The organism is Streptomyces sp. NPDC055239, from assembly GCF_053606205.1.
In genome coordinates this window covers 169560-225894 of sequence record NZ_JBSGRD010000010.1, presented here as the reverse complement: position 1 = coordinate 225894, position 56335 = coordinate 169560, and the positions used below count along the sequence as shown (strand labels likewise).

Here is a 56335-nt window from a genome sequence, read left to right as displayed (position 1 = left end):
GCCGAGCACACCCCCGAGGCCTTCGACGCGGAGAACCCGCTCTTCATCCTCTACACGTCGGGTACGACGGGTAAGCCGAAGGGCATCCTGCACACCTCCGGCGGCTATCTGACGCAGGCCGCGTACACCCACCACGCCGTCTTCGACCTCAAGCCGGAGACCGACGTCTACTGGTGTACGGCCGACATCGGCTGGGTCACCGGGCACTCGTACATCACGTACGGCCCGCTGGCGAACGGCGCGACGCAGGTCATGTACGAGGGCACGCCCGACACCCCGCACCAGGGGCGCTTCTGGGAGATCGTGCAGAAGTACGGCGTGACCATCCTCTACACGGCGCCCACCGCCATTCGTACGTTCATGAAGTGGGGCGACGACATCCCCGCGAAGTTCGACCTCAGCAGCCTGAGGGTCCTCGGATCGGTCGGCGAGCCGATCAACCCCGAGGCGTGGATGTGGTACCGCAAGAACATCGGCGCCGACAAGTGCCCCATCGTGGACACCTGGTGGCAGACCGAGACCGGCGCGATGATGATCTCGCCGCTGCCGGGCGTGACCGAGACCAAGCCGGGAAGCGCCCAGCGCGCGCTGCCGGGCATCTCGGCGACCGTCGTCGACGACGAGGCGCGCGAAGTGCCGGACGGCGGTGGCGGCTACCTCGTCCTGACCGAGCCGTGGCCCTCCATGCTGCGGACCATCTGGGGCGACGACCAGCGCTTCATCGACACGTACTGGTCGCGCTTCGAGGGCAAGTACTTCGCCGGTGACGGTGCCAAGAAGGACGACGACGGCGACATCTGGCTCCTGGGCCGTGTGGACGACGTGATGCTCGTGTCCGGGCACAACATCTCCACCACCGAGGTCGAGTCGGCGCTCGTCTCGCACCCGGCGGTCGCCGAGGCGGCGGTCGTGGGCGCGGCGGACGAGACCACCGGGCAGGCCATCGTCGCGTTCGTGATCCTGCGGGGCACGGCGAACGCCGACGACGAGGGGCTCGTGGCGGACCTGCGCAACCACGTGGGCACGACGCTCGGACCGATCGCCAAGCCGAAGCGGGTCCTTCCGGTGGCCGAGCTGCCGAAGACACGGTCCGGGAAGATCATGCGGCGACTCCTTCGGGACGTCGCCGAGAACCGCGCGGTCGGTGACGTCACCACGCTCGCCGACTCCTCCGTGATGGACCTGATCCAGAACAAGCTGCCGGCGGCGCCGAGCGAGGACTAGGTCAGACCTGATCCTGAGATCTGGTCCTGAGACCTGAGATCCGAGACCCGAGAGGGGCACCCGGCACCACGCCGAGTGCCCCTCTTGCGCATAAAGTGATGATCGCCGGATAAGTCCGTTCGCATGTTAGGTACGCTAAGGATCGCGTCAACATCACGACAACAACGCGACAAGAAGTACCTAGGTGCGCCGGGAAGTCTGGTCGGCAAGTGATTCGTCCTGCCTACCGACCGGAGGTCGACCCCCGTGGCCGCGCCCGCACCCAGCAACGGCAAGAACAACAGCAGCAGCAGCAGCAGCAACATCCGTGACAGCGGTGACAGCAGCCGCAAGGTCCTCGGACGGCTCTCGCTCCCCGAGCGGAACTTCGTCGCGAACGCGCTGCGCGCCGAGACCGTCGGCGGTGTCCTCCTCCTCGTAGCCGCCGTCACCGCGCTGATCTGGGCGAACACCGCAGGCGGGTCGTACGAATCCGTGCGCGGCTTCCACCTGGGACCGAGCTCTCTCGGCCTCGACCTCTCCGTACAGCACTGGGCGGCCGACGGGCTGCTCGCCGTCTTCTTCTTCGTCGCCGGCATCGAACTCAAGCGCGAGCTCGTCGCGGGCGATCTGAGCGACCCGAAGGCCGCCGCGCTGCCCGTCGTCGCCGCGCTCTGCGGCATGGCCGTACCGGCTCTCGTGTACGTCCTGGTCACCACGGTCGGCGGCGGTTCCACGGACGGCTGGGCGGTGCCGACCGCCACGGACATCGCCTTCGCCCTCGCCGTCCTCGCGGTCATCGGCACCTCGCTGCCGTCCGCCCTCCGCGCCTTCCTGCTCACGCTCGCCGTCGTCGACGACCTCTTCGCGATCCTGATCATCGCGGTCTTCTTCACCAGCGACCTCAACTTCGCGGCGCTCGGCGGCGCGGTCATCGGCCTCGCGGTCTTCTGGCTGCTGCTCCGCAAGGGCGTACGCGGCTGGTACGTGTACGTTCCGCTGGCCCTGGTCATCTGGGGGCTGATGTACAACAGCGGCATCCACGCCACGATCGCCGGTGTCGCGATGGGCCTGATGCTGCGCTGCACCCGCCGCGAGGGCGAGGAGCACTCGCCGGGCGAGCACATCGAACACCTTGTACGACCCCTCTCCGCGGGCCTCGCGGTTCCGCTGTTCGCGCTGTTCAGCGCCGGTGTCGTGGTGTCGGGCGGCGCGCTCGGGGACGTATTCAGCAAGCCGGAGACGCTCGGTGTGGTGCTCGGTCTCGTGGTCGGCAAGGCGGTCGGCATCTTCGGCGGCACCTGGCTCGCCGCCCGGTTCACCAAGGCCGAGCTCAACGAACAACTCGCCTGGCCGGACGTGTTCGCGGTCGCCTCGCTCGCCGGTATCGGCTTCACCGTCTCGCTCCTGATCGGCGAACTCGCCTTCACCGAGGATCCGCTGCTCACCGACGAGATCAAGGCAGCCGTCCTGATGGGCTCTCTCATCGCGGCCGTGCTTTCCGGGATCCTGCTCAAGGTGCGCAACGCCCGCTACCGCGCGCTGTACGACGACGAGGAGCGCGACGACGACCTCGACGGCATCCCGGACGTGTACGAACAGGACAAGCCGGAGTACCACCTGCGGATGGCCGCGATCTACGAAAAGAAGGCGGCCGAACATCGCAGGCTTGCCGAAGTGTCGGCCGGGGCACGCGCCGAAGACGATGGTCCGGCATGATCTGAGCAGGCTCGACTGCGCAGACTGAGCTGAGCGGTCGTATCTGAGCGGTCGTATCCGAGTCGTATCCGAACAGATCTGAACAGACGTTGTGAGCACGCATACGCAGGCTTACGGAGAAGGGGAAAGCGATGAGCACACCCGACGGGCCCGTCGGCACCGAACGCAGCCTCGGCCAGCTGGTCTCATCGGCGACCAGCGAGATGTCCGCGCTGGTGCACGACGAGATCGCGCTGGCCAAGGCCCAGCTGCGGCAGGACGTCAAGCGGGGTGCGGTCGGCGGCGCCGCGTTCGCCGCGGCGGGGACGGTGCTGCTCTTCTCGCTGCCGATGCTGAGCTTCGCCCTCGCGTACGGCATCCGTACGTGGAGCGGCTGGAACATGGCGATCTGCTTCGTGCTCTCCTTCGCGGCGAACGTACTGGTCGCCGGGGTCCTTGCCCTGATCGGCGTCGTCTTCGCGAAGAAGGCCAAGAAGGGCAAGGGGCCGCAGAAGGTCGCCGCTTCGGCCAAGGAGACGGCCGCCGTGCTGCAGAACGCCAAGCCGCACCCGCGCGCGGTGAGCCCCGTGGACGTGGTCACCCCCGCGGGTGCCACCCTGGATCGTGGCAGTGAGACGGCGGCAGCTGTGGCACGCTCGTCTTCATGACGGACCCCGCCACACCCACCCCCCATCCGGCCCAACCGACGTCACCCGTACGCATCGAAGGACCGTGGACCCACCGGGACGTCGCCGCGAACGGCGCGCGCTTCCACATCGCCGAGATGGGCGACGGACCGCTCGTGCTGCTCCTGCACGGCTTTCCGCAGTTCTGGTGGACCTGGCGGCATCAGATGGTGGCGCTCGCCGACGCGGGCTTCCGGGCGGTCGCGATGGACCTGCGGGGCGTGGGCGGCAGCGACCGTACGCCGCGCGGTTACGACCCGGCGAACCTCGCGCTCGACATCACGGGCGTCGTGCGGTCGCTCGGTGAGCCGGACGCCGCGCTCGTCGGGCACGACCTGGGCGGGTACCTCGCGTGGACGGCGGCCGTGATGCGGCCCAAGCTGGTGCGCCGCCTCGCCGTCTCCTCGATGCCGCACCCGCGGCGCTGGCGCTCGGCGATGCTCTCGGACCGCAAGCAGACCGCCGCGAGTTCGTACGTGTGGGGCTTCCAGCGCCCGTGGGTGCCGGAGCGTCAACTCGTCGCGGACGACGCGGCTCTGGTGGGGCGTCTGGTCCGGGACTGGTCGGGGCCGCGGCTTCCGGACGACGAGGCGGTGGAGACGTACCGCCGTGCCATGACGATCCCCTCGACGGCGCACTGCGCGATCGAGCCGTACCGCTGGATGGTGCGGTCGATGGCCCGTCCGGACGGCATCCAGTTCAACCGGCGCATGAAGCGCCCCGTGCAGGTTCCCACGCTGCATCTGCACGGCTCCCTGGACCCGGTGATGCGGACGCGCAGTGCGGCGGGCTCGGGCGAGTACGTCGAAGCGCCGTACCGCTGGCGGCTGTTCGACGGTCTCGGGCACTTTCCGCAGGAGGAGGACCCGGTCGCCTTCTCGACCGAGCTGGTGAACTGGCTGAAGGATCCCGAACCGGATCGGTAGGCCGCGCGGCGATCCGGATCGGTAGGCCGCGCGGAGCCTGAATCACGATCTGCGGGGTACGCGAACAGAGTCGGCGGAGTACTCGATCAGAGTCGACCGGGGCAGCGGGGACCTGAAATAGGGTCAGAAAGACGCCCGTACCCGGCAGTAGGGGAACGTCTGTTCTTCGAACGGCTACTTGCCACCCGCATAGGCCAATTGGGGCGCGTGGGCGCGATTACCGACCTTGAGGCACGGGCACACGTCGGGGTATGGGCTGGACGCACGACTACAGTGAAGTAGCACGCAACCGCCGCTCAGCCATCGCGCTGAACAGCCATGAGAGGGGCGGTCCGCACGAGCCGGGCCATGAAGGCCCTGCTCAAGGCATCGGCATTCCCCACATCCTGCGCCGCAGGGCCCGCTGGGTCTCGGCGCGGCTGAGGCATACGCGCGACTGATCCGCCTGCTCCACCGACTGCTCCCCGACTGCGGCCCCGGCTACAGCGCGCAGCCCTGACTGTCGACCTCTTGGTTGGCGGTCCGGCCCGCCTCGATGTCCTTACGGACCTCGTCGGCGGTGAGCGCGTAGCCGGTGTCCGGGTCGTCCAGTGACTTCGCGAAGACCACGCCGTAGACCTTGCCTTCGGGCGTGAGCAGCGGGCCGCCGGAGTTGCCCTGGCGGACGGTCGCGTAGAGCGAGTACACGTCACGGCGCACGGTGTCCCGGTGGTAGATGTCCGGGCCCTTCGCCGTGATGCGCCCGCGCACGCGCGCGGGTCGGACGTCGTACGGACCGTTCTCCGGGAAGCCCGCGACGATCGCGTTGTCACCGCTCGACGCGTCCTTGGACGTGAACTGCAACGCGGGCGCCTGGAGGGTCGGCACGTCCAGTACGGCGATGTCGCGCTTCCAGTCGTAGAGCACGACCTTCGCGTCGTACGTCCGGCCGTCCCCTCCTATCTGGACCGTCGGCTCGTCGACGCCGCCGACCACGTGCGCGTTCGTCATCACGCGGCGGTCGGAGAAGACGAAGCCGGTGCCTTCGAGGACCTTGCCGCAGCCGCGGGCCTCGCCCTGCACCTTCACGATGGACTGCTTGGCCTTCGTGGCGACCGTGCTCTTGGCGAGCTTGGGGTCGGGTGCCTTGACGTCGGTGATGGGCTCGTTCGAGAACGGGCTGAAGACCTGCGGGAAGCCGTTGCGCGCAAGGACCGATGAGAAGTCGGCGAACCAGGTGTCGGCCTGGCCCGGCAGCGCGCGCGAAACACCGAGCAGGATCTTGGAGTTGCGTACTTCCTTGCCGACCGTCGGCAGCGTCGTGCCCGCGAGGGCGGAGCCGATCAGCCAGGCGACGAGGAGCATCGCGAGGACGTTGACCAGGGCGCCGCCCGTGGCGTCCAGGGCCCGGGCGGGCTGCCAAGTGATGTACCGGCGGAGCTTGTTGCCCAAGTGCGTGGTGAAGGCCTGACCGATGGAGGCACAGACGATCACGATGACCACGGCGACGACGGCGGCCGTCGTGCTCACCGCTCCCTCGTCGTCCGTGAGGGCGCCCCAGATGACGGGCAGCAGGTACACCGCGACGAGTCCGCCGCCCAGAAAACCGATCACCGACAGGATGCCGACGACGAATCCCTGGCGGTAGCCGATGACCGCGAACCATACGGCGGCGACCACCAAAAGGATGTCCAGCACGTTCACCGATTCAATCCTCGCCTCGCATCGCGGTCGCCACGTATCCCCGCAACCTTGTCATGCGCGCCAGTCGAGCGGCACCTGCTTGGTGCGGTCCCAGGGGCGTTCCCAGCCCGCGAAATGCAGAATCCTGTCGATCACTCCGGCCGTAAAACCCCAGACCAGAGCCGATTCAACGAGGAAGGCCGGGCCTTGGTGGCCGCTCGGATGAACTGTCGTCGCGCGGTTGTCGGGATCCGTGAGATCGGACACGGGGACCGTGAAGACGCGGGCCGTCTCGGCCGGATCGACGACGCCGACGGGGGTGGGTGAACGCCACCAGCCGAGCACCGGGGTCACCACGAAGTCGCTCACCGGGATGAAGAGTCTGGGCAGCACGCCGAAGATCTGTACGCCTCGGGGGTCGAGCCCGGTCTCCTCCTCGGCCTCGCGCAGGGCGGCGCGCAGAGGGCCGTCCGTCAGCGGATCGCCGTCCTCGGGGTCGAGGGAGCCGCCGGGGAAGGAGGGCTGGCCCGCGTGCGAGCGAAGGCTCCCGGAGCGCTCCATCAGGAGCAGCTCGGGGCCGCGCGTGCCCTCTCCGAAGAGGACGAGCACGGCGGACTTGCGCCCGGCGCCGCTCTCCGGGGGCAGGAAGCGGCTGAGCTGGGTCGGCCGGACGGTCTCGGCGGCACGGGCAACGGGATCCAGCCAGGCGGGGAGGCCATCGGTACTGAGGCACACGTGTCCGTTGGGGCTGCCGGGGCGACCGGGGCTGTCGGGGATGCCGGGCCGCCCCTGGAAGCCGTGCCCCTCGCTCATCTCGCTCATACCGCTCATGTGCGTATCGCTCGTGTCGGTTGTCTCGCTCGTGTCGCTCGCGTGCGTCATCGGCACCCCCGTCCAACTGTGGACAACGCCTGTGGCCCCTCGGTTCGTTCCTCGCTCATGCGGCGCCCAGCGGGGGCGCCGCCTTCCCCGGATAGTCCGGCGGGGGCTTGAGGCGCTGGCCCGGCAGACCGCCCATCTCGTACTTCAGGAGCTTCTTCGCCTTCTCCGGATCGGTCTCGCCCTCCCCGTACGACGGGCAGAGATCGGCGATCGGGCAGGCACCGCAGGCAGGCTTGCGGGAGTGGCAGATACGGCGGCCGTGGAAGATCACGCGGTGCGAGAGCATCGTCCACTCGCTCTTCGGGAAGAGGCCGGCGATGGCGGCCTCGACCTTCACCGGGTCGGTCTCCTCGGTCCACTTCCACCGGCGGACGAGCCGCCCGAAGTGGGTGTCCACGGTGATGCCGGGGACCCCGAAGGCGTTCCCGAGCACGACGAACGCGGTCTTGCGGCCTACGCCGGGCAGCTTGACCAGGTCCTCCAGGCGGCCGGGGACCTCACCTCCGTGGTTGTCCCGCAGGGCGACGGCGAGCCCCATGATCGACTTTGTCTTCGCCCGGAAGAACCCGGTCGGCCTGATCAGCTCCTCGACCTCTTCGGGGTTGGCGCCGGCGAGGTCCTCCGGGGTCGGGTACGCGGCGAAGAGGCGCGGGGTCGTCTGGTTCACCCGGAGGTCGGTGGTCTGCGCGGAGAGGACCGTGGCGACGAGCAGCTCGAAGGGGTTCTCGAAGTCCAGCTCGGGGTGGGCGTACGAGTACACCTCCGCGAGCTCGCGGTTGATGCGGCGGGCACGTCGGACGAGGGCGGTGTGGGACTCGGGTTTGGGGTTGAGTTTGGGTTTGGGGTTCGGTTTGGCTTTGGCCGGGGTCTTGGTGACCTTGTTCGCCGCGGTCCCGGTGGCCTTCTTCGCGGGGGTCCCGGCGGCCTTCTTCGCCGGGGTGCATTTCGCCGCGGCGGCGGTGGCTTGATTCTTCTCCGAAGGCTGGCTCACCGGTGGCACCCTTGTCCCTTTTGTCGCATTCTCTGGACCAATGGAAGCATGTTCGCCCACAGCGGAACCCGGTCAGGCTGTAACCTTCCGAATCCCCTTGGCCTGTGCTCTCACCGGCTTTTGGACACTCGGCCAGCCTAGAGCCCGACACTGACATCCGCCCTGGACCCTATGGATCGGCCCCCAATTGGCCCCCTCCCGCACAGCACACGACGTCAGTGCGGCAGACTTGTGACTGATCACACTGTTTGGACCGTCCGGCAAAATGGGGAGCACGGTCCCCTGATGCAGGTCGACAAGGAGAGAACTCGTGGACGACGTTCTGCGGCGCGCCCCGCTCTTCGCGGCGCTCGATGACGAGCAGGCCGCGGAGCTCCGCGCCTCCATGAGTGAGGTGACGCTCGCGCGCGGGGATGCGCTTTTCCATGAAGGTGACCCCGGAGACCGCCTTTACGTGGTCACCGAGGGCAAGGTGAAGCTTCACCGCACCTCACCCGACGGCCGGGAGAACATGCTCGCGGTGCTCGGCCCCGGCGAGCTCATCGGTGAGCTCTCGCTCTTCGACCCGGGCCCGCGTACGGCGACCGCCTCCGCGCTCACCGAGGTCAAGCTGCTCGGCCTCGGCCACGGCGACCTTCAGCCGTGGCTGAACGCACGGCCCGAGGTGGCCGCGGCGCTGCTGCGTGCCGTCGCGCGGCGCCTGCGCAAGACGAACGACCAGATGTCCGATCTGGTCTTCTCCGACGTGCCCGGGCGTGTGGCCCGCGCTCTCCTCGACCTGTCGCGCCGCTTCGGCGTGCAGTCCGAAGAGGGCATCCACGTCGTGCACGACCTCACGCAGGAGGAGCTGGCCCAGTTGGTCGGCGCCTCCCGCGAGACGGTCAACAAGGCGCTTGCGGACTTCGCAGGGCGCGGGTGGCTCCGGCTCGAGGCCCGCGCGGTGATCTTGCTGGACGTGGAGCGGCTGGCCAAGCGTTCTCGCTGACGCGGTTTCGCTGACGCTGTTTCGTACGCGGATGGGGTCCCGTCTCTTTTGAGGCTGGGCCCCGTTCGTGCTTCCGCCACGGGCTTTCCCGCCCACCCGCCCGATTGCCCCGGGTGCCACCAGAGTGGGTGGGGTGCGGCTAGATCAAGCCGTGTTCCCGCAAGTAGTCCAGTTGCGCCCGTACCGACAGTTCCGCTGCCGGCCACAAGGAGCGGTCCACGTCCGCGTACACGTGGGCGACCACGTCCGTAGGCGCCACGTAGCCGTCCTCGACGGCCGTCTCGACCTGGGCGAGGCGGTTCGCGCGGTGGGCGAGGTAGAACTCGACGACGCCCTGCGCGTCCTCCAGGACCGGGCCGTGGCCCGGCAGGACCGTGTGCACGCCGTCGTCGACCGTCAGGGACCGCAGGCGCCGCAGGGAGTCCAGATAGTCCCCCAGGCGGCCGTCAGGGTGCGCCACGACCGTCGTACCGCGGCCCAGGACCGTATCGCCCGTCAGGACAGCCTGATCGGCCGGGAGATGGAAGCAGAGGGAATCCGCGGTGTGTCCCGGCGTCGGGACCACGCGCAGCTCCAGACCGCCCGTCGTGATCACGCTCCCCGCCTCCAGGCCCTCGTCGCCGAGGCGCAGCGCGGGGTCCAGGGCCCGCACCTTGGTACCGGTCAGCTCGGCGAAGCGCGCGGCGCCCTCCGCGTGGTCCGGGTGGCCGTGGGTGAGGAGGGTGAGCCCGACCCGCTGCCCGGCCTTCTCGGCGGTGGCGATGACGTTCTTCAGGTGTACGTCGTCCAGGGGACCCGGGTCGATGACGACCGCGAGCCCGGAGCCGGGTTCGGAGACGATCCAGGTGTTGGTTCCGTCCAGCGTCATCGCGGAGGCGTTGGGGGCCAGCACGTTGACCGCGCGCGCGGTGGCGGGACCGCTGAGGACTCCGCCCCGGGGCTGGCCGGGGAGGGCGGCGGCTTCGGTCATGCGGGGGTGGCTCCCGTCCGGTTCGTGGCAGGCGTCGCCTTGAAGGCATGTGTCGCCTTGGAGGCATGTGTCACCGTGGTCATGCGGTATCCCCCGTAGGGATGTGCTTGGTGAACTCTTCGTGGCCCGGCCAGGTCAGCACCAACTCGCCGTCCTCCAGGCGGGCCTGGGCAAGGACCGGGGTCAGGTCGCGCTCCGGGGCCGCGGAAAGGGCGTCGGCGGCAGACCCGTAGGGACTCAGTTGGCGCAGGGTCGCGATGGTCGGCGGCATCATCAGGAGGTCGCCCTTGTCGTACCCCGCGGTGGCCTCTCCCGGCGTGATCCACACCGTGCGGTCCGCCTCCGTGGAGGCGTTGCGGGTGCGCTGCCCCTCCGGGAGGGCGGCCACGAAGAAGAACGTGTCGTAGCGCTTCGGCTCGAACTCCGGAGTGATCCAGCGGGCCCACGCGCCAAGGAGGTCACTGCGCAGGACCAGACCCCGGCGGTCGAGGAACTCGGCGAAGGAGAATTCGCGGGCCACCAGCGCCTCGCGGTCCGCCTCCCAGTCGTCGCCCGTGGTGTCGCCGACGACGCTCGACGGGGTCGGCCCCGCGAGCAGCACGCCCGCTTCCTCGTACGTCTCACGCACGGCGGCGCACACGATCGCCTGGGCGCCCGGCTCGTCCACCCCCAGGCGCGCGGCCCACGTCGCGCGGGACGGGCCCGCCCAGCGCACGAGGTGGTCGTCGTCGCGCGGATCCACGCCACCGCCCGGATACGCGTACGCGCCTCCGGCGAAAGCCATGGAGGCGCGTCTGCGCAGCATGTGCACGGCGGGGCCCGTCCCCGCCACGGAGTCCCGAAGGAGCATGACCGTGGCCGCCCGGCGCGGAGTAGCGGGCTTCAGTTCGCCGCTGCTCAGCGCACGGATGCGGTCGGGCCACTCCGGGGGATACCACTGCCCATTAGCCATGGGCGGAGGCTATCCCCTGGTGGGCTGATGTTCGAGAGGCAACTATCGGGTGCCAGAAGGCAGCCGGAAAGGCAGCCGGGAAGGCAGCCGCAAAGGCGGCCCCGGTGAGGCGGACAAGGCAACGGCTACGCCTCGGTCAGCTCCACCTGGATCTCGACCTCGACCGGCGCGTCCAGCGGCAGCACCGCGACGCCCACCGCGCTGCGGGCGTGTACGCCCTTGTCGCCGAGCACCTCGCCGAGCAGCTCGCTCGTGCCGTTGATCACCGCGGGCTGGCCGGTGAAGTCCGGGGCCGACGCCACGAAGCCGACGACCTTCACGACGCGCGCGACGCGGTCCAGGTCACCGGCGATGGACTTCACCGCGGCGAGGGCGTTCAGGCCGCACGTACGGGCCAGTTCCTTGGCCTCCTCGGGAGTCACCTCCGCGCCGACCTTGCCGGTCACCGGAAGCTTGCCCTCCACCATCGGGAGCTGGCCCGACGTGTAGACGTACACACCGGACTGAACCGCCGGCTGATAGGCGGCGAGCGGCGGCACGACCTCGGGCAAGGTCAGGCCGAGCTCGGCCAGCTTGGCCTCCACGGCCCCACTCATGCCTGCTTCTCCCGCTTCAGGTAGGCCACGAGCTGCTCGGAGTTGTTCGGCCCGGGCACGACCTGGACGAGCTCCCAGCCGTCCTCGCCCCAGGTGTCAAGAATCTGCTTCGTGGCATGGACGAGCAGCGGCACGGTTGCGTATTCCCACTTGGTCATATGGCCGACTGTAGCCGTTGTGAGGCGCTGCTCACGGTGGCCTCCTGCTTAGGCCGGACGGCGACTGGTTAGGCTCGGAAGTGTGAGCAGGCTCCAGGTCGTCAGCGGCAAGGGCGGTACCGGCAAGACCACGGTGGCCGCCGCACTCGCGCTCGCCCTCGCGACGGAGGGCAAGCGCACCCTCCTCGTGGAGGTCGAGGGCAGACAAGGCATCGCGCAGCTCTTCGAGACCGAAGTGCTGCCGTATGAGGAGCGGAAGATCGCCGTCGCTCCCGGGGGCGGGGAGGTGTACGCCCTTGCCATCGACCCCGAGCTCGCGCTGCTCGACTACCTCCAGATGTTCTACAAACTGGGGGGCGCCGGACGCGCGCTCAAGAAACTCGGCGCCATCGACTTCGCCACCACCATCGCACCGGGTCTGCGGGACGTCCTACTGACCGGCAAGGCCTGCGAGGCGGTACGCCGCAAGGACAAGAGCGGGCGTTACGCGTACGACTGCGTGGTGATGGACGCACCGCCCACCGGCCGCATCACGCGCTTCCTGAATGTGAACGACGAAGTCGCGGGCCTCGCCAAGATCGGCCCCATACACAATCAGGCGCAGGCCGTGATGCGCGTACTCAAGTCACCCGAGACAGCGGTGCACTTGGTGACGCTCCTCGAAGAGATGCCCGTCCAGGAGACCGCCGACGGGATCTCCGAGCTGCGTGCCGCGAAGCTCCCCGTGGGGCGCGTCATCGTGAACATGGTGCGGCCCGCGCTGCTCGACGAGGCTTCCCTGGAGCTCGGACTCGACCGGACCCCGCGTACCGCCATCGCCAAGTCCCTGTCCGCCGCCGGGCTCGGCGGGGCCCGCCGGGGCGGTGTCGCCGAACGCCTGGTCGACCCGCTTCTGGAGCAGGCCGCCGAGTACGCCGAGCGGCACGCCCTGGAGAGCTCCCAGCGGTCCGTACTCGGCGACCTGGGCCTCCCCCTGCACGAGCTCCCGCTGATGGCCGGCGGAATGGACCTGGCGGGGCTCTACGAACTCGCCACGGAACTGCGGAAGCAAGGGATCGCATGACCTCGGACCCCGCACGACACCGACACCCGGACACGGCACGGAGCCAGGACACGACACACCCCCTGGACACGGCCCGCACGCTCGACGTGGACCGCCTGCTCGACGACCCGAAGACCCGCATCGTGGTGTGCTGCGGCTCCGGAGGCGTCGGCAAGACGACCACGGCGGCCGCGCTCGGCCTGCGCGCCGCCGAACGGGGCCGCAAGGTCGTCGTACTGACGATCGACCCGGCACGCCGGCTCGCCCAGTCCATGGGGATCGACTCGCTCGACAACGTCCCGCGCCGGGTCAAGTCCATCGACGGGTCGAGCGGTGGCGAGTCAGAAGGCGGTGGCGGCGGCGAGCTGCACGCCATGATGCTCGACATGAAGCGCACCTTCGACGAGATCGTCGAGGCGCACGCGGACAAGGAGCGGGCGAGCGCGATCCTCAACAACCCCTTCTACCAGTCGCTTTCGGCGGGCTTCGCGGGCACGCAGGAGTACATGGCGATGGAGAAGCTGGGGCAGCTGCGCGCCCGCGACGAGTGGGACCTGATCGTCGTCGACACGCCGCCGTCGCGCTCGGCCCTCGACTTCCTCGACGCGCCCAAGCGCCTGGGCTCTTTCCTGGACGGGAAGCTGATCCGGGTGCTCATGGCCCCGGCGAAGGTGGGCGGCCGGGCCGGGATGAAGTTCCTGAACGTCGGGATGTCGATGATGACGGGGGCCCTCGGCAAGCTGCTCGGCGGACAACTGCTGCGTGACGTCCAGACGTTCGTGGCCGCGATGGACACCATGTTCGGCGGCTTTCGCACCCGCGCGGACGCCACGTACCGGCTGCTTCAGGCGCCGGGCACGGCGTTCCTCGTGGTGGCGTCGCCGGAGCGCGACGCGCTGCGTGAGGCGGCGTACTTCGTGGAGCGCCTGGCCGCCGACGACATGCCGCTCGCCGGTCTCGTACTGAACCGGGTGCACAGCAGCGGCGCCGCTCAGCTCTCGGCCGAGCGGGCGCTTGCCGCCGCGGAAAATCTTGATGAGAGCCGCATTGTGGATCAGGAGGACGGGAAGGCTGGAGGACGTACGTCCCACGAGGCTCCCGGCAACTCCCCCGAGGCCCCCGACAGTTCCGAGACCTCCGAGACCCCCGGTAGTTCCGAGACGTCCGGTAGTTCCGAGCCCCATGACACTTCTGGCCCCCATGACACGCATCCGCCCGTGGCGCAGCTGACCGCAGGTCTGCTGCGACTGCACGCGGAACGCATGCGGCTGCTCGCGCGCGAACAGCGCACGCGCGACCGCTTCACCGCGCTTCACCCCGAGGTGGCCGTGGCCGAAGTGACGGCGCTGCCGGGTGACGTGCATGACCTGGCAGGCCTTCGGGCCATCGGGGACCGGCTCGCGGCCGGTACTGATGCTGACCCGGCCGGAGCTGCCTGAGCAACGGGACTGACCCACTGCCACGTGGCTGGCGTCGGAGACTTCCCCGGCGCCTGCTGGAGTTTCCCCCGGCCCGGTGGGACTTTCCCCGGCCCGGTGGAGCTTTCCCCAACCCAGTGGGGCTTTCCCCCACCGCCACGCGGCCGACGGGCGCTAGCCCACTGCCGCGTAGCTCTCGTACGTCTCGTCGTCCTCCAAGTCCACGGGCAGCAGGCCCGCGCCACGCTCGTACTCGGAGCGCGCCGTCTCTAGCAGACGGCGCCATGAGGTGACTGTGGGACGCCTGCGCAGCAGTGCGCGGCGCTCCCGCTCAGTCATGCCACCCCACACGCCGAACTCGACGTGATTGTCCAGCGCATCGGCCAGGCACTCCGTGCGCACCGGGCAACCGGTGCACACCGCCTTGGCCCTGTTCTGCGCTGCTCCTTGAACGAACAGTTCATCTGGATCGGTAGTGCGGCAGGCCGCCTGCGCACTCCAGTCGGTTACCCAGCCCATACCGGCGCCGTCCTCTCCCGAATCGAGGCTCCCCCACGGCGGCAGCGGCATATTCACCGCCGCCAGTTGAGGACGTTACGGAAGGTGGGCACAGCGCAACACCCCCTTCGGGCCCAATCTTGAATGGCCCGAACGGACTATGCGTAAGCGGCAGATCACCCGACGGAGTGAGCTGGCGACATGCGTGATTAACCCGGCAAATGCGGGCACTTCAGCTGGGTCACAACGGGCATCGAATGCCGCATGAGGCGATTTCGGGCACCTCCCCGAGCTCATTCCGAGCCCGAATCGAACGCGATCCGAGCTCGTGAAGAACCTCGTGAAAGCAGGGGACCCCACTCGGGATTCGGGACCGATGGGGTGAGGGAGTGTTGCCAAACCGCACTGCTGTGACAGTTGAGAGCAGCTTAGGCCAAGGCATTGAGGCGTGTCCGGCGAATCAGAACGTAGGCTGCCCTCATGGGAAAGAAGCGCTCCGGCGGTGGTCTGTCACCAACTCAGCAGGCCGCGAAGTTCCTAGGTGTCAGCGTGCTCGCGGGAGCCGTGCTGGCAGGCATCGCCCTGCCCGCGGCCGGCGCGCTCGGCCTCGCGGCGAAGGGGTCGGTCGAAGGATTCGACGAGATCCCCTCCAACTTGAAGCAGCCGCCGCTGAGTCAGCGCACCACGATCCTGGACAACAAGGGCGGCTCCATCGCCACTGTCTACTCACGTGACCGCACGGTGGTGCCCCTCAAGCAGATCTCGCCGTACATGCAGAAGGCGATCGTCGCGATCGAGGACTCGCGCTTCTACGAGCACGGCGCGGTCGACGCGAAGGGCATCCTGCGCGCGGTGAACCAGAACGCGCAGAGCGGCGGAGTCTCCCAGGGCGCCTCCACGCTCACCCAGCAGTACGTGAAGAACGTCTTCGTCGAGGAGGCGGGCGACGACCCGACGAAGGTCGCCGAGGCCACCCAGCAGACGCTGGGGCGCAAGATCCGCGAGCTGAAGTACGCGATCCAGGTCGAGGACAAGCTCGGCAAGAAGCGCATCCTGAACAACTACCTGAACATCACCTACTTCGGGCAGCAGGCGTACGGGGTCGAGGCCGCGGCCCAGCGCTACTTCTCCAAGCCCGCCAAGGACCTCCAGGTCCAGGAGGCCGCGCTGCTCGCCGGCATCGTGCAGTCCCCCAGCAGGTACGACCCCGTGAACGACACGCAGGAAGCGACCAAGCGTCGTAACACCGTGCTGCAGCGGATGGCGGAGACGCACGACATCACGCAGGCGGAGGCCGCTGCGGCGAAGGAGAAGCCGCTCGGCCTGAAGGTGAGCAGGCCCAAGAACGGCTGCATCACCTCGGTCAGCGGCGCCGGGTTCTTCTGCGACTACGTACGCGAGGTCTTCCTCTCCGATCCGGTCTTCGGCAAGACCAAGGAGGACCGGGCCAAGGTCTGGAACCAGGGCGGTCTGCGGATCAAGACGACCCTCGACCCGCAGTCGCAGCAGTCCGTGCAGGCCTCGATAAAGGATCACGTCAACCAGACCGATGACGTGGCGACGGCGGCCACCATCGTCGAGCCGGGCACCGGCAAGATCCTGGGCATGGGCCAGTCGCGGCCCTACGGCTTCAAGAAGGACGAGACCACGATCAACCTGTCCGTGGACCACTCGGTGGGCGGCGGCGCGGGCTACCAGCCCGGATCGACCTTCAAGCCGATCGTGGCCGCGGCCGCTCTGGAGGGCGGCACGCCGCCGACCAAGAGCTACGGATCTCCGTACGAGATGCCGTACCCCAGCAGCGTCGCGGCGTGCGACGGCAAGAAGTGGGTGAACTCGGGCGGCGACAAGCTCACCAATGAGAACGAGACCGAGGTCGGCCCGTACGCCATGAAGGAAGCGACCGCGAAGTCGGTCAATACCTACTACGTGGAGTTGATCGGCGACATCGGGATCTGCCCGGTGACGGAGATGGCCAAGAAGATGGGCGTCGAGCGGGCCGACGGCAGGAAGATGGACCAGGCGCCGTCGATCGCGCTCGGCACCCAGGAGATGTCGCCGCTGACGATGGCGGGCGCGTACGCGACGTTCGCCTCGCGCGGTAAGTACTGCACGCCCATCGCGATCGAGTCGATCTCCGATCCGAACGGCAAGTCGATGCCGGTGCCGAAGTCGACGTGCTCGCGCGCGATGACGACGAAGACGGCGGACACGATCAACACCCTCCTGAAGGGTGTGGTTGAGGACGGAACCGGCCAGGAGGCGGGCCTCGGCTCCCGCCCGAGCGCGGGCAAGACGGGTACGACCGACTTCCGCTACGCCGCCTGGTTCGTGGGCTACACCCCGAACATGTCGGGCGCGGTCTGGGTCGGCGACCCGCAGCACAAGCGGCGGATGGTCAACATCCCCATCGGCGGGGTCACGTACGACAAGGTCTTCGGTGGTGAGGTCCCGGGTCCGATCTGGCGGGACGCGATGAGCGGGGCGCTCGCGGGCAAGCCCGGTCCTGGCTTCCACAACGTCCACATCCCGGACGGCGGCAAGGGCAAGGACAAGGACAAGTCCCGCGAGGACAACAAGCCGGGCGGCGGGGGCGGCGGCGGTAACAACGGGGGCGGCGGCGGAGGCGGCAACAACGGCGGGGGCGGTGGCGGCGATAATCCTTGGCCGGACATCTCCCTGCCGCCGGGCACCATCGGCGGGAACGAGGATGGCGGCGGGATCGGCGGCTGGGGCCGGTAGGCGGCCGCTGCTCCGCAGTCCGACTCGCCGGCTTCAAGAATCCTCACGAATGAGGGCGCCCCCTGAGACTTAGGGGGCGCCCTCATTCACGTACGCGCACGTCTCTCGCACGTCTCTTCACCGTAGACGCGTGTCTGCTCTGTCTGATCTGCTGTATCTGATCTGCTCTATCTGATCAGCCCGCGAGCAGCTTCTTGACCACGGCGGCGACGCGGCCGCCCTCGGCCAGGCCCGCGACCTTCGGGTTCACGATCTTCATGACCTGGCCCATGGCACGCGGCCCCTCGGCGCCTGCGGCCCTGGCCTCCTCGACGGCCTGGGCGACGATCGCCTGGAGCTCGTCCTCGGAGAGCTGCTTCGGCAGGTACTCGGCGAGGATCTCGCCCTCCGCCTTCTCCTTCTCGGCCTGCTCGGCGCGGCCGCCGTTGGCGAAGGCCTCCGCGGCCTCGCGGCGCTTCTTCGCCTCGCGGGCGATCACCTTCTGCACCTCGTCGTCGGAGAGCTCGCGGGCCGTCTTGCCCGAGACCTCCTCCTTCGTGATGGCGGTGAGGGTCAGCCGGAGCGTCGAGGAGCGCAGCTCGTCACGCCCCCTGATCGCGGCGGTGAGGTCTTCCTGAAGCTTCGACTTGAGCGTGGTCATGCGGCGATTGTCGCAGGTGCGTACGGCCCGACGCCCGCTGATTTAAGGGGCCTTCGGGTCTGACACGATGGGTGGATGCGCGCGCGATACGCAGTACCCCTGGGAATTACGGCGACGGCCGCCGCCGGTCTGGTCTACTCGGTGGGCATCGAGCCCCGCCTCTTCCGACTGCGACGGGTCACGGTGCCGGTCCTTCCGCCGGGGATGCGGCCGCTCAGAGTCCTCCAGGTCTCGGACATCCACATGGTGTCCGGGCAGCGCAGGAAGCAGCGCTGGCTGCGCTCCCTCGCCGGCCTTCGCCCCGACTTCGTGATCAACACCGGGGACAACCTCTCCGACCCGGAGGGCGTGCCGGAGACGCTGGACTCGCTCGGCCCGCTGATGCAGTTCCCCGGGGCGTACGTCTTCGGCTCCAACGACTATTACGGCCCCAAGCCGCGCAACCCCGCCCGCTACCTGGTCGAGCGGTCACAGGGCAAGCACGGCCTGAACGGCAACCCACCCGCCGTCGACGTGATCCACAACCCGTGGGAGGACCTGCGCGACGGCTTCGACGGCGCGGGCTGGGTGAACCTGACGAACACGCGGGGCGCACTGAAGATCGAGGGCTACGAGATCGGCCTCACGGGCGTGGACGACCCGCACATCAAGCGCGACCGGTACGCGCAGGTGGCGGGCGGTCCCGACGCGGGCGCCGACTTCTCGATGGGCATCGTGCACGCCCCGTACCTGCGCTCCCTGGACGCTTTCGCGGCCGACGGCTACCCCCTGATCCTGGCGGGCCACACCCACGGCGGCCAGCTGTGCGTCCCCTTCTACGGGGCTCTGGTCACCAACTGCGACCTGGACAAGGACCGCGTGAAGGGCCTGTCGACGCACGAGGCGGAGGGCAACACGTCGTACCTCCACGTCTCAGCGGGCTGCGGCGCGAACCGCTACACCCCGATGCGCTTCGCGTGTCCGCCCGAGGCGACGCTGCTTACGCTTACGGCGGGGGGCTGAGGGGCGGGGGACCTGTGGGGTCCAGCATGAGATCCCCCGGAGTCCCCGGATCTCCCGGGCTCCTCGGATCCCCTGGGCTGCTCGGAAACCGGATTTCGTCTCCGGGCGCCGGTCCGCTAAAGTAATCGATGTCGCCACGACCCGCGCAGCGGGCCAGTGGAACAACGACATCGGGGTGTAGCGCAGCTTGGCAGCGCGCTTCGTTCGGGACGAAGAGGTCGTGGGTTCAAATCCCGCCACCCCGACAGCTAAGCAGCAGGTCAGAGGGCCGGTACTGATTTCAGTACCGGCCCTCTGGCGTTGTGGGTGTCGGCCCGGTCCCCGGCACCCGTGCCGCCCCCAGCCTCTCCCCCGCCGCCAAGGCCTCCGCCATTACGGTCTCGTCCGACAGGTACGCCTCTCGAACCACCACGTCCACTCCCGCCGGTGTGACGAGGGAGCGGTTGAAGGTGATGACTGCCCAGGTGTCCGTGGGGGAATGTTCCGGGACCTGCCAGGTGCTGGTCAGGAGAGCCAGGGGGCCTCGGCCGCGCCAGCGGTAGGTCGTCGTGTCGAGGTGGGTGTCGGTGCCCAGGATGCGGCGGACGCCCCTGCGGGTGCGGTAGGCGACCTCATCGCGCATGCGGCGGCCGTCCGGGAGCGGGGTGTAGGTGAACGTCGGCCCGGTCCTTCGGCCGGAAAGCCACATCGGGAACGTCGAGCAAACGATGTGCCAGGTGCCGGCGAGCCGTTGAGGAGTGACGTGGGGTTCCATGGGCAGCCAGCCTAGGGAGTCAGAGGATCAGCCTGTCCAGTGCCTCGTGCCTCCGTTCCGGGCGCTGTCAGAGCCAGCCAGCCCTAGCCGTGGAGGGCAGCGCCCCCTCCCGCAGACGCCACCCGGGAACGAACTCCGCACGAAGTAAGCCGCGTTCACCCAGCGGCCACCTTCGCACAACTCTTCGTACTCCTCATGAGTCACACCCCCGGAAGACAGACCGTCCCCCCCCTCATTTCCCCCTTCGATTAAGGGAGTTCCACCGTGCGTGTACGTACCCTGGCCGCCACCGCCGCCGTCGCGGCCCTCACCGCCGCCGGTCTGGCCCTGCCGCTTGCCGGGAGTGCCGCTGCTGCCCCCACGACTCCGCGGTTCGACTGGAACGGCGACGGATACGCGGACATCGCGGTCGGCATGCCCAACGCCACCGTGAACGGCAAGGCCAAGGCCGGCTACATCAGCGTGATCTACGGCGGGCCGCAGAGCCCGAGCCAGTCCACCGGCGTCATCAGCCAGGCCGAGGCCGGCATCCCCGGCACGCCCGAGGCAGGCGACCGGTTCGGCTCCTCCGTGGCGCCCGTCGATGTGAACGGCGACGGTGTCTTCGAACTCGTCGTCGGCGCGAGCGGCGAAACGCTCAACTCCGAGCAGCGCGGGAGCGAGGGCACCATCACCGTCCTGGACGGCTCGGAGTGGAAGGTCAAGGGCACCACCGTGGCCAGGGGCACGTCCGAGTTCAGCGGCATCGGCGGCACCGTCGCCACGGGCGACTACGACGGCGACGGCGACATCGACCTCGCGTACGGCGAGAACGGCGAGGAGCGCGGGTCGCTCCGGTTCCGCCCGGGCCCGCTCACCGCCGACCCGGTGACCACCACCACCCTGCGCAGATACGGCATGGGCGGCAGCACCAGCGACCTGGCCACCGGCGATTTCGACGGCGACGGACGGGACGACCTCGCCACCACCTGGAAGGGCATGGAGGACTACGGCACCTTCATCACCCGCTGGGACGACCAGGCCAAGCCCGCCCAGTGGTGGTCCAACGGCGACCACGGCACCACGCTCGCCGCCGAGGACTTCGACCAGGACGGCACGGACGACCTCGCGGTCGGCTTCGTACAGCCCAACTTCGAGGCGGACCACACCTACTGCGAGGACCTGGTCGGCGGCACGGTGCTCGTGCTCCACGGCTCGAAGACCGCGGAGTTCGGCGCCAAGCACCAGTGCATCAACCAGTCCAGCCCAGAGGTCGGTGGCACCGCCGAGCCGGGCGACGACTTCGGCGCCGCGCTGAGCGCGGGCGATCTGAACGGCGACAGCCGTCCGGAACTGGTGGTCGGCGTGCCAGGCGAGGACGTGGGCACCGTGAAGGACGCGGGCGGCTACGTCACCATGAACGGTACGGAGCACGGCCTCTACGGCGGTCTGGCCCGCAGCCAGAGCACCCCGAACATGCCCGGCACTGCCGAGGCCGGCGACCGCTTCGGCGCCCAGGTGACCGTCGGCGACTACAACCGCGACGGACTGTGGGACACCGCGGTGAGCGCGCCCGGGGAGAACGCCGGTGAGCCCAGGTCGGGTGGCGTCTGGTTCGCGCCGAGCAGCACCACGGAGACGTACCCGCTGGGCAAGTCGCTGACCCCGTTCGGCTTCGCGCTGCCCAACGGCGCCATCAAGTACGGCGAGGTGTTGGGGCTCTAGCCCTCTACGACGGTGACGGGCCCGGTACTGAGCCATCAGTACCGGGCCCGATCACTTACCGGGCCTGATCTGCTTCGTGGGGCCCTGCAGCAGCCGGCCCATCAAGAGCACGCCTCCGGCCGCCGCCCCCGCCGCCAGGAACCCGCCGGAAGAACGCCAGGACAGCACCGACCACCGTGACTGCGCGGAGAACAACGAGCCCGTGCTCAGCCACGACCCCGTGGAGATCAGCGACAAGGAAGAACCGATCGAGCCGGCCGACAGGGCGCTTCCGATCGACGCGATCGACAGCGCCGAACCGACGGATCCCACGGACAGCACCGAACCCACTGAGCCGATCGAGAGCACAGAGTCCTGTGACCACAGCGACAGGACCGAACCGGTGGAGCCACGACGGACGGACGACCGCACGGACAGCTTTGTCATGGGGCCATCCTGCCCGCCAGTCACTGCGCAGCGGGAGCCCTTCACGCTCCACGTCGATTCGGCGCCGGTCCCTCCCCTGTGGGGACCGGTGCCGAACGACGTGGGCGGCTTCGGCCCGTACCGTGTCGGCGTATCGGCGTCTCGGCGCGGGTCGAGGACGGATCTACGGGCCGCATCCACAGGCAGAGCGGATACGGTCCGGATGTGCTCGGTGGAAACCAGTCGAGGCCCTGCGGCGTCAGAAGTCACCCCTGCGGGTAGCACGAGCTGGTGACCTGGCCTGACGCTGCGCGATTGGTTCGCTACCGCTTCGTGATCCTGTCAGCCCGGGCCCGGAACGGGGAGGTACCGCCCTTGTCCGGACGCCTTAGCCGCAGGTCAGCCGTATAAAGTGAGTTTTCCGGTCCGGATATACAGGTGCGGGGGAAGTAAGGGGTGGACGCCTTGAGTTCCGACTCAGGGGCACGTACAGCCTTCGCGGAACGTCTCGCGCTGCTGTACAAGGAAGCGGGTAACCCTCCCCTCCAGCGCGTGGCCGAGGCCGTCGTCCGGCATCAGCGGGTCGACGAACGAGGGCGGACCGTACGGGTGTCCGCCCAGCGGATCAGCGACTGGCGCCGGGCCAGGAACGTGCCTGCCCAGTTCGCTGCCCTCGCAGCGGTACTTCATGTCCTGATACCCGAAGCGCGTCGCGAACGGCCCGCGCCGGTGTCCACGGGCCTGTACGACATGGCCCAGTGGCAGCTCCTGTGGGAGCGCGCGGTGGCCGACCCGGTCAGCGGTCGCGACGCCGCCCCGGCATCCCCAGCCGGAGCAGGGGGAGCGGAGGGAGCAGTAGGCGAGGAGCGGCTTCAGGGGCAGGGGGACGCTCCGGCGGCCGTCACCAGTGTGTGCCCCTACCGCGGGCTCGCTTCGTATCGCCAGGAAGACTCCCGGTGGTTCTTCGGGCGCGACCGCAGCACGGACGCCCTCGTCGCCCAGCTTCGCGCCGCGGAGAAGACGGGTGGCCTCGTCATGCTCGTGGGCGCGTCGGGAGCGGGGAAGTCCTCCCTCCTGAACGCCGGATTGGTGCCCACGCTGCAGAACGGCGAGCTGGGCGACGAGAACGGGAACGCGGGCCCGGTACTGCAACTCGTACCGGGAAGCGATCCTCTCGCGGAGCTCACCCGCCACATACCCGAGCTCACGCACGCCATCTCCCTCCTGGAGGGCCCGGCTGCGAAGGGCCCGACCGCGGAGGAGCCCGGTGCTCCGCGATTCGCGGCTGCCGTGCGGGAGTCCTTCGCCGCGTGGGCGCGGCGCGAGACCTCGTCCGCCGCCCGCCCGGTCGTCATCGTGGATCAGTTCGAAGAGACGTTCACCCTCTGCTCCGACGAGGCGAGCAAGCGCACGTTCATTCAGATCCTCCAGGCCGCCTGCTCACCCATCGACCAAGCCGCCTGCTCACCCATCGACCAGGCCGCCTGCTCACCCGTCGACGCCGGTGGGCCGGTCGGCGACGACAGCCCCCTCGATGCCGGCAGCCCGGCCGACGCCAGTAGCCCCGCCCCTGCCCCCACCTCCGCCCTCGTCGTCCTAGGCATACGCGCCGACTTCTACGAGCAGTGCCTCGCGCACCCCGAACTCGCCGACGCCCTGCAGCACCGGCACATGGTGCTCGGGCCGCTGACCACGCAGGAGCTGCGCGACGCGGTGACAGGACCTGCCAAGGCCGTCGGGCTCGAACTCGAACCGGGGCTCGCCGAACTGATCGTCCGGGAAGTGAGCACGGACGGGCCCCGCGGCGCGCACGACGCCGGAGTGCTGCCCCTCCTCTCCCACGCCCTGCTCGCCACTTGGCAGCGGCGGAAGACGGGACGGCTGACGCTGGCCGGCTACCGCGCGGCGGGCGGGATCCAGGGAGCCGTCGCGGCGAGCGCCGAACGTGCCTGGTCCGGCCTCGACCCGGCGGCACGCACGGCCGCCAGGCTGCTCCTCCTCAGGCTGGTCAGGCTCGGCGAGGACACCCAGACCACCCGTAGGCGGGGGACGCGGCGCAAACTGGCGGAGGAGTCGAGCGACCCCGACAAGACGGAGGAGTCGCTCGAAGCGCTGGTACGCGCCCGTCTTGTGACGCTCGACGCGGAGGCCGTGGAGATCACGCATGAGGCGCTGCTCCACGCCTGGCCCCGGCTGCGCGGCTGGATCGACGAGGACAGGAACGACAACCTCCTGCGCCAACGCCTCGAGGAGGACGGCAGGACCTGGGAGGACTCCGGCCGCGATACGTCGCTGCTCTACCGGGGTTCCCGTCTCGAACAGGCCCGTGCCTGGACGAAGACCGCAGGTGGCACCTTCCTGACCAAAGGTGCGGTGGAGTTCGTGGCCGCGTCCGCCAGACTCCGTCGGCGCACGGTTCTGATCACCCGGGGTGCGGTGGCGGCTCTGGTCGTGCTTGCCATGGTGGCCGTCGCAGCGGCGGTGGTCGCGTGGCAGCAGCGGGACGACGCCGTGTTCCAGCAGGTGGTCGCCGAGGCCGATCGCGCCCAGCACACGGATCCGTCCCTCTCCGCCCAGCTGGATCTGGTGGCACACAATCTGCGGCCGGAGGACGCGGGCGCGAAGAACCGCCTGCTCGCGATCGTGAACGCGCCGCTGGCCACCCCGCTACTCGGCCACAAGGGCGCCGTCTACCTCACCTCCTTCAGCCCGAACGGACGGATCCTGGCCACCGCCAGCTACGACAGGACCGTACGGCTGTGGGACGTGTCGGACCCGTCGCGCGCCAAGCCCCTGGGCAAACCCCTCACCGGACATACGAGTTGGGTGAGCAGCGCGGTTTTCAGCCCGGACGGCGACACCCTCGCCACCGCTTCGGACGACGGCACGGTCCGGCTCTGGGACGTCCGGGATCCCGGCCACCCGCGCCCGCTCGGTTCGCCCATCGCCGGTCACGACGGCGCGATCTATCTGGTCGCCTTCAGCCCGGACGGGCGGACGCTGGCCTCCGCCCATGACGACCACACCGTCCGGCTGTGGAATGTACGGAACCCGAGCCGTCCGAAGGCACTCGGTGTCTTGACCGGCCACACCGCCGCCGTGCGCTCGGTGGCCTTCAGCCCCGACGGGCGGACGCTGGCGTCCGGTGGCGACAGCGGCAGGATCAAACTGTGGAACGTGGTCGACCCGCGTCGCCCCGAGCCCATCGCGAAGGTATTGAACGGCCATACCGGAACGGTGCACTCCGTCGCCTTCAGCCCCGACGGCCGCACGCTCGCCAGCGGGGGCGCGGACAACACCATCCGGCTCTGGAACGTGACCGACCCACGCCGCACGAAGTCGCTCGGCGGTGCGCTCACCGGGCACACCGGCGCCGTGTGGTCCTTGTCCTTCAACCCCGCGGGAACCATGCTCGCGGCCGCCAGCGCGGACAGTACGGCGAGCCTGTGGAACGTCCGCGATCCGGCGCACCCTTCGCAGGTCGGCGAGCCCCTCGCGGGCAGCAGCGGGGAGATGTACGCCCTCGGCTTCAGCCCCGACGGCCGGACCCTCGCCACCGGGAGCGGCGACAACAAGGTCCGCCTGTGGTCGATACCGACGTCCGACATGATCGGCCGGATCGGTGCGTTCCGCCCTGACGGGAAGGTGCTCGCCACGGCCGCGCGCGACGAGCAGGTCCGGCTGTGGAACGTGGAGCGTCCCAACAAGCCCGTGTCGCTGAGCGAACCGTTCAAACCCTGGGACGGGGACGTGCGTTCGCCGGTGTTCTCCCCCGACGGCGACACGCTCGCGGTCCTCACGGGGAGCCGCGCGGTGCAGCTGTGGAACGTCGCCGACCCGGCCCGGCCCGTCCCCTACGGGCCGCCCGTCGCGCTGCGGACGCGATTCGCGGCCGCGCTGGCCTTCAGCCCGGACGGAAACACCCTCGCCACCACCCACACCGACCGCACCATCCAGCTGTGGGACGTCCGCAAGCCCTCGCGCCTCCGACCGCTCGGCAAGCCGCTCACCGGCCACAAGGGCTACGTCAACGCCCTCTCCTTCAGCACCGACGGCCGCACGCTCGCCAGCGGCAGCGCGGACAGCACCATCCGGCTCTGGAACGTGGCCGACCGGAACCACGCCACCCGCCTCGGCAGGCCTCTCACGGGGCACCTGGGCGCCATCAACACGCTCGACCACAGCCGGGACGGCCGCACGCTGGCCAGCGGCAGCGACGACGGCACGGTCCGGCTCTGGGACATCACCGACCCGCTCAAGGCGAAGCAGCTCGGCGACTCCCTCACGGGGCACACCGACGCGGTGATGTCACTGACGTTCAGCAGGGACGGCCACACCCTGGCGAGTGGCGGCAACGACAATACGGTCCGCCTCTGGGACGTCGACCAGCCCTCCAAGGCCGCTCCCATCGGTCAATCGATGAGCCCCAACGCCAAGACGGGCAGTTTCCTGTCGTTCAGCCCCCAGGGCCAGATGCTCGGGGTTTCCAGCGGTACGGATACCGTCCGGCTTTGGAACTTGGACACGGACGAGGCGATTCGCCGCATCTGCTCAACCACTCGGCACGTACTGACACGGGAAAAGTGGGACGAGTATCTGTCCCGCCTCTCGTACGAGCCGCCTTGCGACGAGTAGGCGAGCAGCCCAGTAGCCCAGTGGGTGGGTAGCCGAGTAGGCAGTAGGCGGGTAGGCGGGTAGGCGGGTAGGTGGAAGTCCGGTAGGCGGTAGGCAGTAGGCGGTATATGGGCAGGCGAGTGGCGGTTCGCGGCCTCTCCCCTACGATTCACGTTGCGTGATCCCGGTCACAACTCCGCATTTCAGTTCGGGAGTTGCTCCCCTCTACACGCGGAGCCTTGTTACGGTTGGCCACAGCCCGATCGCTGGTGCATCCCCCGTCGCCAGCGGTCGGGCATTTTCATGATCTGGCTCTGCGGCCGCCATGAGCCCATTACCCAAGAGGCATCCAGTGCCACGTCGCTTTCAGGCCGACGGGACAGGAAGTTGAAATTGAGGCAATAGGCCACTTCCCCTTCCCCGGCGATCGGCGAACTATCCACGGCCCAACTGGGTGGTAGAGCCATGCTTCGTGAACGACGGGTCTCCCATATCCCGGATCAGGCCCGCTCGCTTGTTTTCGAACCGGGCCCGATTACGCCTCAGTCGTAAGGTGTGTCGCTCGTGTGGTGAGTCGCTCGTATGGTGTGTCGCTCAAGCCCCCGAACGACACCGAACGACACCGAACGACAGACACCGAACGACACCGACACTCTCCACGACGCACTGGGAAAGGGTGGTGAGCCGTGAGCCGGCGCATCGTCATCGTCACTGCCGTCCATGCACCGTCGGCGCGCTTCCTGGCTGACGCGTACAAGTCCCTCCGCGAGCAGGAGTTGCCCGCGGACTGGGAGTGGCACTGGCTGATCCAGGAGGACGGGACGACCGACCAGGTCGCACCCCACGTCCCCGACGGCGACGACCGGATCACGTTCAAACAGGGCCGCGCGGGAGGCCCCGGTGTCGCACGAACCATCGCCCTGGCCCACGCGGACGGCGAGTACGTCAAGGTCCTTGACGCCGACGACCAGCTCGCGCCGGGTGCGCTGGCCCGCGACCTCGAAGCCCTCGAAGCCGATCGGACCATCGGCTGGGCGACGTCACGCGTGCTCGACCTGCTCCCCGACGGATCCACCGCCGGTTTCCCCGGGGACCCCGCGAACGGGCCGGTCGAGCGCCAGGAAGTACTCGACTACTGGGCGTCCCACGACTACCTCGCGCAGGTCCATCCGGCGACGCTCTTCGTCCGCCGCGAGCTGCTCGTCGCCCTGGGCGGCTGGATGGCCCTGCCCGCGTCCGAGGACACGGGCCTCCTGCTCGCCCTCAACTCGACGTCCCGCGGCTGGTTCTCGTCCGAGGTCGGCCTGCTCTACCGCAAGTGGGAGGGCCAGGCGACCGGCCAGGCCTCGCACGTCGACAGGGTGGAGCGTGATGCCCGTATGGCCGTGGTCGAGGCGAGGGCGCGGGCGCTCGGCCGCTTCCGGTGGAGCTATCCGGCCGACGCCGAGGGTCATGACCCGAGCAGCGCCGAGTCCGGGTCCGCATCCGCGTCCGCGTCCGGCGGTGAGACGACGGGAAACCCTGAAGTGACGGGAGACGATGACGATGAGGCACCGACGTGGTTCCCTGCCGTGTTCCTCTTCGGCGTGGTCGCCCTGATCCTCCGCTTCGGCGGTGTCTGGCCCTGGTGGCCCCTGCTCTGGGCCTCGCTGTTCGCGGTGGCCGTCGGGATCGCGGCGTACGAGTGGCGGCTTGTCGTCCGCAACCGGTGGCGTATGCCGGTCGGCGAATGGGCTTTCCTTGTCGTCGCCCATGCCGGGTGCGCCTTCTGCCTCGCCATGATCCTGGGATTCCTGCGCTACTGAAGCGTGTTGCTGGTCGGCAATGACGGCTCGGCAACGATGGGTCGGCAATGCCGATCTTGCCGCGGTCGCCGCCGGACTCGTACGGTCACGGCTATGCCTCCCGCCACCACCCGCCGCACGTCGGAGCTTCTCGCCACCCTCGGCCGCAGCTACGTACGCAACGCGCCCGGCTCGCTGCTCAAGGGCCCGCTCGCTGCCCGCTACCTCAACCCGTATCTGCGCGACCACCCACGTCAGCGCGTGGTCGAGGCGCGGTTCGACGCCCGCTTCGCCTGCGACTCGCGCGACCTCATCCAGCGGTTCATCAGCCTGTACGGGGTGTGGGAGCCGCACATGACGCGGTGGCTGCGGAGCCGTCTCGGCGCCGGGGACACGTTCGTCGACGTGGGCGCCAACATCGGCTACTTCGCGGTTCTGGGCTCGCGTCTCGTCGGCGGTACGGGGCGGGTGGTGGCCATCGAGGCGTCCCCGGCCTTCCACGACCGTCTGCTGCGGCACGCCGAGCTCAATGGCTGCCACAACGTCCGCGCGGTCAACGAGGCGGTATCCGACAGCCACAAGACGCTGACCTTCGTGCTCGCCAGCTCGAACAACATGGGCGCGAACTCGATCGTCCCGTACGACGGTCCTGCCGAGTCGAGCTTCGAGATGAAGGCCCGCCCCTTGCCCGAGATCCTGGACGACAGCCTGGACGAGGCCGAACTCGCCAGGGCCCGCGTGATCAAGATCGACGTCGAGGGCGCCGAGGGCGGCGTCATCAGAGGTCTCGCCCCCGCCCTGGGCCGGCTCCGCCCGGATGTGGAGATCGCCGTGGAGGTGACCCCGGACCGCATGGCGCAACTGGGCGATTCCATCGATGAGTTGATGGGGACGATGGCGCGGCACGGCTTCCACACCTACCGGCTGCCCACCGACTACAGGCCCGAGAACTACCCCCGCGCCCTCCGCAGCCCCGAGCCCCCGACGCGATGGCGCGGCCCCATCGTCGGCGAGAGCGAGCTGGTGTTCTCGCGGGTCGACGCGGAGACCTTGCGCTGAGCCGGACCTAGACCGGGGGGCGGGGCTGAGCACGGGCCCAGCCCCGCCCCCGGATCCGGACCCACCGCGAAGCCGACAGCGGAAGCCCTAAAGCCTCCGATCCCGGTCGAACGCGAGATCCAGCATGCGGATCGCATTCCCGCGGAGCAGCTTGTACGCCACGTCCTCGGGGAGGTGGCCGACGTGGTCCTCGGCGACCTGCTTCGTGTGCGGCCACGTCGAGTCGACGTGGGGGTAGTCGGTCTCGAAGGTGGCGTTGTCGACCCCGACGGTCTCGATCGAGTCGACGCCGTGCTTGTCCCGGAAGAAGCAGCAGAAGATCTGCCGGTAGTAGTACGTCGACGGGGGCTCGGGGATCAAGTCCTTGACCCCGCCCCAGGCCCGGTGCTCCTCCCACACATCGTCGGCGCGCTCCAGGGCGTACGGGATCCACCCCATCTGCCCCTCGCTGTAGGCGAGTTTGAGCCGCGGGAACTTCACGAGGACCCCGGAGAAGAGGAAGTCCATCATCGACGCCATCGCGTTGTTGAAGCTCAGGGAGGCCTGAACGGCCGGGGGCGCGTCGGGGGACGCCGCCGGCATCTGCGACGACGAGCCGATGTGCATGTTCACGACCGTGCCGGTCTCCTCGCACGCGGCGAAGAACGGGTCCCAGTAACCGGAGTGGATCGACGGAAGCCCGAGGTGGGTGGGGATCTCGCTGAAGGTCACGGCTCGCACGCCACGAGCGGCATTGCGCTTGATCTCGGCGACGGCGAGGTTCACGTCCCACAGCGGGATGAGGCAGAGCGGGATCAGCCTTCCGCCGCTGTCACCGCACCACTCCTCCACCATCCAGTCGTTGTACGCCCGGACGCAGGCGAGCCCGACCTCCCTGTCCTTGGCCTCGGAGAACGTCTGCCCGCAGAAACGCGGGAAGGTCGGGAAGCAGAGGGAGGCCTCGACATGGTTGATGTCCATGTCCGCCAGGCGGGCCTTCGGGTCCCAGCAGCCGCGGCGCATCTGCTCGCGCGTGATGCCGTCGAGCGTCATCTCGTCCCGGGAGAAGCCGACGGCGGCGATGATGCGCTTGTACGGGAAGATCTCTCCCTCGTACTCCCACCAGTCGGTGACCTGCCCTTCCGGGTCCGTCGTGAACTTGTACTTGCCACCGATGTACTCGAGCTCGCCGATACCCGCGGTGAAGGGCTTGGGACCCCGGTCGCGGTACTTGCTCGGGAGCCACTTCTCGAAGAGGTGCGCGGGTTCGATCACGTGGTCGTCCACGCTGATGACGCGGGGGAGTTCCTTGGCTGCCTTGGCCCCGACCTCGTTGTTGTCCACTGCTGTGCCCCCTACTACCTGCCGGTTTCTCTAGCTGACATCTGACGGACCATCAGATTGAGGTTATGGGCTCACCCCGGCGACGGCAACAGCTCTCCTGAAACTCGACCTCTTGCGCGATCGCGCCGGATCCGCTGAACTGACGACTCGTCAGTTTGCAGTACCGCACGTCAATGTGAGGGAGGACGCTCGATGGAGACGATGTGGCTCACCGGAGCCGAGTGGGTCGCCGTGCTCCGGATCGGGCTCGGCCTGTGGTGGCTGGAGAGCTGGCGCCACAAGGACAAGAAGACCTGGTTCACCGGCGGCGGGATCAGCTGGGCCGCGGGCATCGCGGACAAACACCGCTGGTCCTTCGTGCGATCGGGCTTCGATGTCGTCGTGAAGCCCCGGCCTCGCACGATGGCGTACGTCGTCGCCTACGCGGAACTGGCTCTCGGCCTCGGCCTGATCGTCGGTCTCCTCACGCCGGTCGCACTCATCGGCGGACTCGTGCTCAACCTGATCTACCTGGTCCTCATGATCCACGACTGGGGCGAGCAGGGGCAGAACCTGATGATGGCGCTGATCTCGGCGGTCGCGCTCTTCGGGATGTCCTGGCAGGTCTGGTCGCTCGACCACGCCTTCGGGCTCTTCACGTAGATGCTCAAAGCCGTCCGGGCCTGGCGCACTTGTCTGGTCTGTTGCGCCCCGGCATGCCACCCTGCCCGGCACATCCGCCTTCTACGGACTGAACGGACCGCGAACGGGCTGAGGAGAAGCCGATGAGCGAACGCGAGCGGGAATCGCACGGGCCAGAGGCGGCAGCCCTCAGACAGGGCCACGCCGCGCGAGCCGAGAGCGCGGCAGCGCGGGCGGCCGCGATGAGCCACTACATCGAGCGCGGCGCGGCAGAGACGGGAGGGACGGGAAGGACGGAGGGGGCTGAAGAGCAACCGTCCAGCTCCACCGCCGACGAGAACGCCGCCTGGAAGGCAGCTCACGCCGCGCGCGTAGCGGCCCAGGCCCTCGCCGTGCTCTCCGAGAGCGCACCCGACCCGGCCGCGGACTCTCGCTGCGCCAGGAACGCCGCCGCCTCCGCCGCGCAGGCCGCGCAGATGGGGCAACTCGTCGACGGCGACACCACCCTGTCCCGCGAAGCCTGCCAAGCCGCGCTCAAGGCCTCCCTGGCGGCATCATCGGCAGCGGGAGCCAGGTACCTCGGAACGGACGAAGAGCTCAACTCCCTGGCGGACATGGCAGAGAAGGCGGCTGTCGTGGCGGCGGAGCGGGCAGGATGGATCCGCCCCGGCACGGACGTCCCCGCCGTATCGACGGGCGTACGAAGTCCCGAGGTCATGTCGATGCTGCATTTCTGACCCGTCCTCACCCGACTCGCCCGACTCGCCCGACTCGCCCGACTCACCGGAAGGACTGCGCGAGAAGAGCAACCGGCTTCCGTAGCATGGCAGTTACGTGTCGGCGTCTGATCGGCGTGATGTATACCCGACGCCCCGTTCCGCTCACCGTTCCGTGGTGTCACCATGCGGAGTCCAGTGTGCCGAGGGGTGTCGAGGGGCCCCCTCGACGGGGGCGGGGCGGAGGAACAAATGGCAGAGGTGTTCTTGCGACGGCTGAGCCGGTGGCAGGCGGAGCAGCAGCGGGAATCGGTCGCCGACGTCTATGTCGAGGCCTACGAAGGAGACGCGGGAGCCGAGTACCGGGACCGGCAGGGATTCCTGCACGTCTTCGAGAACACCGTGCAGCGGCCCGACTTCGACATGGTCGTCGCCGATGGGGCGGGCAGCATGGTCGGCTGCCTCTACGGTTACCGCGCCGCGCGTTCCGGCGACTGGTGGGAGGGGTTCCGCGGCGTCCTGCCCCCCGAGGTCGAGGAACGTACGGCCTCGGGCCGGGTCTTCATCCTGACCGAGCTGATGGTGGTGCCCGCCTACCGGCGCCAGGGCGTCTCGGAGCGCCTGCGCACGCTCCTGTTCGTACGGCACGCCACGGACCTGGTCGTCGCGGTCATCAAGCGGGACGACGATCTGGGGCGGGAGGTCCTGCGGTCGTGGGGCTGGACGAAGCTCGGCGAGTTCGATCCGGTCCGCCCCGGCTCGACGGCACCGCCCCGGCGGGGAGAGACCGAGACGAGGGCGGCACCGGACGGCCTCGTGTGGGAGGGATGGATGCGCCCGATGCCTTGATCCCTCTCTCCCCCCCGACGTCCCTAACCCACCTTGCTCGCCTTCAGGGAGTACATGAGGGGGATGCGCGGTCGGTCCACGGGGAATTGGTAGACGCCGTCGCGGCGTTCGAGGGTGCCGAAGCGTGCGAAGAGCGTGGTGTCGTGCTCGTGGAGGAAGTCGATGCGCAGGCCGGCCGACGCAAGGGCCGAGACGACCTCGCCGACCGGGTGCTGCCATTCCACGGTGCGGTTGTGGACCGTGGGCGTCGTCGTGTCCGCGTAGCCGCCGGGGGCCTCGTCGATCCAGGCGTCGCGCGCGAAGTAGTCGTACGCGATCCGTGAGCCCGTCTCGTCGTCCAGGATGTCGGCGAGCGGGTGGAACTCCGCGAGGTAGAGGAAGCCGCCGGGCGCGACGAGCGCTGCTGCGGTCTCCGCCCAGCGCTGGATGTCGGGGAGCCAGCACAGGGCTCCCACTCCGGTGTAGACGATGTCGTACAAGGAGTCGGGCACCGCGTCCGCCGCGTCGTACACGTCGGCGGCGACGAAAGACGCCTGGTCGGCGCTGAGGCCGAGCTCGGCGGCGAGGTCGCGGGCCGCGTCGACTGCGGGTTCGGAGAAGTCGAGCCCGACCACGCGGGATGCGCCGTGCCGGGCCCAGGAGAGGGTGTCGAGGCCGATGTGGCACTGGAGATGGAGCAGCGAGCGCCCGGTGACGTCACCGACCTCCGCGAGCTCGTAGCCCCGCAGCGGGTCACTGCCGGAGCGGAAGGCTTCGAGGTCGTAGTAGTCACTGGCGAGGTGGAGGGGGACGCGCTCGTCCCAGCGTCTTCGGTTGGCCTCGCGCCAGTCGGCGGGGGTCGGTGAGTACATTCCAGAAAGTTATCCACAGGCTGGGGACCCTCGCCAGCGGATTGTCGGCGTGTGCGTGCACTATGGGGTTCATGAGCGACTTGGGTGCGGGTGCAGTGGATACGTCAGGTGCGGATGCGGGCGGGGGCGCGGAGATGCCGGAGTGGGAGAAGCGGTTCCGTGCGCCGCGGGTGTCCCTGCCCGACTGGGCGGAGGACGCTCCGGACCGCTCCCTGTTCGTCTCGAACGCGACAGGGACGTACGAGCTGTACGCATGGGACCGCGCCACCGGCGAGCAGCGCCAGGTGACGGACCGGCCGAACGGCACGACGGACGGACTGCTCTCGCCGGACGGCGAGTGGATCTGGTGGTTCAGCGACACGGACGGCGACGAGTTCGGCGTGTGGATGCGCCAGCCCTTCGCGGGCGGCGGCACCGACGAGCCCGCGGTGGCGGGGCTCGAAGCCTCGTATCCGGCGGGCCTCGTCCTCGCGCGGGACGGGCAGATGTCCGTCGTGGGCCGCTCGACGGACGAGGACGGCACGACGATCCACGTCGTACGTTCCCCGGGCGCGGACCCCGTCGAGATCTACCGCCACCGTGAGTCCGCGGGCGTCGGCGACCTCTCCCACGACGGCTCCTTGATCGCCGTCGAGCACACGGAGCACGGCGACGCGATGCACTCGACCCTCCGGGTGATCAGGCCGGACGGCTCCACGGTCGCCGAGCTCGACGACACCGAGGGCGGCACGGTCGAGCTCGGCCTCGAGGTCCTCGGTTTCGCGCCGGTCGACGGGGACACGCGGCTGCTCGTCGGGCATCAGCGGCGCGGTCGCTGGGAGCCCATGGTGTGGGACATCGCGTCGGGCAAGGAGACGGAGCTCGCGCTCGACCTGCCGGGTGACGTGAGCGCCGAGTGGTATCCGGACGGCTCGGCCCTGCTCATCGCGCACAGCTTCGAGGCCCGCAGCGAGCTGTTCCGTTACGTGTTCGCCTCCAGTGAGCTGATCGAGGTCGAGACACCCACGGGGTCGGTGTCGGGCGCGACGGCGCGGCCGGACGGCAGCGTGGAGTACCTGTGGTCGTCGGCCGCCGAGCCGCCGGTGGTGCGCTCGACGACGGGCGGCGTCGTGCTCGACCCGCCCGGCATGAAGGCCCCGGCCTCCGTGCCGGTTCAGGACGTGTGGGTGGAGGGACCCGGGGGCCGGGTCCACGCCCTCGTGCAGAAGCCTGCCGACGCGGCAGGCCCGCTCCCCACGATCTTCGAGATCCACGGCGGCCCGACGTGGCACGACAGCGACGCGTTCGCGGCGGGCCCGGCAGCCTGGGTCGACCATGGGTACGCGGTGGTGCGGGTCAACTACCGCGGTTCGACCGGGTACGGCCGCGAGTGGACGGACGCCCTCAAGCACCGCGTCGGCCTCATCGAGCTGGAGGACATCGCGGCGGTGCGGGAGTGGGCGGTGACGTCGGGCCTCTCGGACCCGGCCCGCATCATCCTGGCCGGCGGCTCCTGGGGCGGTTACCTCACGCTGCTCGGCGTCGGCACCCAGCCCGACGCGTGGGCGGTGGGCCTGGCCGCGGTGCCCGTCGCGGACTACGTGACGGCGTACCACGACGAGATGGAAGCCCTGAAGTCCATGGACCGCACCCTCCTCGGCGGTACGCCCGATGAGGTCCCGGAGCGCTTCGAGGCCTCGTCCCCCCTGACGTACGTGGACGCGGTGCGGGCGCCGGTCTACATCTCGGCGGGCGTGAACGACCCGCGCTGCCCGATCCGCCAGATCGACAACTACGTGGACCGGCTGGGGGCCCGGGGCGCCACGCACGAGGTGTACCGGTACGACGCGGGGCACGGCTCGCTCGTCGTGGACGAGCGGATCAAGCAGGTGCGGTTGGAACTGGACTTCGCCGAGCGCCACCTTCGCCGCTAGGAGCGCCACCTTCGCCACTAGGAGCGGCACCTTCGTCCTAGGAGCAGCACCTTCGCCGCTCGCCGGGAGAGGGGTGGCCGCGGGGGTTTCCCAACCCCCGCGGCCCGTCGCTCAGGGGCGCCCCCGTACCGTGGGGGTGTGTACCGGTTTCTGCTGACGCCCCGCTGGTGGGGGATCAACGTCTTCGTACTGCTGGCCATCCCCTTCTGCATCTTCATGGGGTCCTGGCAGCTGGGGCGGTTCGAGGACCGCGTCGAGGCGCATGACGCCGCGCAGGCACAGGCTGACCGGCAGGCGGCACCGTCCCGGTCAGAGGCGAAGGCCCGGCCGCTGGACTCGCTCCTGCCCGTGGACCAGGAGACGTCCGGGGAACGGACGTCGGCGAACGGGCGGTACGGCAAGCAACTCCTTGTGCCGGACCGGGAGTTGGACGACAAGTCCGGTTACTACGTCCTGACGCTCCTGCACACCGACAGCGGCAAGGACCTGCCCGTCGTGCGGGGCTGGCTCCCCGGGAACGCGAGTGCGGCGAAGGCTCCCCCGGCGCCTTCCGGTGAGGTCACCGTGACGGGCGTGCTCCAGGCCTCCGAGAGCCCTGGGTCCAACGGGGTCAGTTCGGCCGGAGGACTTCCGGAGGGGCAGCTCGGCGCCATCAGCGCGGCCTCACTGGTGAACGTGGTCCGGGACGATGTGTACGACGCCTGGGTCACGCTGGAGAAGGGCGACTCCGGGATGAAGGCGGTCCCGGCGGCCGCGCCCGCGAACACCGGTCTCGACCTCAAGGCCTTCCAGAACCTCGGTTACACCGGCGAGTGGTTCGTCTTCGCGGGGTTCGTCGTCTTCATGTGGTTCCGGTTGTTCCGCCGGGAGCGGGAGTTCGCACGGGACGCCGCGCTGGGGCTTCTGCCGGAGGAGCCTGCTGCCGCAGCTGGGGCTGCTCGCGGGGTCTGAGTCCCTGAAACGCCGAACGGGCTGGATAGATGTCCAGCCCGTCCGAACCTACGTCACCCACATCACCTGCAGCACTACGACGCCGACAGCATGCCCGTCCGGTAAACAGTCCCCGCACACGCGTTGCCGATCGTCGTGCCCGCGGCGGGCGTACCCGAGGCCGCCGTCAGGGACACCGTCACTCCGCCGTCAAGGACGCCGCCGTCACCGCGCATCATCTGCGGCTCCGTACCGTCCGGTGTGCCGCCGTCCGAGCCGCCGCCCTCCGTGGGAGTCGGGTCGGGCGTGGGCGGCTCGCCGCTGTCCGTCGGACACCCTTCAGAAGGCACCCAGGCGAACTTCACCTCGTACGCCTGCCCCGGCTGGAGGACCAGCGAGCTGACCGCCTGTGCCGGGTCCGGCAGGCCTGCCGCCGGGTCGCCCGCCACATGGTCGACGACACTGATCTTCCCGGGGTCGGCCGCACCGGTCGTGGACGTGCTCACGCTGCCGGGGGCGCTGACCGTACAGGTGGTCGAGGAGACGTTGGCGATGCGGAAGGTGCCGTACACCTTGCCGTCGCCCTCCGGGGCTCCCGCGCTACCGGCGGCGTTGCCGAGCTGGTCCATCGCGCAGGAGGCCGAGTCGACGGATGCCGTGCCCTCCGGGTCGGGACCACCAGTGGCACCGTCGCTGGACGCGCCCTTCCCCTTGCCGTCCTTCTTGCCCTTCTCGTCCTTCTTGTCCTTGGACTTCGAGGGGCCCGAGTCGCTGCCCTCGCCCTTCTTGCCGCCGTCAGGACCCTTGCCCTCGCTCGAACCGCCCTGCGTCTGCTCGCTGTTCCCGGCGATCGACGGCCGGTCGTCCGAGCCGCCGCCCGAGTTCGTGACGTGCACCAGAGCGGGGATGGCGGTGCCGATGAAGAGCGCGGCGGCCGCCATGCCGACGACGGCCTGGCGCTTGCGCGCCCGCCGTGCGGGCACCGCGTGGCGCAGACGCTCCAGGGCACGGTCGCCCGGCTCGATCTCCTGGACGGCCGTACGCATCAACCTGCGCAGCGCCAGCTCGTCGGCGCCGGAGCCAAAGCCGAAGTCGAAGCCGTCCTCGACGCCGAAGTCGGCACCCGAGGGCGAAGCGTCACCACTCTCCGCACCGGACGCCTTGCCAGGGCCCTTGCCCGAGGCCTCGCCGGACGCCTTAACGGCCTCCGCCTTGCCCCCGGCCTCATCCCCGGCCCCTGCCTCTATCTCTGCCCCGGACCCGTCTTCAGACGCGGTGGGCTCATCACCCTGACCGTGTTTCACAGTTCCGTCTCCAGCATGCTGCTCAAACTCGGCGCGCTCATCACGCTCATCGCGCTCGTCACGCCCATCACGCTCGCGTCCGTCCTCATGCTTGCTCATGCCGGTGCCTCCATGGCGATCCGCAGAGCCGCGATCCCGCGTGAGCCGTACGCCTTCACCGACCCGAGCGATATGCCGAGCGTCTCGGCGACCTGCGCCTCGGTCATGTCCGAGAAGTACCGCAGGACCAGGACCTCGCGCTGACGGCGCTGGAGGCCGCGCATGGCCTTGATCAGCTCGTCCCGCTCAAGAAGGTCGTACGCACCCTCCTCCGCGCTCGCCATGTCCGGCATCGGCTTCGAGAGGAGCTTCAGCCCGAGGATCCGGCGCCGCAGCGCGGACCGGGAGAGGTTGACGACGGTCTGACGCAGATAGGCGAGCGTCTTCTCCGGGTCCCGCACGCGTTTGCGCGCCGAGTGCACCCGGATGAACGCCTCCTGCACGACGTCCTCGCACGAGGCCGTGTCATCGAGAAGCAGCGCCGCCAGGCCGAGGAGCGACCTGTAGTGGGCGCGGTAGGTCTCGGTCAGGTGGTCGACTGTGGTGCCCGCACTCATCGCTTCCTCAGCGCCCTCGCGCTGGGTCGGGATGCGGGCCGATCTCGTAGTGGGCATGGGGGCGATCACCGGCATGCCGGCGGGCGCACGGGGACGGCGAGGCGGACGCAGGGCAATGCCCCTCGCCTGAACCGCTGTGAAATCGAGTACCTCTGCCACGCCTGTTGGACACGCCTACCCCCGGGAGGGTTGTACGCATCATGTGGTGCGTTTGCGGCAGGCACCGTCGCCGTTGGTGACGATGCATCAAATGCCCCCATGCGTACCAGCTCTTCCCCTATGCCCAATTTTCGCAGCGCTCAAGGTCACACCCCTGAAGGGCGATCGCAAAGACGCGCCCCGCCCAGCTGCCGGTTGCAGGGGACGGGGACGAATATTGCGAATCTTCGAACGCGGCAATGGTCCAGTTCAAGCGATCCTGGCCACCAAGTTGGACACAGAACTTACACAGATTCCGCAAAGGCTTTCACCCCGGGGAACATTCAGGACAAGATCCGCTCGCCAGACGACATACGTCTGTGCCTGTCTGCATCTTTCTGTCCCTGTCTGGACCAGCGCGAACCAGCCAGAGCTATCGCCCGGTGAACTCCCCCGCCACCAGCTCCGCGATCTGGACCGTGTTCAGCGCGGCCCCCTTGCGCAGGTTGTCCCCGCACACGAAGAGCTCCAGGGCCGTCGGATCGTCAAGCGCGCGCCGCACCCGGCCCACCCACGTGGGGTCGGTCCCCACCACGTCGGCGGGCGTCGGGAACTCACCGGCGGCCGGGTTGTCGAACAGCACGACGCCCGGCGCGGTGGCCAGGATCTCCCGCGCGCGGTCCACCGTGACCTCGTCCTCGAAGCGCGCGTGGACGGTCAGTGAGTGGGTGGTCACCACCGGCACCCGTACGCACGTGGCCGCGACCTTCAGATCGGGCAGGCCGAGGATCTTGCGGGACTCGTCCCGCACCTTCATCTCCTCGGACGACCACCCGTCGTCCCGCAGCGTCCCGGCCCACGGCACCACGTTCAGCGCCACGGGCTCCAGGAAGGGCCCGGTGTCGTCCCCGACAGCACGTCGCACGTCACCGGGGCTCGTGCCGAGTTCCGAACCCGCCACCAGCTTCATCTGCCGCCGCAGCGTGTCCACACCGTCCCGCCCGGCCCCGCTCACGGCCTGGTAGGAGGAGACGATCAGCTCGCGCAACCCGAACTCGGCATGCAGCGCGCCGATGGCCACGATCATCGAGAGGGTCGTGCAGTTGGGATTGGCGACGATGGCGCGCGGACGTACGCGCGCGGCGTGCGGATTGACCTCGGGGACGACCAGCGGCACGTCCGGGTCCATCCGGAAAGCGGCGGAGTTGTCCACGACGACAACGCCCTTGGACGCGGCAATGGGAGCCCACTGCGCGCTGACCTCGTCGGGCAGTTCGAACATGGCCACATCGACGCCGTCGAAGACGTCCTCGCTCAGCGCGAGGACCTCGACCTCCTCACCGCGCACCGCCAGCTTCTTGCCGGCCGAGCGCGGTGAGGCCACGAGTCGGATCTCGCCCCAGATGTCGGCGTGCTGCGACAGGATCTGGAGCATGACCGCGCCGACGGCCCCGGTCGCTCCGACGACCGCGAGCGTCGGCTTTCCGGTCATCGCCCGGTGCCTCCATAGACCACGGCCTCGTCCGTGTCGGAGTCGAGTCCGAAGGCCGAGTGCACGGCGCGCACGGACTCGTTCGCGTCATCGGCGCGGGTCACGACCGAGATGCGGATCTCGGAGGTCGAGATCAGCTCGATGTTCACGCCCGCGTCGCTGAGCGCCTCGAAGAAGGCGGCGGTGACGCCGGGGTTCGTCTTCATACCCGCGCCGACCAGCGAGATCTTGGCGATCTGGTCGTCGTAGCGAAGGGAGTCGAACCCGATGCCCGCGCGGGTCTTCTCCAGCGCGTCGATCGCCTTGCGGCCCTCGGCCTTGGGCAGCGTGAACGAGATGTCCGTGAGCCCGGTCGAGGCTGCCGACACGTTCTGCACGATCATGTCGATGTTGACCCCGGAATCCGCGATGGCGCGGAAGATCGAGGCGGCCTCACCCGGCTTGTCCGGCACGCCGACGACCGTGATCTTGGCCTCCGAGGTGTCGTGCGCGACACCGGAGATGATGGCCTGCTCCACCTTGCGGTCCCCTTGCGGTTCGTTGCTGACCCACGTGCCCTGAAGCCCACTGAAGGACGACCTGACGTGGATCGGGATGTTGTAACGGCGGGCGTACTCCACACAGCGGTGGAGCAGCACCTTGGACCCGGAGCTGGCGAGCTCCAGCATGTCCTCGAACGAGATCCAGTCGATCTTCTGGGCCTTCTTCACCACACGGGGATCGGCGGTGAAGACACCGTCGACGTCCGTGTAGATCTCGCAGACCTCTGCGTCGAGCGCGGCCGCGAGGGCGACAGCGGTCGTGTCGGATCCACCACGACCGAGCGTGGTGATGTTCTTGCCCTCCTGGCTGACGCCCTGGAACCCGGCGACGATGGCGATGTTGCCCTCGTCGATCGAGTCCCGGATGCGGCCCGGGGTGACATCGATGATCCGCGCTTTGTTGTGGACGGAGTCGGTGATGACACCGGCCTGGCTGCCCGTGAACGACTGGGCCGCGTGACCCAGGTTTTTGATCGCCATGGCCAGAAGGGCCATGGAGATCCGCTCCCCGGCGGTCAGCAGCATGTCGAATTCACGCCCGGCAGGAATCGGGGATACCTGCCCGGCAAGATCGATCAACTCATCCGTCGTGTCACCCATGGCGGACACCACGACAACGACCTGATGGCCGTTCTTCTTGGCGTCGACAATCCTCTTGGCGACCCGCTTGATGCCCTCGGCATCGGCTACGGAGGAGCCTCCGTACTTCTGCACGACAAGGCTCACGTGCGCTCCTCGCTCAGTCCGTCTCTTACCGCACTGCTGCGGTCGGCTCAGTCTAACGAGCGGCCGAAATTCGCCTCGCGAATATCACATGGTGAGATGTCCCGCCCACTACGTGATCACCCACAGGCATACGCCCCCGCTTGTCGGGAGGTACGTTTCGACCGCTCGGCTTGGCACATGCCCGCTGGGGAGTCGGACACTCCGGAAAGTGGGGCGGGTCACAGGTTCGGGCGGTTCCGGCCCGCGCGGCCCGCACGGCCCGCGCGGCGCAGCTCGGCCACGCGCTCGGTGACGTCCACGACGCCGTCCATCACGCCATCCGTCACGCCATCCGTCACGCCGTCGTCCGCTGCGGCGCGGGGTCGCGCGAGGAAGGTGTCCGGGATGGTCCGCCGGGCTTCCGCAGCTGCTTCCGCCGCCGCGTTCGCCGCAGCATCGGCCACGCACTGCTCGCAGTCGCAGGACTCGGTGTCGGCACGGCACTCGGCGCAAATGCCCTTGATCAACGTCACGGAGGTCTCGGGCTCTTCGCAGAGTCCGCAGACCATGACGGCACGGGTGACGCGGGCGCGGGCTCGGGTCGTGGAGTTCGGCTTGGGGTTCGGCTTGGGAGGCAACTTGCTCTCCAATCGGGTACGGGCGAGACCGCCCGGGTTGGTGACGGTGGGCGGCAGCCCCGTGGTGAGGGCGGCGGTGATGTCCTGCGGGGTGGCTCCACGGGCCAGCCATTCCGCTGCGCGGGGCTCCAACTGCTTGCACTCGCTCTCGGAGAGGGCCATGCGGCGGTCGGCGGTGCGGAGGTGGGTGAGGGTGCGGTAGGCGGTGCCGTCGGGCGCGGCCTCCGCTCCCTCCGGCTCCGGGGTCGGTTCGACGGCGCGGGCGAGACCCGACCGGTGCTCGTGGGTGACGTCCCGGCCGTGCCGAGCGCGGGCGAACTCGGCCCACCACTCCCCCGACCTGCGGATACGCGACCAGTACGTCCGGGTCACCCAGCGCATCGAGCTGTCCTCGACGGTGAGGTGCTCCTTGATCCACCGGAGGTGACCGGCCTCGGTCAGCCGTCGCAGCGAGGTGCGGACGGCTTGCTGCCCGTAGTGGGGATGCGCGGCGGCAAGGTCCTTGTAGCCCATCGCCGCGCCATCCTCCAGATGGTCGACGAAGACGGCGATATCGGCGTCACGCGGATGCAGATGCGCGAAATCCGCCTCTGCGTACGGTTCTTCGTCATCCGCAAGGCGCTTCCCGTAGCCGGTTTTGGCCAGGGGGTGGGACGGGGACGGCAGGACAGGATTAGGGTTGGCGTAAGCCACGGTCGACTCTCTTTCGATCCGTAGGACTAGGCCCCGGAGCCGGTGTTGGTGCACCGACCGGGGCTGTTCTATTGCCGCGAACCTAGAGCGCGTTCACGCTCCGCCGCAAGCTGACTACGGAACGTCACTCTTGAGGGTGACGCCCAGCTCAACTCCCGTTGCGGGTGGGTCGGTTGGTTTCTATCTACCTACCCACCAACCCACCCCAGGGAGGAGCTCGGGGCCCGGAGTCCGGGGCCCGGAACGCGAGCTCCGGGGGGAACCGCAGAAAAGTCCCGCTGGAGGCCCATGAGAGGCGTCGATTGGCGGGACTTTATTGCGATGGGGCGATCAGGGCTGGGTGGCGTGGGTGGCGTACGCCAGGAAGGTGGACCAGGCGGGGGCCGGGACGGTCAGGCGGGGGCCGGCCTCCGGCGCCCGCTGGATGTACTTCCTGGTGGCGCTGGGGCCGGGTTGCTGAGTGTGACGGAGGGGTGGTGGATGTCGGAGTTCTCGACTATTCTAAAAACTCAACTAGTCGGGGAGGCGAGGCAGGTGCCGGAGTTCAGTTCCGCCTGGATGCGTGCGGCGCTGCCGTTGTGCCTGCTCGGGATGTTGGAGCGCGGCGAGAGTTATGGGTACGCGCTGTTGCAGGAGTTGGGCGCGGCCGGGTTGGCCAATGCCAAAGCGGCCACGCTCTATCCGGCCCTGACCCGGCTGGAAGAGGAAGGTGCCGTCGACATCCGCTGGAGCGCGGGCGAGGGCGGACCCGGCCGGAAGTACTACAGCCTCACCGAATCGGGGCGCGAGCGCTTGGCCGTCGAATATCACGCTTGGCGGGACTTCCACGGCGTGGTGACGGCCTTGGCCGGTTCGGAAGATCAACGAGAACTGGGGGAACGCGATGATGCGCACGAACGGCGCGGAGCAGAAGAAGCAGACGCAGGCGCAGGGGCAGATGTCTGACTGGGCCAGCGGCGACGACGCTCAGTGGGCCGCCGAGTTCGAGCTGGCGTTGGTCGTGGAGCACACGCCGCCCGCCGGGCTCGCCGAGCAGGTGTTGGAGGAGGCCCGGCTGACCGCCGCCGAGGCGGAGGCACCCGTCCGGGAGATCTTCGGCGACCCCGCCGCATACGCAGAGACCGTGGCCGCCGAGCGGATCGACGAGGCTCATCGCAGCACCGTCGACCTCGAAGGCTTCGCCGCCGGTGACCGGTTCACCAGCTCGTTGTTGCTGGCCGGCGGCCAGGTCATCCTGTTCGGTGTGGTGCTGTGGGTGAGCAACGGGTTCCGGGTGAACGTCGGTTGGCCCACAGGAGGCGCCGGTCTGCTGCTCGCCGCGCTCATCGTGCTCGTCACCGGCGTCATCCCCGAGCTGCGTGCGGCGGGGCGGCTTCGGGCCCGCCGGATAGCGATCGCCTGCGCCGCGGTGCTCGTGGTGGCCTGCGCCGTGGGGTTCACCGCCATACCTCGTGGGCCCCAAGTAAGCGTTCCGGCACCCGCGTTGCTCGTCGTGGGCGCGTTGCTCGGGGTGCTGGGGTGGCGAATCTCCCCTGAGCGTGTCGGGCGATGGTTCCGTGGGCGGGCCGTTCCTGCCGAGGCGATGCGGGATGACGACGAGGCCTGGCTGGAGCGGCTCAACGCGTTGCTGCGGGGGCGGCACCGGATGTCCGCGAGGGACGCCGGGCGCTGTGTGACCGAGGCGCGGGACCATCTCGCCGCATCGGGCGGGAGCGCGGCGGGAGAGTTCGGGGACGTCGAGGTCTACGCGCTTCGGCTCAGCGAAGGGCCGGGGAAGACGCAGCGTGCGGCACGGGCCGAGGTGGTGCCCACGATCCTGTTCACCGCGGGACTTCTCTGGTGGGGTTTCGACCTGTTCAGTCCGCCGGAGCCCACGTCCTTCTGGTTCTGGGCCAAGGCCGCCGTGCTGGTGGCAGGCATATGCGGTTGGGCCATCACCACATGGTCGCTGTGGCGGAAGCTGCGGCGGGGCGGCGACTCAGGCGCCAAGGCCTGATCCTGCGCCGCCCGCCCGCCCGCCCTCCGTTCGTGCCTACTGCACCGAGCGCAGGCCCAGGGGCCCGGCGATCTCCTCCGCCATGACCTTGCCCGCGGCCTCGGCGAGGGCGTCCTCGGCCAGGTCCTCGTCGGTGTCGAGGCCGTTGAGGTCTTCGAGGGGCTGGTTCAGGCGGACGTGGGCGACCAGGGACTGGAGGGCCCGCAGGGCGCCCGAAGCGGTGGAGCCCCAGTTCGAGAAGTACGAGAACTGCCACCACCAGAGGGCCTCGACCGTGCGGCCCGCGCGGTAGTGGGCCAGGCCGTGGGAGAGGTCGGCGACCACGTCGGCCAGGTCGTCCGAGATGCGGCAGGCCACGGGGGCCTTGCGGGGTTCGTACGGGTCGAAGACCTCGGAGTAGACGTCGATCGGCTCCAGCATGGCGGCCAGGCGTTCGCGCAGGTCGTCCACGTCTCGCTCCGGGCCGAGATCCGGCTCGTAGCGCTCCTCGGGGACGATGTCCTCGTGTGCGCCAAGGCGTCCGCCGGCGAGGAGGAGTTGGGAGACCTCAAGGAGGAGGAAGGGGACGGCGGAGTCCGGCTCGTCGCCCTTCGCGACCTCGGTCACCGCGACGATGAAGCTCTCGATCTGGTCCGAGATCTGCACCGCGAAGGAGTCCGGGTCCTGGGCGGAGGCGTGCAGAAGGACCGTCTGATCGGAGGCGACGATCGTTTCGGGGGCGGCCATCGGCTCGGGCGTGAGGACCGGCTCCATCGAATCGGGGGCGGTCGTCGCTTCCGGCTGAGTGGACTGCTCTGGCTGGTTCTTAGACATCTAGGAGTCGTCTCCCCTCGAAGGCGCGGCCCAGGGTGACCTCGTCCGCGTATTCCAGATCTCCCCCGACAGGGAGCCCGCTGGCCAGGCGGGTGACCTTCAGGCCCATGGGCTTGATCATGCGCGCGAGGTACGTCGCTGTGGCCTCCCCTTCCAGGTTCGGGTCCGTGGCGAGGATCAGCTCGGTGACCGTGCCGTCCGCCAGGCGCGCGAGCAGCTCTCGTATACGCAGGTCGTCCGGGCCGACGCCCTCGATGGGGCTGATCGCTCCACCCAGTACGTGGTACTTCCCCCGGAACTCGCGCGTACGCTCGATCGCCACGACGTCCTTGGGCTCCTCGACCACGCAGATGACGGTCAGGTCGCGGCGGGGGTCGCGGCAGATGTTGCAGAGCTCTTCCTGCGCGACGTTGCCGCAGGTCGCGCAGAAGCGGACCTTGTCCTTGACCTCGAGGAGGGCGTGCGCGAGGCGGCGTACGTCCGTGGGCTCCGTCTGCAGGATGTGGAAGGCGATCCGCTGCGCGCTCTTGGGACCGACGCCGGGCAGCCTGCCCAACTCGTCGATGAGGTCCTGAACCACGCCTTCGTACACGGGGTGCCTTTCCTGCTTTTGCCGAGTATCACACTTTGGTACGTACGGTAGTTGGCCGGTGGCCCTCTTAGAAGGGAAGGCCCGGCATACCGCCGCCGCCCAGACCCTGTGCGAGCGGTCCGAGCTTCTGCTGCTGGAGCGCCTGCGCGTTCTCGTTCGCCGCCTGGACAGCCGCGACGACCAGGTCCGAGAGGGTCTCGGTGTCTTCCGGGTCGACGGCCTTGGGGTCGATCACGAGGCCGCGCAGCTCACCGGAGCCGGTGACCGTCGCCTTGACGAGACCGCCGCCCGCCTGTCCTTCGACCTCCGTGCGCGCGAGCTCCTCCTGAGCGGTCGCGAGATCCTGCTGCATCTTCTGGGCCTGCTGAAGCAGCTGCTGCATGTCGGGCTGGCCACCACCGGGGATCACGATCAGCTCCTGTCTCGAAAGGTCTCGAATGGTCTGGGACGGTCTGTGGAGGTATTTACGGTGGATTTTCCACCTGGAACGAGCCTACGTGGTCGAGGGACCCCTCGCCCCAGCACTCTTTCGAGTGAGATCAGCCGTACTCCTATACCTGATCAAGCCCCACTTCCGGGCGGAAATACCGCGATACCGGGCTCACGGCCACCCATTGGGCGGTAGGACTGGGGCTGCGCATGAGCAGATGACGTTCAGTCGCTTCCGCACCATCAGCACTATCAGCACCATCAAGGATCTCGTAGAGGTAGAGGGAGTGCCGGGTGAGCCAGCCGGAGATGCAGCCCGAGGGGGTGCCCCAGGAGGGGCAGGGTGCCGGGGCGGGTGCGGACGGCTCTCGGCTCGGGGATCTGGCGGGGCGCGCCTTCCCCGCCGGCGACTGGGGTGAGCCCACGGCGCGGCTCGACGAGCTGTACCGGTGGGTGGAGCGGGGCGCGCTCGACACCGCGGAGTGGTATCTGTCCGACCGGGCCTGGAAGCGGCGCGGGGCGCGGCTCTCGCGGGTCGGGGCAGCGGTGGGGGCCGTGGGTGCGGGGGTGCTTCCGCTGCTCGATCTGGCGGGGGCGGCGGGGGGTGTCGCCACGTGGGGGTTCGTCTCGCTGCTCGCGGGGGCCGCGTGCGTGGGGTGCGACCGGTTCTTCGGGCTCACGTCCGGGTGGATGCGGGACGTGGCCACCGCGCAGGCCGTGCAGCGGCGGCTTCAGGTGCTGCAGTTCGACTGGGCTTCGGAGAGCGTGCGGGAGGTTCTCGGGCCGACCGAGGGGACTGCCAGTGAGGCCGCCGATCGGTGCCTCGGGGTGCTTCGGCGGTTCTCCGAGGATGTGACGGAGCTTGTGCGGGCCGAGACCGCGGACTGGATGGTGGAGTTCCGGTCGGGCCCCGCGCCGTTGGCCATGCAGGCCGTGGTTCCGGCCTCCCGGGGGGAGGCGGGCGCTCCCCCGGTTCGGGCCGCACTGCCGCCGGGGGCCCGGCCCAATATGCCCCGGCAACGGCCGCCGGAGCCTCGGTGAAGTGAGGGGAATGGGGGCGGGGGCGGGGGCTGGGGGTTGTCGGGCCCAGCCCCCGGTCCTCGAACACCGGACGGGCTGAGAGTCGTCAGCTGTAGATGATCATTGAGCCTTGCGCCAGGCTTCGGGTGGTTGCCGCGTGGAGGCCCAGCCATACGTGGCGTTCCCTCGCGAAGGGGCTGTCGTCCGGTGGGGCCGGGGCCGCCGGTTCCTCCAGGGATGTGGGCGCCTCGGGGGGTGTCGGAGGGCGAGGAGGGTTGGACGCGTCGATGCCGATGGACGCGGCCACGAACTCCAGCTCCCGCAGGAGTGCGTGGGCCGAGCCCAATGGGCCGCCACCCGCGAGGAGTTCGTCGTTCGAGAGAGGGGCGGGGAAGTCGACCGGGACGTACGCCCCCGCGTGGTCGTAGTGCCAGACGAGGTGCGACTGCTGGGCCGTCGTGTCGAACATCTCCAGCAACTGCTCGTAGTCACCGCCCAGTTCGTCCACCGGCGTGACCTCAAGGCCGCAGACCTGGAGCAGATACGCCCGGCGCAGGAAATGCAGCGCGTCGTAGTCGAAGCCCGCCACCGGGGCCACGTCACCGGAGAGGCCCGGCATGTAGGCGAAGACGGGGACGGGGGGCAGGCCTGCCTCGTGCAGCGCCTTGTCGTACACCGCGATCTCTTCGGCGAAGGGATTGTCGGGGCTGTGGCACAGCACGTCGACGAGCGGGACCAGCCACAGGTCACAGGCCAAGGGGGCTCCTCAGGTCAGGCTCATGTCCGGCTCATGTCGGACATCGGACGTTCCTCGCGTTCAGGCAGCGTAGTCCGGGCAGGTGCCCCCTAGCTGCCCCCGTGCAGATCCCAGATCCACACCCCGTCTACCCACTTTCCGGGCCGGTCAAGGAGTTCATCCACCGTCTCCCGCAGCGCGGCGTCGTGCCTCTGCGGCGCGAGGACCACTACACCCGCGTTCCAGTACGTCAGATCCTCGCGCGCCGCCCTGCGCCAGGCGTCCGTTATCCGCGGTGCGCGGCCCGCCGAGCGGACGTCCTGGAGGAGGTTCGACGTGTTGCGGGGCGAGGCGCCGTAGATGCCGATGCGGTCGGGGCCCCACGGCCCGTTGAAGTAGCCGCCGGGCAGGCGGAAGTCCAGGTCGGCGGTTGTCTGCCAGTGCAGGGCATCCGCGCCTGCCGGGTCCGGGAGCGGTACCGGTACGAGGGCCTCGCCGTCCCCCAGATACTTCTTCCAGGTCCCGTCGGCGATGAACGCGGGGGTCTGTACCCGGTCCACCGCCCGCAGCGGCGCCGGCACGATCGGCAGGAGCGCGAGGGCGACCGCGCCCACGCCCGCGTACCGCGTGGCCGTCATCCGGCGGGCGGGAGCGAGCAGCCGCGCCAGCGCGAGCGCGACGAGCATGCCGAGCGCAGGGGCGCACAGCATCGCCACCCGCGACTCGATGACCGACTCGAAGAGGGGTGCGTGCGCCAGGGGTGCCCACGGGCCTGGGAGCACGGTGTCCGTCATGGGGATGCGGAACTTCGGGCCCAGGGAGAGGAACGCCGCCGCGACGGCGGTGAACGCCAGCGCCTTCACCACCGCACGCTCCCAGAGACGTACGACGATCGCGAAGGCGAGGGCGACCAGGGGCCAGCCGTAGAAGGCGTTCTGCTCGGTGGGGTTCGCCGCGAGGGCGCGCGCGGTCTGCTCGCTGCCCGCGAGCGAGCGTTCCGCGAAGGAGAGGAGCGCGAGCGGGCTGTTGCCCGCGTCGTCGCCGTGCAGCACGCTCGTGTAGCTCTGCGGGCCGAAGAACTGCCAGTAGAGCGGAAAGGCGACCAGCGGGACAGTGACCGCGACAGCCACGCCGAGGCCGCGCGCCAGAGGCCGGATCGCCGCCCTCGCCACATCCCTGCGCGCGATCCCGTACGCCGCCGCGAACAGCAGCAGGCCGAGCGCCGCGAGCAGCAGCGGCTCCTCGCCGAGGAAGATCTGGTAGGTGGTGAAGAGGCCGAGGACGACTCCGTCGCGTACGACCCTCGTGCCCTCGCCGTCTCTTTCGGTGTCGCCTTCGCCCCCGCAGAGGCGCAGCGCCCTGTCGATGATCAGCGGGATCATGAACAGGACCATGAAGTTCGGGTGCGCGTGGGCGTGGCTGATCATGGGTGGCGCGAAGGCGGCGAGCGCCGCGCCGACGGCTGCCGCGCCCCGGTGACGTACGAGACGCCTGAGGATCAGCCAGTACCAGGCGACGGCGGTCGCGGCCAGGCCCAGCGTCATCGCCGCGTTCAGGGCGACGGCGGGCCCGAAGAGCCAGGTCACGGGGGCGAGGGGGACGGAGAGCCCGAGCATGACCGTGTTGGCCATGAGGTTCACGCCGTCGGGATAGTTCTGGAGGGTCGTGAAGAGGGGGTTGTGGAGGTGGCGGATGTTGTCCGCCGTCACCGCGAAGAACCACTCCCACTGGTTCTGGTCCTGGAGGGAGTCCGGGAGATAGCGGTCGTCCGGCGCGATCAGGCGGCCCGAGTAGAGGACGACGGCCAGGGACAGGAAGACCGCCGCGACGAGCAGGTCCCTGCGGGGGACGGTGCGGATCTTGAGCGAGGTCAGTTCGGCGAGGACCTTCACGTAGTCGAAGGGGCGGACCTTCGAGCCCTCCTGGTGCGCCCAGCGCACCGGCACCTCGGCGACCGGCCAGCCGGAGCGGCGGAAGTAATGCAGTATCTCGACGTCTATCCCCCAGCCGCGGAGGCGGGACGCGGCGAAGGCCTCACGGACACGGTCGCCGTCGAAGAGCTTGAAGCCGCACTGGGTGTCGCGGACTCCGGGGACGGCGACCGTACGTATCAGGAGGTTGCCGCTGCGGCCGAGCAGTTCGCGCAGGCGGTGCTGGTGGCTCTCGATCGTCGCGCCGGGGCGGGCGCGGGAGCCGATGGCGGCCGTGTGGCCGTCGGCGAGCGCCTTGTCGAGGCACTCCAGTTCCTCGATGGGGGTGGCGAGGTCGGCGTCGGTGATCAGTACGCGGTCGCCGCGTGACGCCAGGACGCCCAGGCGCAGGGCGTGGCCCTTGCCGAGGTTGCGGGGGGAGTGGATGAGCTGGACGCGGGGGTCGGCGGCCTCGGCGTCCGCGGCGATGTCGAGGGTGGCGTCGGTGGAGCCGTCGTCGACGACGATCAGCTCCCATCGGGCGTGGGCGCCTTGCGCGCCTTCCGTGGAGCCTTCTCCGCCCTCTAGATACGCGCGGATCGCGTCGAGCGTGGGAGCCAGGCGCCGTTCCTCGTTGTAGGCGGGGACGACGACCGTCAGGTCCACACTCATGCAGCGGCCGCTAGACGTTCGATGAGGGCGAGCGAGTGGGCGTTGTACTCGGCGATGATCGCGTGCGCGGCCTCGGGGTCGCGGTGCGCGAGGGCGTCGACGAGCTCGGTGTGCCGGGCCCAGAGGGTGCCGCGCAGGTCGCCGTCGCCGCGTTCGACGGCGCGGCGGAGGTAGGTGACGGCGCAGACCCAGGACTGGACGCGGATGCGGTGCAGGAAGTCCGAGAGGTAGGCGTTGCCGAAGAGGGCGCTGAGCTCGCGCCAGAAGCGGAGGTCGTAGCCGATGAGGACGTTCAGGTCGCCCGCGCAGGCGGCGCGGGCGGCTTCCTCGCCTCGGCGGCGTACGGAAAGGAGCGCGGCGGAGGCTTCGCTCTGGGGCTTGGGTCCCAGCGGGGTGCCGTTCCTCGCGAGGTCGCGGAAGATTCCGTCGGCGACGAGTCTGCGGGCCTCCAGCATGCCGCGGTAGTCCGCGAGGGAGTGCTCGTGGACGCGGTAGCCGCGGTGCTGGTCGGCGTCGAGGAGGCCTTGCGCCGCGAGATTCACCAGGGCCTCACGGACCGGGGTCGCGGAGACGCCGTACTGCTCGGCGATCTCCTTGACCGTGAACTCCTGCCCCGGCTCCAGACGGCCGCCGAGGATCTCGTCGCGCAGCGCGTCGGCGATCTGCTGGCGCAGGGTGCTGCGGATGACGGCGGGGGCGGCGGGGCCGTCGGTGCCGGGCATCTGGGTTCCCTCGTGGAGTCGTCTCGGTGTTCGTCGTCTTGTTGCTTACGAGCACGTCAGACTACGCGGTCGGGGTTCCCGGGAGCCGGGGGCCAATCCTTGGGGGCGGGGGCGGATCTTTCGCTCCCACCCACCCATGACCCCGGGTAATCAGGTGGGTGGGCGGGAGTGATCCGTCGCGAAGCGGCGGGCAGGGCGGGGCCGGCCGTCGGCTATGGGCCGGGGCAGGGCCGGGCCGGGGTCAGGACGTGTGTTCGTCCGCCACAGTCAGCGCAGCGTCGAGCGCCGCGAGACCCTCCTTCGCCTCCGTGTCCGTGATGTTGCACGGAGGCACCACGTGGGTGCGGTTCATGTTGATGAAGGGCCACAAGCCCTGCTTCTTCGCGGCAGCGCCGAACGCGGCCATCGGAGCGTTCGCCTCCCCTGTGGCGTTGTACGGGACGAGAGGCTCGCGGGTCTCCTTGTCCTTCACCAGTTCAAGCGCCCAGAACATGCCGAGGCCACGGACCTCACCGACGCTCGGGTGACGCTCGGCGAACTCCGCGAGGGCGGGGGCGATGATCTCCGTACCGACGCGGGCCGCGTTCTCGATGACGCCCTCGTCCTCCATGACGTTGATCGTCGCCACCGCGGCGGCGCAGGCCAGGGGGTGCCCCGAGTACGTCAGACCGCCCGGGTAGGGCCTGCGGGCGAACGTCTCCGCGATAGCGGAGGAGATCGCGACGCCGCCGAGCGGGACGTAGCCGGAGTTCACGCCCTTCGCGAAGGTGAGCAGGTCGGGCACGATGCCGCCGTCGAAGTGATCGGCGGCGAACCACTTGCCCGTACGCCCGAAGCCCGCCATGACCTCGTCCAGGATGAAGACGATGCCGTACCGGTCGCAGATCTCGCGTACGCCCTTGAGGTAGCCCGGCGGCGGGATCATGATGCCTGCCGTGCCGGGCACGGATTCGAGGATGATCGCCGCGATCGTCTGCGGGCCCTCGTAGGCGATGGTGTCCTCGAGGTGCTGGAGGGCGCGCTCGCACTCCTGCTGCTCGTTCTCGGCGTAGAAGGCGCTGCGGTAGAGGAACGGCGCCCAGAAGCGGACGACGCCCGCCGAGCCGTTGTCGGAGGCCCAGCGGCGGGGGTCGCCGGTGAGGTTGATCGCGGTGGAGGTGCCGCCGTGGTACGAGCGGTAGGCGGAGAGAACCTTGGGGCGGCCGGTGTGGAGGCGCGCCATGCGGGTCGCGTTCTCCACGGCCTCAGCGCCGCCGTTGGTGAAGAAGATCTTGTCGAGATCGCCGGGGGTCCGCTCGGCGATGAGGCGTGCGGCCTCGGAGCGGGCTTCCACGGCGAAGGCGGGCGCGAAGGTCGTCATCTCCGCCGCCTGCTGCTGGATCGCGGCGACGACCTTCGGGTGCTGGTATCCGATGTTCGTGAAGACGAGGCCGCTGGTGAAGTCGAGGTAGCGGTTGCCTTCGTAGTCCCAGAAGTACGAGCCCTCGGCGCCGGCTACGGCGAGGGGGTCGATCAGCTCCTGAGCGGACCAGGAGTGGAACACGTGGGCGCGGTCCGCGGCCTTGACGGCGGCGCCGACCTGGGGATTCGGCTGAGGGGTCATGTGGGCGAGGGTAAATGTCCACGGTGTGGACCGGGTATGGGCGTCCTGTTTCGCGGCGGCGGGGGGTACTGGACAGTGTGTCGGGGCCTTGGAATTTTCCCCAACCCCGCCCCTTCCCGAAAACCCGCTCGGCGCGGGGGCCTTGTGCCTTGTGGTTGCCGTCATCACCGGCTTCGCCGCGTTCGTCCTCAAACGCCGGACCGGCTGAAAGCTAGTCGTCCTCGTCCGCCACCACCTTCGCCCGCGGCGCCCCGTCCTCCCCGCACCGGATCTCGTACGGCAGGTCGTCCTGATCGTCGTCGTCGCTCGGCTCCGCCTCCAGGCGGGCCACCGCGGCCGGGCCCCGTTCCACGTCGTCGTCGATGTGGAAGCCGTCCGCCGGGCTCCACGAGACGAGGTACACCGTTCCGTCGGCCCTGCACTCGACCGTCGCCGTTCCGCCCGTGAAACGCAGGGTGGAGCGGTCGGACGCCTTCTCCGAGGGGGCGCTGCTCGACGGAGAGGACGCGGACGGAGTCGGCTTCGGAGACGCCGACGTCGCCGCCAGCGCTCTGCGTACCGCCCCCTCGTCCAGCGGACGACTGTGCGCCGCTCCCCCGCTGTCCGAACTGGCCAGCTGCCAGGCGCCCAGCGCCCCCGCAGCCGTGCCCACGCCCACCCATGCCGCGGTCACCACCGCGTTCCGCCACTTCCTCATCCGGATCATCCGGACACTGTGCCGCACCGTTTCCTAACGCCCGGTTAAGGGCCGCCCAAAGCACCTGGCTACGGTGGATGTATGGCCCATCTTCTCGTCGTGGAGGACGATCCCCAGCTGCGCGGCGCCCTCGTGCGCGCCCTGCGCGACAAAGGGCACGCCGTCGCCACCGCGCCCAGCGGCATGGCAGGTCTGGACGCGGCGGTCACCCACCGCCCTGACCTCGTCGTGCTCGACCTGGGTCTGCCGGACGTGGACGGCGCCCAGATCCTGCGCATGCTCCGTGCCGTCAGCGACGTACCCGTCATCGTCGCGACCGCACGCGACGACGAGCCGGAGATGGTGGCGATCCTGGAGGACGGGGCCGACGACTACATCGTCAAGCCGTTCGGTGCCGCCCAGCTGGACGCCCGTATCAAGGCGGTACTGCGCCGCCTCGGCGCGACCGAGGCGGCCGATGAGCCGCTGCGGGTGGGAGGTCTCGCCATCGATCCGGCCTCACGCGAAGTCACCCTCGACGAGAAGGCCCTGGATCTCACGCCCCGCGAGTTCGAGCTTCTCACCTACCTCGCCCACCGCCCCGGCCAAGTCGTATCGCGCCGTGAACTCCTCGCCGAGGTGTGGCAGCAGCCCCTGGGCGGGGCCGACAAGACCGTCGACGTCCATCTGTCCTGGCTGCGCCGGAAACTCGGTGAGACCGCCCAAGCGCCCCGCTATCTCCACACCGTCCGCACCGTGGGCGTAAAGCTGACGCCCCCCGAGGAGCCCACCCCAGAACTCCCCGCCGCCCAAGGCCCCGGGGCCCGCTGATGCGCCGCAGTCTCCTCCTCCTCACCGCCGCCACCACCGCCCTGGTGCTCACCGCCCTCCTCGTCCCCCTCACCCTGCTCACCCGCACCCACGCCGCCGACCGCACCACCGCCGAAGCCACCGCACGGGCCCAGTGGGTGGCGCACGCCATCGGGCCCGACCTCGCCACCTCGGAGGAGCGCGAGACCGCCGAGCAGACCGTGGAGAGCGTCAACGCGTCCGATCTGCCGAACACTTCGCTCGTCTTCGCCGACGGCACCGTCATCGGGCCGAGCCCCCGGCATCAGCAGGCCCACATCACGGAGGCGGTCCGGCTCGCCCGCACCGGTCGCGCCTTCACCTACGAGCCCTCCACCGGCGGCCGTGAGGTCCTCGTCCCCGTCCAGGGCGCCGCCGACGGCACCGCGGTCGTCCAGGTCACCCTCACCGAGCGCCAGTTGTACGCCGGGACCATGACCTCCTGGCTCGTGCTCGCCGGGATCGGGGTCGGCCTCGTCCTCATCGGGCTGCTCCTCGCCGACCGGCTCGGCGCCCGTCTGGTCGGCGCCACCCGACGTCTCGCCCGCACCGCGGACCGTCTCGCCGCCGGCGACCTCACCGCGCGCGCCACCCCCGAGGGCCCGCCCGAACTCCGGCTCGTCGCAGGTCAGCTCAACCACCTCGCCACCCGCATCGACGAACTCCTCACCGCCGAACGCGAGAACGCCGCCGACCTCGCCCACCGCCTGCGCACCCCCGTCGCCGCCCTCCGCCTGGACGCGGAGACCCTGCGCGACTCGGAGGACGCGCACCGCATCGCCGCGGACGTCGCCGCCCTCGAACGCAGCGTCGACGACGTGATCCGTAAGGCCCGCCGCCCATTGCGGGACGCCCCTTACGCGGACCTGGCCGCCGTGGCCCGCGAACGCGCCGCCTTCTGGCTGCCCCTGGCGGAGGACCAGGGGCGGGATACCGAGACGTCGACCCAGCAGGGAACCCACCCGGTGCCCGTCCCCGAGGACGACCTCACCGCCGCCATCGACGCCCTCATCGGCAACGTCCTGGACCACACGCCCCAAGGCACCCCGTTCCGCATCACGGTCCGCACCAACCCGGCGGGCCAGGCCCAACTCGTCGTCGCCGACGAAGGTCCCGGCCTCCCCGCCACCTACGCGGCGGAACGCGGCTCGAGCGGCGGTGGCTCCACGGGGCTCGGCCTCGACATCGCCCGCCGTACGGCGGAGACGGCGGGCGGCACCTTCGACATGGCGTCGGACGCCAACCACGGCACCCGGGTTTCTCTCACCTTCCCGCAGGCACCTCCGAGGCCCGCGGGAACGCGACCCGGACGGAACGAGCCCACCGGTTGACCCCCAACTCGGGGCGCAGTGCGGCGAAACCGCCGCAGTACTTCGTGAAGTCCGCGGCCCGCACCCCGTACCGGTGAAGGACACGGTCCGCCTCCGTCAGATGCCCCTGCGTCTTGGTCTCCACCAGGACTAGTCCGGAGTCCGCCGCCACCGACCGGCCCGTGGCCACGTCCCGGACGACGAGGCCCGCGTCGCACGTGATCCGCTGGCCGTCGGCCACGAAAGTCGCCCGCTGGTACTCGGTGACCAGGGCCGTCGTCAGGCCGCCCGGCGCCTCGATCCCGTACGACCCGCTCAGCACGCC

Annotated in this window: 50 protein-coding genes, 1 tRNA gene and 1 pseudogene (2 of these 52 only partly in view); 25 read left to right on the top strand and 27 right to left on the bottom strand. The window is 69.6% G+C overall.

Annotation, left to right across the window (positions count from 1 at the left end):
• The 5 genes from acs to ACWFRJ_RS29300 all read left to right on the top strand — a co-directional run.
• On the top strand, positions 1 to 1224 hold the 3' portion of the coding sequence (gene acs, locus ACWFRJ_RS29320; RefSeq protein WP_453537290.1) for an acetate--CoA ligase. The gene continues 780 nt to the left of window position 1, outside the view; only the last 1224 of its 2004 coding nucleotides appear in the window; the start codon falls outside the window, past its left edge; it ends in the stop codon at positions 1222 to 1224.
• Between the two features lie 303 nt (positions 1225 to 1527).
• Positions 1528 to 2922: a Na+/H+ antiporter NhaA gene (nhaA, locus tag ACWFRJ_RS29315; protein ID WP_453537658.1), complete on the top strand. Its 1395-nt coding sequence runs from the start codon at positions 1528 to 1530 to the stop codon at positions 2920 to 2922.
• Between the two features lie 131 nt (positions 2923 to 3053).
• A complete protein-coding gene (locus ACWFRJ_RS29310; RefSeq protein ID WP_453537287.1) occupies positions 3054 to 3569 on the top strand; it encodes a phage holin family protein in 516 nt (171 codons plus the stop codon).
• Positions 3566 to 4513, top strand: a complete 948-nt coding sequence (locus tag ACWFRJ_RS29305; RefSeq protein WP_453537284.1) for an alpha/beta fold hydrolase — start codon at positions 3566 to 3568, stop codon at positions 4511 to 4513. The genes ACWFRJ_RS29310 and ACWFRJ_RS29305 overlap by 4 nt, the downstream gene beginning before the upstream one ends.
• A gap of 251 nt (positions 4514 to 4764) precedes the next feature.
• Positions 4765 to 4953: a hypothetical protein gene (locus tag ACWFRJ_RS29300; protein ID WP_453537281.1), complete on the top strand. Its 189-nt coding sequence runs from the start codon at positions 4765 to 4767 to the stop codon at positions 4951 to 4953.
• Between the two features lie 40 nt (positions 4954 to 4993).
• On the opposite strand, the gene ACWFRJ_RS29295 is transcribed toward ACWFRJ_RS29300, so the two are convergent.
• From ACWFRJ_RS29295 to nth, 3 genes are read right to left on the bottom strand one after another with little or no spacing between them, the layout of a single operon-like run.
• Positions 4994 to 6196, bottom strand: coding sequence for a MarP family serine protease (locus ACWFRJ_RS29295; protein WP_453537278.1), 1203 nt, complete (start codon positions 6194 to 6196; stop codon positions 4994 to 4996).
• Positions 6197 to 6247: 51 nt separating this feature from the next.
• Positions 6248 to 7057: an NUDIX hydrolase gene (locus ACWFRJ_RS29290; RefSeq protein WP_453537275.1), complete on the bottom strand. Its 810-nt coding sequence runs from the start codon at positions 7055 to 7057 to the stop codon at positions 6248 to 6250.
• 55 nt (positions 7058 to 7112) lie between these two features.
• Entirely contained in the window at positions 7113 to 8048 is a 936-nt protein-coding gene (gene nth / locus ACWFRJ_RS29285) for an endonuclease III (RefSeq protein WP_453537272.1), read from the bottom strand.
• 310 nt (positions 8049 to 8358) lie between these two features.
• Between nth and ACWFRJ_RS29280 the strand changes: the two genes are divergently transcribed.
• Positions 8359 to 9033 (top strand): Crp/Fnr family transcriptional regulator, encoded by a 675-nt coding sequence (locus ACWFRJ_RS29280; protein WP_016642758.1) that lies wholly within the window; start codon positions 8359 to 8361, stop codon positions 9031 to 9033.
• Positions 9034 to 9172: 139 nt separating this feature from the next.
• On the opposite strand, the gene ACWFRJ_RS29275 is transcribed toward ACWFRJ_RS29280, so the two are convergent.
• From ACWFRJ_RS29275 to ACWFRJ_RS29260, 4 genes are all read right to left on the bottom strand, one after another.
• On the bottom strand, positions 9173 to 10003 hold the full coding sequence (locus ACWFRJ_RS29275; protein ID WP_453537269.1) for an MBL fold metallo-hydrolase: 831 nt from the start codon (positions 10001 to 10003) through the stop codon (positions 9173 to 9175).
• Positions 10004 to 10082: 79 nt separating this feature from the next.
• Entirely contained in the window at positions 10083 to 10955 is an 873-nt protein-coding gene (locus ACWFRJ_RS29270) for an NUDIX hydrolase (protein WP_453537266.1), read from the bottom strand.
• Positions 10956 to 11080: 125 nt separating this feature from the next.
• Positions 11081 to 11551: a RidA family protein gene (locus ACWFRJ_RS29265; protein ID WP_361190913.1), complete on the bottom strand. Its 471-nt coding sequence runs from the start codon at positions 11549 to 11551 to the stop codon at positions 11081 to 11083.
• Entirely contained in the window at positions 11548 to 11709 is a 162-nt protein-coding gene (locus ACWFRJ_RS29260) for a DUF4177 domain-containing protein (RefSeq protein WP_453537262.1), read from the bottom strand. The genes ACWFRJ_RS29265 and ACWFRJ_RS29260 overlap by 4 nt, the downstream gene beginning before the upstream one ends.
• A gap of 82 nt (positions 11710 to 11791) precedes the next feature.
• Between ACWFRJ_RS29260 and ACWFRJ_RS29255 the strand changes: the two genes are divergently transcribed.
• Both ACWFRJ_RS29255 and ACWFRJ_RS29250 read left to right on the top strand, forming a co-directional pair.
• Positions 11792 to 12772: an ArsA-related P-loop ATPase gene (locus tag ACWFRJ_RS29255; protein ID WP_453537259.1), complete on the top strand. Its 981-nt coding sequence runs from the start codon at positions 11792 to 11794 to the stop codon at positions 12770 to 12772.
• Positions 12769 to 14190 (top strand): ArsA family ATPase, encoded by a 1422-nt coding sequence (locus tag ACWFRJ_RS29250; RefSeq protein ID WP_453537256.1) that lies wholly within the window; start codon positions 12769 to 12771, stop codon positions 14188 to 14190. Before ACWFRJ_RS29255 ends, ACWFRJ_RS29250 begins: the two co-directional genes overlap by 4 nt.
• Before the next feature lie 153 nt (positions 14191 to 14343).
• Here the strand turns inward: ACWFRJ_RS29250 and ACWFRJ_RS29245 are convergent, their stop codons facing one another.
• Positions 14344 to 14688, bottom strand: a complete 345-nt coding sequence (locus ACWFRJ_RS29245) for a WhiB family transcriptional regulator (protein WP_383269756.1) — start codon at positions 14686 to 14688, stop codon at positions 14344 to 14346.
• A gap of 459 nt (positions 14689 to 15147) precedes the next feature.
• Between ACWFRJ_RS29245 and ACWFRJ_RS29240 the strand changes: the two genes are divergently transcribed.
• A complete protein-coding gene (locus tag ACWFRJ_RS29240; RefSeq protein ID WP_453537252.1) occupies positions 15148 to 17409 on the top strand; it encodes a transglycosylase domain-containing protein in 2262 nt (753 codons plus the stop codon).
• Positions 17410 to 17584: 175 nt separating this feature from the next.
• On the opposite strand, the gene ACWFRJ_RS29235 is transcribed toward ACWFRJ_RS29240, so the two are convergent.
• Positions 17585 to 18049 (bottom strand): GatB/YqeY domain-containing protein, encoded by a 465-nt coding sequence (locus tag ACWFRJ_RS29235; RefSeq protein WP_351166937.1) that lies wholly within the window; start codon positions 18047 to 18049, stop codon positions 17585 to 17587.
• 75 nt (positions 18050 to 18124) lie between these two features.
• Between ACWFRJ_RS29235 and ACWFRJ_RS29230 the strand changes: the two genes are divergently transcribed.
• Together ACWFRJ_RS29230 and ACWFRJ_RS29225 are read left to right on the top strand one after the other, a co-directional pair.
• Positions 18125 to 19051: a metallophosphoesterase gene (locus ACWFRJ_RS29230; protein WP_453537249.1), complete on the top strand. Its 927-nt coding sequence runs from the start codon at positions 18125 to 18127 to the stop codon at positions 19049 to 19051.
• Positions 19052 to 19222: 171 nt separating this feature from the next.
• Positions 19223 to 19296 (top strand) — tRNA-Pro (locus ACWFRJ_RS29225).
• A 35-nt stretch (positions 19297 to 19331) separates the two neighbouring features.
• On the opposite strand, the gene ACWFRJ_RS29220 is transcribed toward ACWFRJ_RS29225, so the two are convergent.
• Positions 19332 to 19805, bottom strand: a complete 474-nt coding sequence (locus tag ACWFRJ_RS29220; protein WP_453537246.1) for a hypothetical protein — start codon at positions 19803 to 19805, stop codon at positions 19332 to 19334.
• A gap of 264 nt (positions 19806 to 20069) precedes the next feature.
• Between ACWFRJ_RS29220 and ACWFRJ_RS29215 the strand changes: the two genes are divergently transcribed.
• The gene (locus tag ACWFRJ_RS29215; protein WP_453537243.1) at positions 20070 to 21509 is read left to right on the top strand and encodes an FG-GAP and VCBS repeat-containing protein; all 1440 of its coding nucleotides are present in this window, start codon (positions 20070 to 20072) and stop codon (positions 21507 to 21509) included.
• A gap of 51 nt (positions 21510 to 21560) precedes the next feature.
• Here the strand turns inward: ACWFRJ_RS29215 and ACWFRJ_RS29210 are convergent, their stop codons facing one another.
• Complete coding sequence (locus ACWFRJ_RS29210; protein ID WP_453537240.1) at positions 21561 to 21935, bottom strand: hypothetical protein; 375 nt, start codon at positions 21933 to 21935, stop codon at positions 21561 to 21563.
• Positions 21936 to 22370: 435 nt separating this feature from the next.
• Here ACWFRJ_RS29210 and ACWFRJ_RS29205 point away from each other — a divergent pair, with 435 nt between their 5' ends.
• The 3 genes and pseudogenes from ACWFRJ_RS29205 (at position 22371) to ACWFRJ_RS29195 (ending at position 29371) form a co-directional block, all read left to right on the top strand.
• Positions 22371 to 26549, top strand: a complete 4179-nt coding sequence (locus ACWFRJ_RS29205) for an nSTAND1 domain-containing NTPase (RefSeq protein WP_453537237.1) — start codon at positions 22371 to 22373, stop codon at positions 26547 to 26549.
• A gap of 665 nt (positions 26550 to 27214) precedes the next feature.
• Positions 27215 to 27967, top strand: a pseudogene (locus tag ACWFRJ_RS29200) (glycosyltransferase family 2 protein); the annotation flags it as partial.
• A gap of 459 nt (positions 27968 to 28426) precedes the next feature.
• The gene (locus ACWFRJ_RS29195; RefSeq protein ID WP_453537234.1) at positions 28427 to 29371 is read left to right on the top strand and encodes an FkbM family methyltransferase; all 945 of its coding nucleotides are present in this window, start codon (positions 28427 to 28429) and stop codon (positions 29369 to 29371) included.
• Between the two features lie 87 nt (positions 29372 to 29458).
• Here the strand turns inward: ACWFRJ_RS29195 and ACWFRJ_RS29190 are convergent, their stop codons facing one another.
• Positions 29459 to 30694: an amidohydrolase family protein gene (locus ACWFRJ_RS29190; RefSeq protein ID WP_453537231.1), complete on the bottom strand. Its 1236-nt coding sequence runs from the start codon at positions 30692 to 30694 to the stop codon at positions 29459 to 29461.
• A 192-nt stretch (positions 30695 to 30886) separates the two neighbouring features.
• Here ACWFRJ_RS29190 and ACWFRJ_RS29185 point away from each other — a divergent pair, with 192 nt between their 5' ends.
• The 3 genes from ACWFRJ_RS29185 (at position 30887) to ACWFRJ_RS29175 (ending at position 32880) form a co-directional block, all read left to right on the top strand.
• Positions 30887 to 31336, top strand: a complete 450-nt coding sequence (locus ACWFRJ_RS29185) for a DoxX family protein (RefSeq protein WP_453537228.1) — start codon at positions 30887 to 30889, stop codon at positions 31334 to 31336.
• Between the two features lie 122 nt (positions 31337 to 31458).
• Entirely contained in the window at positions 31459 to 32052 is a 594-nt protein-coding gene (locus tag ACWFRJ_RS29180) for a hypothetical protein (RefSeq protein ID WP_453537225.1), read from the top strand.
• Positions 32053 to 32283: 231 nt separating this feature from the next.
• Positions 32284 to 32880, top strand: a complete 597-nt coding sequence (locus ACWFRJ_RS29175) for a GNAT family N-acetyltransferase (protein ID WP_453537222.1) — start codon at positions 32284 to 32286, stop codon at positions 32878 to 32880.
• Positions 32881 to 32903: 23 nt separating this feature from the next.
• Here the strand turns inward: ACWFRJ_RS29175 and ACWFRJ_RS29170 are convergent, their stop codons facing one another.
• A complete protein-coding gene (locus ACWFRJ_RS29170; RefSeq protein ID WP_453537219.1) occupies positions 32904 to 33731 on the bottom strand; it encodes a class I SAM-dependent methyltransferase in 828 nt (275 codons plus the stop codon).
• A 134-nt stretch (positions 33732 to 33865) separates the two neighbouring features.
• On the opposite strand from ACWFRJ_RS29170, the gene ACWFRJ_RS29165 reads away from it, so the two are divergent.
• Together ACWFRJ_RS29165 and ACWFRJ_RS29160 are read left to right on the top strand one after the other, a co-directional pair.
• Positions 33866 to 35644, top strand: a complete 1779-nt coding sequence (locus ACWFRJ_RS29165; RefSeq protein ID WP_453537655.1) for a prolyl oligopeptidase family serine peptidase — start codon at positions 33866 to 33868, stop codon at positions 35642 to 35644.
• 138 nt (positions 35645 to 35782) lie between these two features.
• Positions 35783 to 36595, top strand: coding sequence for an SURF1 family protein (locus ACWFRJ_RS29160; protein ID WP_453537217.1), 813 nt, complete (start codon positions 35783 to 35785; stop codon positions 36593 to 36595).
• A gap of 74 nt (positions 36596 to 36669) precedes the next feature.
• Here ACWFRJ_RS29160 and ACWFRJ_RS29155 read toward each other — a convergent pair whose 3' ends face one another.
• The 5 genes from ACWFRJ_RS29155 to ACWFRJ_RS29135 form a co-directional block, all read right to left on the bottom strand.
• Positions 36670 to 37977 (bottom strand): hypothetical protein, encoded by a 1308-nt coding sequence (locus ACWFRJ_RS29155; protein ID WP_453537214.1) that lies wholly within the window; start codon positions 37975 to 37977, stop codon positions 36670 to 36672.
• Positions 37974 to 38633, bottom strand: coding sequence for a SigE family RNA polymerase sigma factor (locus tag ACWFRJ_RS29150; RefSeq protein ID WP_453537211.1), 660 nt, complete (start codon positions 38631 to 38633; stop codon positions 37974 to 37976). The genes ACWFRJ_RS29155 and ACWFRJ_RS29150 overlap by 4 nt, the downstream gene beginning before the upstream one ends.
• 412 nt (positions 38634 to 39045) lie before the next feature.
• Entirely contained in the window at positions 39046 to 40104 is a 1059-nt protein-coding gene (locus ACWFRJ_RS29145; RefSeq protein WP_453537208.1) for an aspartate-semialdehyde dehydrogenase, read from the bottom strand.
• On the bottom strand, positions 40101 to 41372 hold the full coding sequence (locus tag ACWFRJ_RS29140) for an aspartate kinase (RefSeq protein ID WP_453537205.1): 1272 nt from the start codon (positions 41370 to 41372) through the stop codon (positions 40101 to 40103). The genes ACWFRJ_RS29145 and ACWFRJ_RS29140 overlap by 4 nt, the downstream gene beginning before the upstream one ends.
• Positions 41373 to 41590: 218 nt before the next feature.
• The gene (locus ACWFRJ_RS29135; RefSeq protein ID WP_453537202.1) at positions 41591 to 42682 is read right to left on the bottom strand and encodes a hypothetical protein; all 1092 of its coding nucleotides are present in this window, start codon (positions 42680 to 42682) and stop codon (positions 41591 to 41593) included.
• A gap of 480 nt (positions 42683 to 43162) precedes the next feature.
• Here ACWFRJ_RS29135 and ACWFRJ_RS29130 point away from each other — a divergent pair, with 480 nt between their 5' ends.
• Both ACWFRJ_RS29130 and ACWFRJ_RS29125 read left to right on the top strand, forming a co-directional pair.
• Positions 43163 to 43627 carry a PadR family transcriptional regulator gene (locus tag ACWFRJ_RS29130; protein WP_453537199.1) on the top strand — a complete coding sequence of 155 codons (465 nt, stop codon included), beginning with the start codon at positions 43163 to 43165 and terminating at the stop codon, positions 43625 to 43627.
• Positions 43569 to 44678, top strand: a complete 1110-nt coding sequence (locus ACWFRJ_RS29125; protein ID WP_453537196.1) for a hypothetical protein — start codon at positions 43569 to 43571, stop codon at positions 44676 to 44678. Before ACWFRJ_RS29130 ends, ACWFRJ_RS29125 begins: the two co-directional genes overlap by 59 nt.
• 36 nt (positions 44679 to 44714) lie before the next feature.
• On the opposite strand, the gene ACWFRJ_RS29120 is transcribed toward ACWFRJ_RS29125, so the two are convergent.
• The 3 genes from ACWFRJ_RS29120 to ACWFRJ_RS29110 all read right to left on the bottom strand — a co-directional run bounded on the left by ACWFRJ_RS29120 (position 44715) and on the right by ACWFRJ_RS29110 (position 46492).
• Positions 44715 to 45404 carry a DUF5063 domain-containing protein gene (locus ACWFRJ_RS29120; protein ID WP_453537653.1) on the bottom strand — a complete coding sequence of 230 codons (690 nt, stop codon included), beginning with the start codon at positions 45402 to 45404 and terminating at the stop codon, positions 44715 to 44717.
• A 79-nt stretch (positions 45405 to 45483) separates the two neighbouring features.
• The gene (gene recR, locus ACWFRJ_RS29115) at positions 45484 to 46083 is read right to left on the bottom strand and encodes a recombination mediator RecR (RefSeq protein ID WP_453537193.1); all 600 of its coding nucleotides are present in this window, start codon (positions 46081 to 46083) and stop codon (positions 45484 to 45486) included.
• 67 nt (positions 46084 to 46150) lie between these two features.
• Positions 46151 to 46492 (bottom strand): YbaB/EbfC family nucleoid-associated protein, encoded by a 342-nt coding sequence (locus tag ACWFRJ_RS29110; protein ID WP_389902244.1) that lies wholly within the window; start codon positions 46490 to 46492, stop codon positions 46151 to 46153.
• A gap of 314 nt (positions 46493 to 46806) precedes the next feature.
• Here ACWFRJ_RS29110 and ACWFRJ_RS29105 point away from each other — a divergent pair, with 314 nt between their 5' ends.
• Positions 46807 to 47553 carry an SLATT domain-containing protein gene (locus ACWFRJ_RS29105; protein WP_453537190.1) on the top strand — a complete coding sequence of 249 codons (747 nt, stop codon included), beginning with the start codon at positions 46807 to 46809 and terminating at the stop codon, positions 47551 to 47553.
• An 85-nt stretch (positions 47554 to 47638) separates the two neighbouring features.
• Here the strand turns inward: ACWFRJ_RS29105 and ACWFRJ_RS29100 are convergent, their stop codons facing one another.
• The 5 genes from ACWFRJ_RS29100 to ACWFRJ_RS29080 form a co-directional block, all read right to left on the bottom strand.
• Entirely contained in the window at positions 47639 to 48289 is a 651-nt protein-coding gene (locus ACWFRJ_RS29100) for a hypothetical protein (RefSeq protein WP_453537187.1), read from the bottom strand.
• Between the two features lie 89 nt (positions 48290 to 48378).
• Positions 48379 to 50850, bottom strand: coding sequence for a dolichyl-phosphate beta-glucosyltransferase (locus ACWFRJ_RS29095; protein WP_453537184.1), 2472 nt, complete (start codon positions 50848 to 50850; stop codon positions 48379 to 48381).
• On the bottom strand, positions 50847 to 51572 hold the full coding sequence (locus ACWFRJ_RS29090) for a GntR family transcriptional regulator (RefSeq protein WP_453537181.1): 726 nt from the start codon (positions 51570 to 51572) through the stop codon (positions 50847 to 50849). The genes ACWFRJ_RS29095 and ACWFRJ_RS29090 overlap by 4 nt, the downstream gene beginning before the upstream one ends.
• A 241-nt stretch (positions 51573 to 51813) precedes the next feature.
• Positions 51814 to 53175 carry an aminotransferase class III-fold pyridoxal phosphate-dependent enzyme gene (locus ACWFRJ_RS29085; RefSeq protein WP_453537178.1) on the bottom strand — a complete coding sequence of 454 codons (1362 nt, stop codon included), beginning with the start codon at positions 53173 to 53175 and terminating at the stop codon, positions 51814 to 51816.
• A gap of 211 nt (positions 53176 to 53386) precedes the next feature.
• Positions 53387 to 53881 carry a hypothetical protein gene (locus tag ACWFRJ_RS29080; RefSeq protein ID WP_453537175.1) on the bottom strand — a complete coding sequence of 165 codons (495 nt, stop codon included), beginning with the start codon at positions 53879 to 53881 and terminating at the stop codon, positions 53387 to 53389.
• Positions 53882 to 53953: 72 nt separating this feature from the next.
• Between ACWFRJ_RS29080 and ACWFRJ_RS29075 the strand changes: the two genes are divergently transcribed.
• Both ACWFRJ_RS29075 and ACWFRJ_RS29070 read left to right on the top strand, forming a co-directional pair.
• A complete protein-coding gene (locus ACWFRJ_RS29075) occupies positions 53954 to 54682 on the top strand; it encodes a response regulator transcription factor (protein WP_453537172.1) in 729 nt (242 codons plus the stop codon).
• Entirely contained in the window at positions 54682 to 56031 is a 1350-nt protein-coding gene (locus tag ACWFRJ_RS29070) for a sensor histidine kinase (RefSeq protein ID WP_453537169.1), read from the top strand. The genes ACWFRJ_RS29075 and ACWFRJ_RS29070 overlap by 1 nt, the downstream gene beginning before the upstream one ends.
• Here the strand turns inward: ACWFRJ_RS29070 and ACWFRJ_RS29065 are convergent.
• A protein-coding gene (locus ACWFRJ_RS29065; RefSeq protein WP_453537166.1) for a VTC domain-containing protein crosses the window boundary here: on the bottom strand, positions 55964 to 56335 show its 3' end. It continues 441 nt past the right edge of the window; only the last 372 of its 813 coding nucleotides appear in the window; the start codon falls outside the window, past its right edge — the gene reads right to left on this strand; its stop codon occupies positions 55964 to 55966. The two genes, ACWFRJ_RS29070 and ACWFRJ_RS29065, sit on opposite strands and share 68 nt — an antisense overlap.

What these genes read in the sequence shown, in the direction of transcription:
- ACWFRJ_RS29220 (WP_453537246.1), bottom strand. Translation starts at nt 19,805, where the DNA reads ATGGAACCCCACGTCACTCCTCAACGGCTCGCCGGCACCTGGCACATC.
- ACWFRJ_RS29095 (WP_453537184.1), bottom strand. Translation starts at nt 50,850, where the DNA reads ATGAGTGTGGACCTGACGGTCGTCGTCCCCGCCTACAACGAGGAACGG.
- ACWFRJ_RS29075 (WP_453537172.1), top strand. Translation starts at nt 53,954, where the DNA reads ATGGCCCATCTTCTCGTCGTGGAGGACGATCCCCAGCTGCGCGGCGCC.
- ACWFRJ_RS29260 (WP_453537262.1), bottom strand. Translation starts at nt 11,709, where the DNA reads ATGACCAAGTGGGAATACGCAACCGTGCCGCTGCTCGTCCATGCCACG.
- ACWFRJ_RS29180 (WP_453537225.1), top strand. Translation starts at nt 31,459, where the DNA reads ATGAGCGAACGCGAGCGGGAATCGCACGGGCCAGAGGCGGCAGCCCTC.
- ACWFRJ_RS29195 (WP_453537234.1), top strand. Translation starts at nt 28,427, where the DNA reads ATGCCTCCCGCCACCACCCGCCGCACGTCGGAGCTTCTCGCCACCCTC.
- ACWFRJ_RS29250 (WP_453537256.1), top strand. Translation starts at nt 12,769, where the DNA reads ATGACCTCGGACCCCGCACGACACCGACACCCGGACACGGCACGGAGC.
- ACWFRJ_RS29310 (WP_453537287.1), top strand. Translation starts at nt 3,054, where the DNA reads ATGAGCACACCCGACGGGCCCGTCGGCACCGAACGCAGCCTCGGCCAG.
- ACWFRJ_RS29125 (WP_453537196.1), top strand. Translation starts at nt 43,569, where the DNA reads ATGCGCACGAACGGCGCGGAGCAGAAGAAGCAGACGCAGGCGCAGGGG.
- ACWFRJ_RS29210 (WP_453537240.1), bottom strand. Translation starts at nt 21,935, where the DNA reads ATGACAAAGCTGTCCGTGCGGTCGTCCGTCCGTCGTGGCTCCACCGGT.
- ACWFRJ_RS29145 (WP_453537208.1), bottom strand. Translation starts at nt 40,104, where the DNA reads ATGACCGGAAAGCCGACGCTCGCGGTCGTCGGAGCGACCGGGGCCGTC.
- ACWFRJ_RS29265 (WP_361190913.1), bottom strand. Translation starts at nt 11,551, where the DNA reads ATGAGTGGGGCCGTGGAGGCCAAGCTGGCCGAGCTCGGCCTGACCTTG.
- ACWFRJ_RS29185 (WP_453537228.1), top strand. Translation starts at nt 30,887, where the DNA reads ATGGAGACGATGTGGCTCACCGGAGCCGAGTGGGTCGCCGTGCTCCGG.
- ACWFRJ_RS29275 (WP_453537269.1), bottom strand. Translation starts at nt 10,003, where the DNA reads ATGACCGAAGCCGCCGCCCTCCCCGGCCAGCCCCGGGGCGGAGTCCTC.
- ACWFRJ_RS29305 (WP_453537284.1), top strand. Translation starts at nt 3,566, where the DNA reads ATGACGGACCCCGCCACACCCACCCCCCATCCGGCCCAACCGACGTCA.
- ACWFRJ_RS29300 (WP_453537281.1), top strand. Translation starts at nt 4,765, where the DNA reads ATGGGCTGGACGCACGACTACAGTGAAGTAGCACGCAACCGCCGCTCA.
- ACWFRJ_RS29235 (WP_351166937.1), bottom strand. Translation starts at nt 18,049, where the DNA reads ATGACCACGCTCAAGTCGAAGCTTCAGGAAGACCTCACCGCCGCGATC.
- ACWFRJ_RS29080 (WP_453537175.1), bottom strand. Translation starts at nt 53,881, where the DNA reads ATGATCCGGATGAGGAAGTGGCGGAACGCGGTGGTGACCGCGGCATGG.
- ACWFRJ_RS29120 (WP_453537653.1), bottom strand. Translation starts at nt 45,404, where the DNA reads ATGGCCGCCCCCGAAACGATCGTCGCCTCCGATCAGACGGTCCTTCTG.
- ACWFRJ_RS29290 (WP_453537275.1), bottom strand. Translation starts at nt 7,057, where the DNA reads ATGACGCACGCGAGCGACACGAGCGAGACAACCGACACGAGCGATACG.
- ACWFRJ_RS29155 (WP_453537214.1), bottom strand. Translation starts at nt 37,977, where the DNA reads ATGAGCAAGCATGAGGACGGACGCGAGCGTGATGGGCGTGACGAGCGC.
- ACWFRJ_RS29245 (WP_383269756.1), bottom strand. Translation starts at nt 14,688, where the DNA reads ATGGGCTGGGTAACCGACTGGAGTGCGCAGGCGGCCTGCCGCACTACC.
- ACWFRJ_RS29230 (WP_453537249.1), top strand. Translation starts at nt 18,125, where the DNA reads ATGCGCGCGCGATACGCAGTACCCCTGGGAATTACGGCGACGGCCGCC.
- ACWFRJ_RS29175 (WP_453537222.1), top strand. Translation starts at nt 32,284, where the DNA reads ATGGCAGAGGTGTTCTTGCGACGGCTGAGCCGGTGGCAGGCGGAGCAG.
- ACWFRJ_RS29090 (WP_453537181.1), bottom strand. Translation starts at nt 51,572, where the DNA reads ATGCCCGGCACCGACGGCCCCGCCGCCCCCGCCGTCATCCGCAGCACC.
- ACWFRJ_RS29270 (WP_453537266.1), bottom strand. Translation starts at nt 10,955, where the DNA reads ATGGCTAATGGGCAGTGGTATCCCCCGGAGTGGCCCGACCGCATCCGT.
- ACWFRJ_RS29070 (WP_453537169.1), top strand. Translation starts at nt 54,682, where the DNA reads ATGCGCCGCAGTCTCCTCCTCCTCACCGCCGCCACCACCGCCCTGGTG.
- ACWFRJ_RS29130 (WP_453537199.1), top strand. Translation starts at nt 43,163, where the DNA reads ATGTCGGAGTTCTCGACTATTCTAAAAACTCAACTAGTCGGGGAGGCG.
- ACWFRJ_RS29240 (WP_453537252.1), top strand. Translation starts at nt 15,148, where the DNA reads ATGGGAAAGAAGCGCTCCGGCGGTGGTCTGTCACCAACTCAGCAGGCC.
- ACWFRJ_RS29170 (WP_453537219.1), bottom strand. Translation starts at nt 33,731, where the DNA reads ATGTACTCACCGACCCCCGCCGACTGGCGCGAGGCCAACCGAAGACGC.
- ACWFRJ_RS29085 (WP_453537178.1), bottom strand. Translation starts at nt 53,175, where the DNA reads ATGACCCCTCAGCCGAATCCCCAGGTCGGCGCCGCCGTCAAGGCCGCG.
- ACWFRJ_RS29165 (WP_453537655.1), top strand. Translation starts at nt 33,866, where the DNA reads ATGCCGGAGTGGGAGAAGCGGTTCCGTGCGCCGCGGGTGTCCCTGCCC.